General features: G+C 59.6%; 53 protein-coding genes and 3 pseudogenes (2 of these 56 cut by a window edge). 18 read left to right on the top strand and 38 right to left on the bottom strand.

The annotated features are described in order from the left end of the window. From pyrR to DCC25_RS02535, 13 genes are all read right to left on the bottom strand, one after another. Window positions 1–409 carry the 5' portion of a bifunctional pyr operon transcriptional regulator/uracil phosphoribosyltransferase PyrR gene (pyrR, locus tag DCC25_RS02595; protein ID WP_110100508.1) on the bottom strand. 203 nt of this gene lie to the left of the window's left edge, so the window shows 409 of its 612 coding nt (coding positions 1–409); the start codon lies at window positions 407–409; its stop codon lies off the left edge, out of view. Between the two features lie 118 nt (window positions 410–527). Next, a complete protein-coding gene (nusB, locus tag DCC25_RS02590) occupies window positions 528–944 on the bottom strand; it encodes a transcription antitermination factor NusB (RefSeq protein ID WP_110098422.1) in 417 nt (138 codons plus the stop codon). Between the two features lie 120 nt (window positions 945–1064). Then, window positions 1065–1628, bottom strand: coding sequence for an elongation factor P (gene efp, locus DCC25_RS02585; RefSeq protein ID WP_110098522.1), 564 nt, complete (start codon window positions 1626–1628; stop codon window positions 1065–1067). A 112-nt stretch (window positions 1629–1740) separates the two neighbouring features. Next, window positions 1741–2961 carry a 3-dehydroquinate synthase gene (gene aroB, locus DCC25_RS02580; protein ID WP_110100507.1) on the bottom strand — a complete coding sequence of 407 codons (1221 nt, stop codon included), beginning with the start codon at window positions 2959–2961 and terminating at the stop codon, window positions 1741–1743. Window positions 2962–3029: 68 nt separating this feature from the next. Next, window positions 3030–3572: a shikimate kinase gene (locus tag DCC25_RS02575; protein WP_110100506.1), complete on the bottom strand. Its 543-nt coding sequence runs from the start codon at window positions 3570–3572 to the stop codon at window positions 3030–3032. Next, complete coding sequence (aroC, locus tag DCC25_RS02570) at window positions 3569–4813, bottom strand: chorismate synthase (RefSeq protein WP_110100505.1); 1245 nt, start codon at window positions 4811–4813, stop codon at window positions 3569–3571. The genes DCC25_RS02575 and aroC overlap by 4 nt, the downstream gene beginning before the upstream one ends. Window positions 4814–4905: 92 nt before the next feature. Next, complete coding sequence (locus tag DCC25_RS02565; RefSeq protein WP_110100504.1) at window positions 4906–5844, bottom strand: shikimate dehydrogenase; 939 nt, start codon at window positions 5842–5844, stop codon at window positions 4906–4908. Next, window positions 5841–7559, bottom strand: a complete 1719-nt coding sequence (mltG, locus tag DCC25_RS02560; RefSeq protein ID WP_110100503.1) for an endolytic transglycosylase MltG — start codon at window positions 7557–7559, stop codon at window positions 5841–5843. The genes DCC25_RS02565 and mltG overlap by 4 nt, the downstream gene beginning before the upstream one ends. Continuing rightward, window positions 7556–8125 carry a Holliday junction resolvase RuvX gene (ruvX, locus tag DCC25_RS02555; RefSeq protein WP_233487859.1) on the bottom strand — a complete coding sequence of 190 codons (570 nt, stop codon included), beginning with the start codon at window positions 8123–8125 and terminating at the stop codon, window positions 7556–7558. The genes mltG and ruvX overlap by 4 nt, the downstream gene beginning before the upstream one ends. Window positions 8126–8144: 19 nt before the next feature. Further along, the gene (gene alaS, locus DCC25_RS02550) at window positions 8145–10832 is read right to left on the bottom strand and encodes an alanine--tRNA ligase (RefSeq protein ID WP_110100501.1); all 2688 of its coding nucleotides are present in this window, start codon (window positions 10830–10832) and stop codon (window positions 8145–8147) included. 149 nt (window positions 10833–10981) lie between these two features. Then, entirely contained in the window at window positions 10982–11329 is a 348-nt protein-coding gene (locus DCC25_RS02545) for a hypothetical protein (protein ID WP_146206400.1), read from the bottom strand. A 219-nt stretch (window positions 11330–11548) separates the two neighbouring features. Continuing rightward, window positions 11549–12175 carry a 30S ribosomal protein S4 gene (gene rpsD, locus DCC25_RS02540; RefSeq protein ID WP_110100499.1) on the bottom strand — a complete coding sequence of 209 codons (627 nt, stop codon included), beginning with the start codon at window positions 12173–12175 and terminating at the stop codon, window positions 11549–11551. Between the two features lie 293 nt (window positions 12176–12468). Then, on the bottom strand, window positions 12469–14022 hold the full coding sequence (locus DCC25_RS02535; RefSeq protein ID WP_110100498.1) for a replication-associated recombination protein A: 1554 nt from the start codon (window positions 14020–14022) through the stop codon (window positions 12469–12471). Window positions 14023–14071: 49 nt separating this feature from the next. Here DCC25_RS02535 and dtd point away from each other — a divergent pair, with 49 nt between their 5' ends. Then, window positions 14072–14524: a D-aminoacyl-tRNA deacylase gene (gene dtd / locus DCC25_RS02530; protein ID WP_110100497.1), complete on the top strand. Its 453-nt coding sequence runs from the start codon at window positions 14072–14074 to the stop codon at window positions 14522–14524. Between the two features lie 380 nt (window positions 14525–14904). On the opposite strand, the gene DCC25_RS02525 is transcribed toward dtd, so the two are convergent. Then, entirely contained in the window at window positions 14905–15132 is a 228-nt protein-coding gene (locus tag DCC25_RS02525; RefSeq protein WP_110100496.1) for a hypothetical protein, read from the bottom strand. 276 nt (window positions 15133–15408) lie between these two features. On the opposite strand from DCC25_RS02525, the gene DCC25_RS02520 reads away from it, so the two are divergent. The 5 genes and pseudogenes from DCC25_RS02520 to DCC25_RS02500 all read left to right on the top strand — a co-directional run bounded on the left by DCC25_RS02520 (window position 15409) and on the right by DCC25_RS02500 (window position 20175). Then, the gene (locus tag DCC25_RS02520; RefSeq protein WP_110100495.1) at window positions 15409–17073 is read left to right on the top strand and encodes an ABC-F family ATP-binding cassette domain-containing protein; all 1665 of its coding nucleotides are present in this window, start codon (window positions 15409–15411) and stop codon (window positions 17071–17073) included. 12 nt (window positions 17074–17085) lie between these two features. Then, window positions 17086–17685: a TetR/AcrR family transcriptional regulator gene (locus DCC25_RS02515; protein WP_110100494.1), complete on the top strand. Its 600-nt coding sequence runs from the start codon at window positions 17086–17088 to the stop codon at window positions 17683–17685. Between the two features lie 4 nt (window positions 17686–17689). Further along, a complete protein-coding gene (locus tag DCC25_RS02510) occupies window positions 17690–18865 on the top strand; it encodes an MFS transporter (protein WP_110100493.1) in 1176 nt (391 codons plus the stop codon). A 203-nt stretch (window positions 18866–19068) separates the two neighbouring features. After that, window positions 19069–19233: pseudogene (locus DCC25_RS02505) on the top strand (S-adenosylmethionine synthetase N-terminal domain-containing protein); the annotation flags it as partial. Between the two features lie 393 nt (window positions 19234–19626). Continuing rightward, window positions 19627–20175, top strand: a complete 549-nt coding sequence (locus DCC25_RS02500; protein ID WP_110100492.1) for a hypothetical protein — start codon at window positions 19627–19629, stop codon at window positions 20173–20175. Here the strand turns inward: DCC25_RS02500 and DCC25_RS02495 are convergent. Together DCC25_RS02495 and DCC25_RS02490 are read right to left on the bottom strand one after the other, a co-directional pair. Then, on the bottom strand, window positions 20152–21096 hold the full coding sequence (locus tag DCC25_RS02495; protein ID WP_110100491.1) for an NAD-dependent epimerase/dehydratase family protein: 945 nt from the start codon (window positions 21094–21096) through the stop codon (window positions 20152–20154). The two genes, DCC25_RS02500 and DCC25_RS02495, sit on opposite strands and share 24 nt — an antisense overlap. A 97-nt stretch (window positions 21097–21193) precedes the next feature. Next, window positions 21194–22184: pseudogene (locus tag DCC25_RS02490) on the bottom strand (IS481 family transposase). A 443-nt stretch (window positions 22185–22627) separates the two neighbouring features. Here DCC25_RS02490 and DCC25_RS02485 point away from each other — a divergent pair. Then, on the top strand, window positions 22628–23230 hold the full coding sequence (locus DCC25_RS02485; RefSeq protein WP_233242780.1) for a hypothetical protein: 603 nt from the start codon (window positions 22628–22630) through the stop codon (window positions 23228–23230). A gap of 284 nt (window positions 23231–23514) precedes the next feature. Here the strand turns inward: DCC25_RS02485 and DCC25_RS02480 are convergent, their stop codons facing one another. Genes DCC25_RS02480 through DCC25_RS02465 form a run of 4 tightly spaced genes read right to left on the bottom strand, consistent with a single transcriptional unit; the run spans window position 23515 to window position 26663 of the window. Next, entirely contained in the window at window positions 23515–24222 is a 708-nt protein-coding gene (locus DCC25_RS02480; protein ID WP_110100490.1) for a hypothetical protein, read from the bottom strand. Continuing rightward, a complete protein-coding gene (locus DCC25_RS02475) occupies window positions 24219–24953 on the bottom strand; it encodes an ABC transporter ATP-binding protein (protein WP_110100489.1) in 735 nt (244 codons plus the stop codon). The genes DCC25_RS02480 and DCC25_RS02475 overlap by 4 nt, the downstream gene beginning before the upstream one ends. A 2-nt stretch (window positions 24954–24955) precedes the next feature. Then, window positions 24956–25735, bottom strand: a complete 780-nt coding sequence (locus tag DCC25_RS02470; protein WP_110100488.1) for an ABC transporter permease — start codon at window positions 25733–25735, stop codon at window positions 24956–24958. After that, window positions 25725–26663: an ABC transporter ATP-binding protein gene (locus DCC25_RS02465; RefSeq protein WP_110100487.1), complete on the bottom strand. Its 939-nt coding sequence runs from the start codon at window positions 26661–26663 to the stop codon at window positions 25725–25727. The genes DCC25_RS02470 and DCC25_RS02465 overlap by 11 nt, the downstream gene beginning before the upstream one ends. Before the next feature lie 99 nt (window positions 26664–26762). On the opposite strand from DCC25_RS02465, the gene DCC25_RS02460 reads away from it, so the two are divergent. Beyond that, window positions 26763–27425: a TetR/AcrR family transcriptional regulator gene (locus DCC25_RS02460; RefSeq protein ID WP_158278409.1), complete on the top strand. Its 663-nt coding sequence runs from the start codon at window positions 26763–26765 to the stop codon at window positions 27423–27425. Here the strand turns inward: DCC25_RS02460 and DCC25_RS02455 are convergent. Continuing rightward, complete coding sequence (locus DCC25_RS02455; RefSeq protein ID WP_110100485.1) at window positions 27372–28289, bottom strand: hypothetical protein; 918 nt, start codon at window positions 28287–28289, stop codon at window positions 27372–27374. The genes DCC25_RS02460 and DCC25_RS02455 overlap by 54 nt on opposite strands. Window positions 28290–28454: 165 nt before the next feature. Here DCC25_RS02455 and DCC25_RS11725 point away from each other — a divergent pair, with 165 nt between their 5' ends. The 3 genes and pseudogenes from DCC25_RS11725 (at window position 28455) to DCC25_RS02445 (ending at window position 30492) form a co-directional block, all read left to right on the top strand. Further along, window positions 28455–28577 carry a hypothetical protein gene (locus tag DCC25_RS11725; RefSeq protein WP_255410742.1) on the top strand — a complete coding sequence of 41 codons (123 nt, stop codon included), beginning with the start codon at window positions 28455–28457 and terminating at the stop codon, window positions 28575–28577. A 147-nt stretch (window positions 28578–28724) separates the two neighbouring features. After that, on the top strand, window positions 28725–29093 hold the full coding sequence (locus DCC25_RS02450; protein WP_110110310.1) for a hypothetical protein: 369 nt from the start codon (window positions 28725–28727) through the stop codon (window positions 29091–29093). 231 nt (window positions 29094–29324) lie between these two features. Next, window positions 29325–30492, top strand: a pseudogene (locus DCC25_RS02445) (IS110 family transposase). A 58-nt stretch (window positions 30493–30550) separates the two neighbouring features. On the opposite strand, the gene aspS reads toward DCC25_RS02445, so the two are convergent. Both aspS and hisS read right to left on the bottom strand, forming a co-directional pair. Beyond that, window positions 30551–32356: an aspartate--tRNA ligase gene (gene aspS, locus DCC25_RS02440; protein ID WP_110099681.1), complete on the bottom strand. Its 1806-nt coding sequence runs from the start codon at window positions 32354–32356 to the stop codon at window positions 30551–30553. 122 nt (window positions 32357–32478) lie between these two features. Beyond that, window positions 32479–33828: a histidine--tRNA ligase gene (gene hisS / locus DCC25_RS02435; RefSeq protein ID WP_110099682.1), complete on the bottom strand. Its 1350-nt coding sequence runs from the start codon at window positions 33826–33828 to the stop codon at window positions 32479–32481. A gap of 180 nt (window positions 33829–34008) precedes the next feature. On the opposite strand from hisS, the gene DCC25_RS02430 reads away from it, so the two are divergent. Then, complete coding sequence (locus tag DCC25_RS02430) at window positions 34009–35556, top strand: DUF349 domain-containing protein (RefSeq protein ID WP_233487858.1); 1548 nt, start codon at window positions 34009–34011, stop codon at window positions 35554–35556. Window positions 35557–35708: 152 nt separating this feature from the next. Beyond that, complete coding sequence (locus DCC25_RS02425) at window positions 35709–36353, top strand: hypothetical protein (protein ID WP_110100483.1); 645 nt, start codon at window positions 35709–35711, stop codon at window positions 36351–36353. A 3-nt stretch (window positions 36354–36356) separates the two neighbouring features. On the opposite strand, the gene DCC25_RS02420 is transcribed toward DCC25_RS02425, so the two are convergent. The 9 genes from DCC25_RS02420 to DCC25_RS02380 all read right to left on the bottom strand — a co-directional run bounded on the left by DCC25_RS02420 (window position 36357) and on the right by DCC25_RS02380 (window position 47076). After that, window positions 36357–38576 carry a bifunctional (p)ppGpp synthetase/guanosine-3',5'-bis(diphosphate) 3'-pyrophosphohydrolase gene (locus DCC25_RS02420; protein ID WP_233487884.1) on the bottom strand — a complete coding sequence of 740 codons (2220 nt, stop codon included), beginning with the start codon at window positions 38574–38576 and terminating at the stop codon, window positions 36357–36359. Between the two features lie 268 nt (window positions 38577–38844). After that, a complete protein-coding gene (gene secF, locus DCC25_RS02415) occupies window positions 38845–39870 on the bottom strand; it encodes a protein translocase subunit SecF (protein WP_110099685.1) in 1026 nt (341 codons plus the stop codon). Further along, entirely contained in the window at window positions 39867–41600 is a 1734-nt protein-coding gene (secD, locus tag DCC25_RS02410) for a protein translocase subunit SecD (RefSeq protein ID WP_110100481.1), read from the bottom strand. The genes secF and secD overlap by 4 nt, the downstream gene beginning before the upstream one ends. Before the next feature lie 87 nt (window positions 41601–41687). Further along, window positions 41688–42206 carry a preprotein translocase subunit YajC gene (yajC, locus tag DCC25_RS02405; RefSeq protein ID WP_110099687.1) on the bottom strand — a complete coding sequence of 173 codons (519 nt, stop codon included), beginning with the start codon at window positions 42204–42206 and terminating at the stop codon, window positions 41688–41690. A gap of 176 nt (window positions 42207–42382) precedes the next feature. Beyond that, window positions 42383–43519, bottom strand: a complete 1137-nt coding sequence (gene ruvB / locus DCC25_RS02400; protein ID WP_110100480.1) for a Holliday junction branch migration DNA helicase RuvB — start codon at window positions 43517–43519, stop codon at window positions 42383–42385. A gap of 33 nt (window positions 43520–43552) precedes the next feature. Continuing rightward, on the bottom strand, window positions 43553–44191 hold the full coding sequence (gene ruvA, locus DCC25_RS02395) for a Holliday junction branch migration protein RuvA (RefSeq protein WP_110100479.1): 639 nt from the start codon (window positions 44189–44191) through the stop codon (window positions 43553–43555). A 110-nt stretch (window positions 44192–44301) separates the two neighbouring features. Further along, on the bottom strand, window positions 44302–44871 hold the full coding sequence (locus tag DCC25_RS02390; RefSeq protein WP_110099714.1) for a crossover junction endodeoxyribonuclease RuvC: 570 nt from the start codon (window positions 44869–44871) through the stop codon (window positions 44302–44304). Between the two features lie 66 nt (window positions 44872–44937). Then, on the bottom strand, window positions 44938–45699 hold the full coding sequence (locus DCC25_RS02385; protein WP_110099690.1) for a YebC/PmpR family DNA-binding transcriptional regulator: 762 nt from the start codon (window positions 45697–45699) through the stop codon (window positions 44938–44940). A gap of 72 nt (window positions 45700–45771) precedes the next feature. Next, the gene (locus tag DCC25_RS02380; protein ID WP_199445859.1) at window positions 45772–47076 is read right to left on the bottom strand and encodes a S9 family peptidase; all 1305 of its coding nucleotides are present in this window, start codon (window positions 47074–47076) and stop codon (window positions 45772–45774) included. Window positions 47077–47167: 91 nt separating this feature from the next. Between DCC25_RS02380 and msrB the strand changes: the two genes are divergently transcribed. The 4 genes from msrB (at window position 47168) to DCC25_RS02360 (ending at window position 50101) form a co-directional block, all read left to right on the top strand. Continuing rightward, window positions 47168–47629, top strand: a complete 462-nt coding sequence (gene msrB / locus DCC25_RS02375) for a peptide-methionine (R)-S-oxide reductase MsrB (RefSeq protein WP_110099692.1) — start codon at window positions 47168–47170, stop codon at window positions 47627–47629. 139 nt (window positions 47630–47768) lie between these two features. Next, window positions 47769–48353 (top strand): DUF3000 domain-containing protein, encoded by a 585-nt coding sequence (locus DCC25_RS02370; protein ID WP_110099715.1) that lies wholly within the window; start codon window positions 47769–47771, stop codon window positions 48351–48353. Further along, the gene (locus DCC25_RS02365) at window positions 48292–49617 is read left to right on the top strand and encodes an HRDC domain-containing protein (RefSeq protein ID WP_233487856.1); all 1326 of its coding nucleotides are present in this window, start codon (window positions 48292–48294) and stop codon (window positions 49615–49617) included. The genes DCC25_RS02370 and DCC25_RS02365 overlap by 62 nt, the downstream gene beginning before the upstream one ends. A 1-nt stretch (window position 49618) precedes the next feature. Next, window positions 49619–50101, top strand: a complete 483-nt coding sequence (locus DCC25_RS02360; protein ID WP_158524652.1) for a Rieske (2Fe-2S) protein — start codon at window positions 49619–49621, stop codon at window positions 50099–50101. A 19-nt stretch (window positions 50102–50120) separates the two neighbouring features. On the opposite strand, the gene DCC25_RS02355 is transcribed toward DCC25_RS02360, so the two are convergent. From DCC25_RS02355 to dut, 6 genes are all read right to left on the bottom strand, one after another. Then, window positions 50121–50417, bottom strand: a complete 297-nt coding sequence (locus DCC25_RS02355) for a PLD nuclease N-terminal domain-containing protein (protein ID WP_110099694.1) — start codon at window positions 50415–50417, stop codon at window positions 50121–50123. After that, the gene (locus DCC25_RS02350) at window positions 50418–50921 is read right to left on the bottom strand and encodes a hypothetical protein (RefSeq protein ID WP_110099695.1); all 504 of its coding nucleotides are present in this window, start codon (window positions 50919–50921) and stop codon (window positions 50418–50420) included. A gap of 156 nt (window positions 50922–51077) precedes the next feature. Beyond that, window positions 51078–53789, bottom strand: coding sequence for an aconitate hydratase AcnA (gene acnA, locus DCC25_RS02345; protein WP_110100476.1), 2712 nt, complete (start codon window positions 53787–53789; stop codon window positions 51078–51080). A gap of 231 nt (window positions 53790–54020) precedes the next feature. Further along, window positions 54021–55472, bottom strand: coding sequence for a class I SAM-dependent RNA methyltransferase (locus tag DCC25_RS02340; RefSeq protein WP_208392066.1), 1452 nt, complete (start codon window positions 55470–55472; stop codon window positions 54021–54023). A gap of 119 nt (window positions 55473–55591) precedes the next feature. After that, window positions 55592–56290 (bottom strand): DUF3710 domain-containing protein, encoded by a 699-nt coding sequence (locus DCC25_RS02335; RefSeq protein ID WP_233242886.1) that lies wholly within the window; start codon window positions 56288–56290, stop codon window positions 55592–55594. 221 nt (window positions 56291–56511) lie between these two features. Further along, complete coding sequence (dut, locus tag DCC25_RS02330; RefSeq protein ID WP_110100474.1) at window positions 56512–56970, bottom strand: dUTP diphosphatase; 459 nt, start codon at window positions 56968–56970, stop codon at window positions 56512–56514. Window positions 56971–57187: 217 nt separating this feature from the next. On the opposite strand from dut, the gene DCC25_RS02325 reads away from it, so the two are divergent. Continuing rightward, a protein-coding gene (locus DCC25_RS02325) for a DUF3093 domain-containing protein (RefSeq protein WP_110099699.1) crosses the window boundary here: on the top strand, window positions 57188–57671 show its 5' portion. The gene runs 128 nt beyond the window's last position; the window shows 484 of its 612 coding nt (coding positions 1–484); it begins with the start codon at window positions 57188–57190; the stop codon falls past the right edge of the window.

Below are 57671 nucleotides of genomic sequence, written 5' to 3'. Positions count from 1 at the left end.
CAATATCAGATAGGGCATCAAGTCCGGCTCGTACGGTGCGTCCGGAAAATAGTACGTCATCGACCAAGACCACGACCGCATCATCGATGCCGTTACGCGGTAGCGAGGTCGGGACTGGGATCCGGGAGGCCTGGGTGCGCAGATCGTCCCGGTACAGGGTGATATCCAGGGTTCCGGTGCGTTCGGTGGCATCGAAGTCCGGGTCGATTCCGGCGATTTTTTCGGAAATTCGGTGGGCTAGTGGAACGCCTCGCCGGGGAATACCGAGCACCACGAGCTGATCGCTACCGTGATTCGATTCCAAAATTTCATGGGCCATTCGGGTTAACGCCCGGTCAATATCGGCCGCGTTGGCTACCACCCGGGCGAGCCGGGAGGCGGGGTTTTTGGGTTCGACAAAATCTCCCACCGTGTCTCCTTTCCCGCCTCACAGGACGGTCTTTAAAGGATGTCCCCAACCGGTTGGTTCGGGGCGGTTTCCACTGGTCAACTCTAGCACGATCGTTCACCGGCCCGAGCGCATCGTGTTAGAGCACCAGGGTAGGTTTGACCTGCTGAATTCGTCCCAGCAGACCGTTGACGAAATCCGGAGACTCATCGGTGGAGTACTCTTTGGCGATGGTGGTGGCCTCCGAAACGGCCACCGCGTCGGGAACATCGTCGTTGAACAGCAGCTCCCAGGTCCCCACGCGCAGGGTAGCCCGGTCGAAGGCCGGCATCCGGTCCATGCTCCACCCTTGGGTGTAGGTGGCCAAAATCTCATCAATGCGGTCGTATTCGGTAATGACCCCGTCGACGATTTCGGCGGTATAGGGGTTGATGATTTGGTCGGTGTATTGCCGGCGCGCCTGCAACGCGGCCAAGGGTGTGGAGTGGCGTTGTTCGGCTTCAAAAATGATCTCGACGGCGCGTCGTCTGGCCCGTCCTCGCGAGGAGGTTCTCACGTGTTGTCCTGGTCCTTCTGATGATTTAACGGTCGGCACAGTATCTGAGATGACTGCACCCACCCTGCCGTGCGACGGTGGGCCGCTCAGCACCGGGTGGGTGTCTCGACAAGAGAAGTCTTAGTCGGTGACGCGACCCTGGTATTCACCGTTGCGGGTGTCAACCTTGACCTTGGTACCCTGCTCCACGAACAGCGGAACCTGCACCACGTAACCGGTTTCCAGGGTGGCCGGCTTGGTACCGGCCGAGGAGCGGTCGCCCTGCAACCCGGGTTCGGTGTAGGTGATTTCCAGGACCACCGAGGCCGGCATGTCCAGGTACAGCGGGGTGCCGTCGGAGATCGCGATGGTCACGGTCTCATTTTCCAACAGGTAGTTGGCTGCATCGCCGACCACGGACTCGGGGACGATGATCTGGTCGAACGTGGTGTTGTCCATGAAGACAAACTCGTCACCGTCGCGGTACAAAAACTGGTAGTCCGAGCGGTCCACGGTAGCGAACTCAACTTTAGCCCCGGCGTTGAAGGTCTTATCGATGGTCTTACCGCTGGTGAGGTTTTTGATCTTGGTCCGCACGAAGGCGCCACCCTTGCCGGGTTTGACGTGCTGGAACTCCTGGACGTTCCACAGTTGTCCGTCCAGGGAGATCACCGAGCCGTTTTTAATATCGTTACTGGTGAGCATGACCATGCGCCGTTATAACCTCACTTCGGTTGATGAACGTTGGGAAAGATGACCTCTAACAGTGTAACGCCTTTGCGCAGGCCTGTTCGTGCTGTTCGTCGGTTCCGGTACCTTAGTCGGCGATTTCCTGATAGGCGGCGAACAATAGTGACTCATCGGGAACATCGTAGGTGATGGGCCGACCTTGGCCTTCCAGAAGCACGAAGCGTAGCTGATCGCCACGGTTCTTCTTATCGCGTTTGATGCCATCCAGCAGGGCCGCCCAGCGGTCGCCGCGGTAGGAGGTCGGCAGCCCCAGAGCACCAAGAACGCTGAAGTGTCGTTCGGCGGTGGCGTCATCGAGTTTGCCCACCGAGCGGGCCAGCTCGGCAGCGAATGCCATCCCGATCGACACCGCAGCACCGTGGCGGTACTGGTAACGTTCGGCCAGCTCAATGGCGTGGCCTAGGGTATGGCCGTAGTTGAGAATCTCGCGGATTCCGGATTCCTTCAAGTCCTGGGAAACCACCACGGATTTCACGCGGATGGCGCGTTCAATCAGTTCCCGCAGCGCCGCCGAGTGCGGATTGGTGGCTTGTTCAGGTTCGGCTTCGATCAGATCCAGAATGTGTTCATCGGCAATGAACCCGCATTTGACCACTTCAGCCAGACCAGAGATTAGCTCATTCTTGGGCAGGGTGAGCAACGTGTCGAGGTCGGCCAGAACGCCCACCGGGGGGTGGAAGGCACCCACCAGGTTTTTACCCTCGGCAGTGTTAATGCCGGTCTTACCGCCCACGGCGGCATCGACCATTCCCAACAGCGTGGTGGGCATGTGCACCACGTTCACGCCACGTAACCAGGTGGCGGCGATAAATCCGGCCACATCGGAGACCGCTCCCCCGCCGACGGAGACGATCGCATCCGAGCGCGTAAATTCGTTTTGGCCGAGCACCTGCCAGCAAAAGGCCGCAACCTGGATGTGCTTGCCTTCTTCGGCGTCGGGGATTTCGGCGGTGATGGCGTTAAACCCGGCCTGATCAAGATCTTCTTTGACCACATCTCCGGTGGCGCGCAGGGCCCGTGGGTGGACCACTAGTACCTTGCGGACCTGGGTACCCAACATCTCGGGTAATTGCGAGAGCAAACCACGACCCACCACGACGTCATAACCACCTTCGCTGAGGTATTCCGAGCCCCCGGCGACCGGTATCACGCTGGGTTCGTCGTGCTCTTCGCGGGCCTGAACGTCCTCGGCCACCACACCCGCGTCGGCGCCAGCCGGTGCCGACGCGGGTGGTGTCTGCGGAGTTCGCTCGGTGGTGGGATCAGTCTGTGGTTGTTGATCGGTCATGATCGATATTCATCCTCACGTGCGGCCCGGGGTTCTTGTCCGGGCCATTGAGTACTGTTTTATCGAGTCTAATGGTCGTGGGTTTTTTCTGCTCGACGATACCGCCGGGCGATCTTTCCGGCGAGTTGACGAGGACTATCTGCAGTGGTATCAACGACCTGATCTGCGACGCTGCGGTAGAGCCGGTCGCGTTCGGTGGCGATCTGTTCCCACGTCTCGGCCGGGTTATTCTCTAGCATCGGTCGCCCCTGCCCGTCATCGAGCCGACGCAGGGCCTCCCGGGTGGAGACCTGCAGATAGATCACGTAGCAGTGCTCGACTAGGAAGTCGCGGGTGGTGTCTCGCAACACCGCTCCCCCACCCAAAGAGATCACCGTTTGCTGTTTTCCGGTGAGGGCTTCGGCGACTACCTGCGCTTCGGCGTCGCGAAAACCGGGTTCACCGTGGACACGGAAAAACTCGGGGATGGGGCCGTGCTGGTGAGCGAACAGCTCATCGGTATCGACGTGGTCATAGCCCAGTTCTGCGGCTAATACTGGGGCAAGGGAGGATTTTCCCGATCCCATCGGACCCACCAGGGCAATGGGTTGACCGCGGGTGTGTGAACTCACTGGATCGGATCTCCCATGTGGTCAGCTGACGTAGCCCCGCCGGTATTGGTCTGCAGGGTGGGTAGCGGGGCCAGAGAGTCCAGATAGGCGTTGAGGTTCCGCTGGACTTCAGCGATCGAGTCACCGCCGAATTTCTCCAGCACCGCTTCGGCCAAGACCAGGGCCACCATCGCTTCTGCGACCACACCGGCGGCCGGTACCGCAGCGACATCGGAGCGCTGGTGATGGGCCTTGGTGGTTTCTCCGGTGGCCACGTCCACGGTGTCCAGGGCCCGGGGAACCGTGGAGATTGGTTTCATCGCGGCCCGGACGCGAATGATCTCTCCGTTGGACATTCCGGCTTCAATACCACCGGCACGGTTGGTGCGACGTGCCACGGTGTTGTCCTCGGTGCGGATGATTTCGTCGTGGGCTTGACCACCTAGGCGGGTGGCGGTGGTGAAACCATCGCCAACTTCGACACCTTTGATGGCCTGAATGCCCATCAGCGCCGCTGAAAGTTTGGCATCCAGTCGGCGATCCCAGTGCACATGGCTACCCAGCCCGACCGGGGCATGGTAGACCAACACCTCCACGGTGCCACCCAGGGTTTGACCGTCCTTTTTGGCCGAGTCGATGATCTCCACCATGCGCTGGGAGGTCTCCGGGTCGGTGCAACGCAACGGGTCCTCGTCCAACCGGTGCACGTCGTCGGGGGTCGGGAGTTCGGCGTCCTCGGGCACAAAGACCGTGGAGATCGAGACGGTGTGGGAGACGGTGCGAATGCCCAGCTGGGCCAAGAAGTGTTGGGCAACGCGCCCCAGGGCGACCCGGGTGGCGGTTTCGCGCGCCGAGGCACGTTCCAGTAGCGGGCGGGATTCGTCAAAACCGTACTTCTGCATTCCAGCCATATCGGCGTGTCCCGGACGCGGCCGGGTCAGCGCGGCGTTGCGGGCCAGACCGTCGAGCTCGGCAGGGTCCACCGGATCGGGGTTCATGACTTTTTCCCATTTCGGCCATTCGGTGTTGGCAATGTGAATGGCCACCGGGGAACCGAGGGTGAGGCCGTGACGGACACCGCCGATGAGGGTGACCTGGTCCTTTTCAAATTTCATGCGGGCGCCACGGCCGTATCCCAGTCGACGCCGTGCCAGGGCATCCTGGATATCGGCGGTGGTGATCTCAATACCTGCCGGCAGGCCGTCGATAATGCCAACCAGTCCCGAGCCATGGGATTCACCTGCGGTGAGCCATCGCAACATATCTTTAACGTCCTTCAAATTCAGGGGGTGCAACGCGAGGAACCTTGGTGGTGCCCCAGGTCACCTCGCGCCGGTGCGGACTACCTACCAGCCTAAATCACCCTCGAGTCTTTCGGCGGTCGTGGTGTTAAACCGATCGCTTCGGCCATGGCCACAGTGACCGCATCCCAGTCGGGTTCTGCCTGGTGGGAGCTGGTAGCTTGTCTTGCCTCATGTTCGGCACGGAGCTCGGCAGTCAACAGCTTGACTTGTTCGACGGCTTGGTAGAGTAACATCTCCACACCGGAGATCACCTGTCCACCATTGCGATGCCAAACGAGGGCCAGCTGGGAGGGCCAGGGGTCATAAGCTACATCCAGCAGGGGTGGTAGCCAGGTGTAACCCGACAGGCTGTGAGCAAATTCGCTAGCTGCTCCGGGTGGGAGGGTGGAGATCACGTAGCGGTAGCGGTCCAGTTTCGTCAGCCCGGAGGCGATCGAGTCTATCTCAGCGGCCAATCCCAGATCGGTAGCGAGCTTGCGTTGGGGTTCAGTTTTGGCCTGGTTGCGGACCAAGAGCTCCACCCCGGTGACGCCCATGAGCTGTGCAGCTTCAATGGCCGCCGCGGCGGTGCCTCCGCCACCAATAATGCCCAGCGTCGACGAGGCCGGCGTCTCTGCCCGCATCAGCGCCCGGACGATGCCGTCGCAGTCGGTGTTATATCCGGTTGCCTGTCCGCTGGCGTCGAGTACCACCGTGTTCAGCACGCCCAAGCGCCGCACCCGATCAGAGAGCTGATCCATCAGTGGCACGAGGGCCGGTTTCAGCGGCATCGTCACCGAAAACCCCAGCCAGCGGGTGTGGCCGGTCGTCAATTCGTGGCGCCGGTCTCGGTAGAAGGTCTCCACCTGGTCGAGGTCGACATCGGCCCGGGTGTACTCAATTGCTAGCCCCAGGGCGCGGTAGGCGGCCTGGTGCAGGACCGGGGAGAGCGAATGGTCTATCGGGTGCCCCAATACGGCGGCCTGGCTCGGTGCGCTACGAGTGGTCACTGCGCACCGTTATCGACTGATTCGCCGTCTGTGCTCGGGGCACTGGGGTCGTCGTTGGATCCGCCACCACACATCTCGGGGTTGTCCTGACAGTACTGGCGGTATTCGTCGACGTTCTCGTTGTGTTCTTCCAGAGTGGCGGCGAATTTGGTTTCCCCAGTCTCAATGTTGACGGTCACCCAGTAGTAGTAGTCGTTGTCCTCTGGCTCTGCCGCCGCATCGAGAGCTTCCAGCGACGGGGAACCAATCGGCCCCGGTGGCAACCCGCGGTGGGCGTAGGTGTTGTACTCGTTGGACGCATCCTCACGGTCTTCTGCCGTAAACTGCAGAGACTGGGTGCCCAGCCCGTAGATCACCGTGGCATCAATCTGCAGGTAGCCGGCGGTTTCGGGGTTGGATGGATCCAGCCGGTTACGGATGATGCCCGAGACGGTCTGGAAGTCATCGGTGCGAGCTTCTGCCTGCAGGATCGAGGCGATGGTGACCAGGTCGAATTGGTCGTCCTCATCGGTGATGCCCAGCCGGTCGAACTCTTCCATGGTGGGCTCGATCATCAACTGCAAGATTTCTTCGGGGCTAGCATCCACGTCAAAACGGTACTCGCCGGTGGCGATATAACCTTCCAGGCTCTCGGCCTGTTCGGGTAGCCCGTAAGCGGTGGGGTCAGTAGCGGCTTCTTCAACCTCTTCCACCGAGTACTGGGTGGCATCGGCGATGGATTCATAGACCGCATCGATGCGGGTCCCGGAATTGACTGCGACATAGTTCACCCCGGGGTCTCCAATGCCTAACAGCCTGTCTGCTGCCTCGGAGGCTGACATTTGGCGTTTCATCTCGTAGTCGCCAGGCTGAATATCTTGAACGCTTTGGGCTTCGTCGAGCGCGTCGGTAAAGGCCCCGGTGGAGGCGACGATGTCTTCTTCCACCAGTCGGTCTCCGATCACAATGGGACCCTCACCGGGGTTCACGGTAAAGGTCACCGGTTCTCCTCCGGGTCCCTCGTAGTCGGCATTGGTGCCAGGGATCAGCTGACGCAGTCCGATACCGACCACGGCCAGCAGTCCCACAAATACCACGAAACTTGCCGCCAGCACGAGGTATCGGCGACGCCGGCGCTTGGCACGCTCGGCGGCTTTTTCTTCGTTCACCACGGTGTACTTTCCGGAGCCGTCGGCCACGGTGAGATACCCCAGTGCCTCGAGTTCCTCGTCTTCGTCATCATCGGCATGATCATGGTCGGATTCCTCAGCGTCGAAGCCGGGATATTGCCGTCCGTCCTGTGGCAACGGGTCCAAGTCGCCCAGGTCTTGGTTCTGATCTGCCTCGTAGTGGGTGGGTTGGGAGGTATTGTGCTCGGGCTCTGCTCGGTCATGGTCAGGCTCGGAGGCGTGCTCGGTGGCCGGGACCGGGGCCGGAGCGTTCCCAGAGAGGTCCTCATCGGCCGCCGAGGCGGCTCTGAGAGCGGCCCAGCGTTGCCGTCGCGTCATCGGCGCTGGCTCGTCAGTCTGTGTACCACCCTCAGCCTTGTTATAAGCCTGGGCGGTTTGGGTGGTCTGTTCCGGAGTGGTGGCGACACCGTCTTCCGAGGCATCAGCGCGTACCTGTTGCGCACGTCGTGCCAGCTCGGCTGCTTGCTCCCGTTCGCGACGTTCCCGACGCGTCATCGGTCGCTGTTCGGAAGGTGAGCCGGTACCGGCGGATTGTTCATCCGTCATGACTGTCCTTCCGTTGCTTGTTCGGGTGCCGGAACCACGCGACGTCCTGCCCGTTGTCCATCGCGTTTCTCCACGGTCAGGGCGTGTTCCAGGATTTCCACAGCTGCGGCCTGGTCAATAACCGACCGCTGAGAGCGGGCGGAGCGTCCCGCCTGATGGAGTGATTGGGAGGCAAGGACCGTGGAAAGCCGCTCGTCAACCAGGAAAACCTGCACGTGGGCACATTCGGCGCTCGCGGCAAGTGTATCAGCAAGTCCCTGAGCGTAGTCTTCAGCGTCAGCGGTGGAGGCAGTGGATTGACCGTGTAAGTTGATCGGGTCTCCCACATACACCACGGTCGCTTCCCGGTCTCTGGCGACCGAGTATATGTAGCGCTGATCACCCCCGGAACCGTTGAAATCTCGACGCAGGGTCTTCACCGGGTGAGCCATAATCCCGTCGGGATCGCTGGCGGCCAGTCCGACGCGGGCGCGCCCGACGTCGACCGCGAGGCGAACTCCGCGGGTAACGGTGCTGTGCGTGTCGGACATCGGTGGGGTGGACTCTCCGTAAGCGGCAGGGGTCATAACGGGATGGGTCAGCTGCCTAGTGCTGGACGACCTCGTCCCGAATGGCTTGTAACGCGGCGTCAACCTGGCTGGCATCTTGGCCACCACCCTGAGCGATATCGGGCTTACCACCGCCGCCGCCACCGAGGACACCGGTAGCGGTTTTGACGAGCGTGCCGGCTTTCAGGCCCTGTTCCTGGGCCTGGTGGTTAGCTGCCACGGCTACCAGCGGACGGGATCCCGCCTCACCAATCAGAGCTACCACCACACTGGCATGTCCGGCCTGTTCCAGTCGGGCCTTGAGATCCAGCACGGACTGACGCAGATCATCTGCACCGGGAACGTGCCCCAGCGAGGCGGCCACCACGGTGGTGTTGCCGATGGTTTCAGCCTGATTGATCAGCCCGGAAGCTACTGCCTGCAGCTGGGCGGATTTCAGGGCGGCGAGTTCTTTTTCAACCTCGCGCAATTTGGCCAGGGTGGCTTCCACACGGCCGGGCACATCCTCGGCCGGGGCCTTGAGCATTTCGGTGAGCTGATTCATCAGGGTGCGCTCGGCAGCGAAATGCTCGAACGCATCGTAACCGACCAGCGCCTCCACGCGACGGTTACCGGAGCCCACCGACTGTTCGCCCAGCAACGCCAGGGTGCCAATTTCCGAGGTGGTCGTCACGTGAGTCCCACCGCAGAGTTCGCGGGACCAGGCGCCGTTCATTTCTACCACGCGCACCCGTTCGCCGTATTTTTCCCCGAACAGGCTCATGGCGCCCATGGCCTTGGCCTCATCCAGTGAAGTCTCCATGGTCAACACCGGGAAGTTATCGCGAATCGTGGTGTTGGCCAGGCCTTCGATCTCGGCCAGAGCGTTGGGTGAAATGGCATCCCGCCACGTGAAGTCGAACCGCAGGTAACCCTCTTTATTGAACGACCCGGCCTGAACTGCGTCATGTCCGAGAATATCGTGCAGGGCGGCATGGATAATATGGGTGGCCGAGTGCGCTTTCTGGGCGTCCAACCTGCGTTGCACATCGATCGCACCCACGGCTTCGGCGCCGGCGGGTACTTCACCTTCGGTCACCACCGCGGAGTGGACACTGAGCCCCTTGACCGGAGACTGCACGTCAGTAATCTTCAGGACGAAACCGTCACCGGTGATCACACCGGTGTCGGCCGCCTGGCCACCGGCTTCGGCGTAGAACGGGGTGGCATCCAGCACCACTTCGACTTCTTGGCCTTGCTCAGCGTAGCTCGCCTCGTGGCCTTCGACCAGCAGTCCGCGAATCCGGGATTCGGTGGTGTGCTCGGTATATCCGGTAAAGACCGTGTCGTGGCCCTGATGTAGCTGGTGGTATACCGCAGCATCCGCATGACCGGACTTTTTGGACTTCGCATCTCGTCGGGCCCGGTCACGTTGCTCGGCCATCAAGGCCCGGAATCTCTCTTCATCGACGCTCACCCCAGCTTCTTCGGCCATTTCCAGGGTCAGGTCGATGGGGAATCCGTAGGTGTCGTGCAGCTCGAAAGCATCCTGGCCCGATAGCGGGGTGCCAGCGCTCTTGGCAGCGGCCACTGAGTGTTCCAACCGAGTGGTTCCTGCCGCAATGGTGCGCAAGAAGGCTTTTTCTTCGGCATATGCAATGCGGGAAATCCGGTCGAAGTCGGTCTCAACCTCAGGATAGGTTCCTTTCATGGCGTCCCGGGAGACCGGTAGCAACTCGGGCAACACCGGCTTGGTGACCCCCATCAGTCGCATCGCGCGTACAGCCCGGCGAATCAGCCGGCGCAACACATATCCCCCGCCTTCGTTACCGGGGACCACGCCGTCGGAAATCAACATCAGTGAGGACCGGATATGGTCGGCAATGTAGCGCAACCGCACGTCATTTTCGAACGTGGGGTCCGCAGGGTTCTCGCTGGAGGTGTAGGTGACCTGGGCGAGTTCTGCGGCCCGGTCGAGGACCGGACGCACCTGGTCGGTCTCGTACATGTTCTCCACGCCCTGCAAGAGCATCGCCAACCGTTCTAGTCCCAGACCGGTGTCGATGTTCTTATTCGCCAGTTCTCCGGCAATGTCAAAGTCTTCTTTGGTCCGGACCTCGGAGAGCTGATACTGCATGAACACCAGGTTCCAGATCTCCATGAACCGGGTTTCATCCGCGGCCGGTCCCCCGTCCACGCCATAGGCCGGACCACGGTCGTAGTAAATCTCGGAGCAGGGTCCGCCCGGGCCGGGCTGACCGGTATTCCAGTAGTTATCAGCTTTTCCAAACCGCTGAATACGCTCTTCGGGCAGGCCAACGACATCACGCCAAATGCTAGCTGCTTCCTCATCCTCTTCATAGACGGTGACCCACAGGCGTTCTGGGTCCAGTCCGTATCCCCCCTGGTCTTGGGGAGTGGTCAGTAGTTCCCACGCAAATTGGATGGCATCTTTTTTAAAGTAATCGCCAAAGGAGAAATTCCCGCACATCTGAAAGAAGGTTCCGTGGCGGACGGTTTTTCCAACTTCTTCAATGTCGGCGGTGCGAATACATTTCTGCACACTGGCGGCGCGGGTGAATGAGGGGGTTTCCTGGCCGAGGAAATACGGGATGAAGGGCACCATGCCGGCGATGGTAAACAGCAAGGAGGGGTCAGGAGACACCAACGAGGCTGAAGGCACCACCGTATGGTTCTTGGATTCAAAGAAAGCATTCCAACGGCGGGCAATTTCATGCGATTTCATGCAACGTGTTCCTTTTCATGCAACGTGTTCCTTGTACTGTATTTTCTGTTTCGCCACACACGCGTGGCGACTACCATGGGCTTGCCGAACGCTCCCCGACGCCGTCACCGTCGCCCGTGCGCCGATTGTCACGGAGACTGGAACCGGGCTTACTGCTTCGGGGGGTTGACCGTAGCGGTCCCTTGAATCGTGGTCATCTGCTGGGCCCGCAGGGTCCGTCGCGGAGCGGTCTGCGTGGTGGTTGGTTGGTCGTGTTCATCTTGGGACCGGAAGGCGGGAACTTCTTCACGCAACTGGGAGAAGAAGGCTTTAGCACCTTCGGTCACCGCCGTTGCGGTGGCACTGCCGGCCTGGCGTCCGATGTTTTCAGGGCTCAACGTGGTTCTCAGGGACTCCTCTGCACGCACCACAGCCTCATCACGGCCTTTGCAAATGAGCGTATGTCCAACCCATCCAAGTGCAACTCCCACACCCAACGTCAGGACCTTGTTGATCACGGAGGTTTCCAACCTTTCTCACGAGTTCGCCTAGCAAACACTCGTTTCCGACATGGTTACGAAATGATATCAATCTCCACTTTACCTTGTCAGCACGCTACCGTGGCGTCACAGGACCCACACTTGTCACACCAGATACCTCGGTTTGAACCTGCCCTTAACCAGCGGTACCCCGCTGGATCCCATCATCCAACGGGGTACGCTCCGGTAAGTCCGGGCTTAGCGCGAGTAATGCTCAACCACGAGATTTTCCTGGATACCCACGGGAACTTCAGAGCGTTCCGGGGTCCGAACCAGGCGAGCACGCAACTTGTCGATTTCCACATCGAGGTAGCCGGGAACATCGGGAAGCACTTCCTGGTGAGCTCCGGTGGCAGCAATCTGGAAGGGCACCATGGTCTCCGAGCGCTCGTGAACGTGGATCAGCTGGCCTTCTTTGACCTGGAAGGAGGGGCGGTCCACACGCTGACCGTCAACCAGGATGTGGCGGTGCACGACCAACTGACGAGCCTGAGCGATGGTGCGTGCGAAACCGGCACGTAACACCAGGGCATCTAGACGGGATTCCAGCAGGGTAATGAGGTTTTCACCGGCCTGACCGCTACGCCGCTTCGCTTCGGCGAAGTAACGGCGCATCTGGGCCTCACGCACGTTGTACAGTGCGCGCAACCGTTGCTTTTCCTTCAGACGAACCGAGTAGTCTGAGTCGGCGCGACGACGAGCGCGACCGTGCTGACCGGGGCCGTAGGGACGGCGCTCCATGTACTTTTCGGCTTTAGGAGTCAGGGCAATGCCGAGTGCGCGTGAGTGGCGCACCGTGCGGCGAGAACGCAAGTTCTTAGTCATGAATCAACTTTCTTGTCATACGGCAATGTCATGTTTGTTCCACTCGCTCGACAAGAACCGGAGGTTTCCGGGATACACAGCGAGCGTTCCTGGCCTCCCATATCATCTTCGGGAGAGCTGAGGGGTTTGCCGTCACCCGTCATCACTACCATTGCATCGTGGGCCCGGTGCAAACGCGGGTCCTGCGGTGAACGTGCCAGACTTGTCTACCTTATCAGAGATCGTCGCCGGCACCGAACCTCACCGAGCATCCTGACGGTGGTGTTGGTCTCGTGGACGCTTCTGGCCCTTGCTTAGTCTTGACTTGTGACGTCGTCGTGCTTGTCGTGGTTCTCGTGGTCGTTCTGTTCCGACTGCGCGGTCGGTACAGTCTTGTCCCTCGTGGTCGTTGTGGAAGTCTCAGCTTGTCGTGGCGCACTGGGATGACCGCGAAGAATATCGCGGATCACCGGTAGCCGTTCGGAGAGGGAACGTTCCACGCCGTTGGTTGTTGGATGGTAGTACTCCCGGTTTCTCAACGTGTCGGGCAGGTACTGCTGGGTGGCGATGCTGTGCGGGGCGTCGTGGGCGTACCGGTAGCCAACACCGTGTCCGAGTGCCTTGGCTCCGGGGTAGTGACTATCGCGCAGGTGGGTTGGCACGACCCCGGAGCGACCCGCGCGGACATCGGCGATGGCCTCGTTAATGCCTTGATAGGCCCGATTGGATTTGGGCGCGGTCGCCAGATGGACGACGGCTTCAGCCAGGATGATCCGCCCTTCGGGCATCCCGATCAACTGCACCGCTTGAGCGGCTGCGACCGCAGTTTGCAAAGCGGTTGGGTCAGCCATCCCAACGTCCTCGGAAGCCAGAATAATCAGCCGACGGGCAATGAACCGGGGGTCCTCACCGGCTTCAATCATGCGCGCCAGATAATGTAGCCCCGCATCCACATCCGAGCCCCGAATGGATTTAATGAACGCCGAGATCACGTCGTAGTGCTGGTCGCCGTCTTTATCGTAACGTAGCACCGCCCGGTCCATCGCCTGGGCTGCATCTTCTTCGGTGATCACCGGCACGCTGGGTTGCTCACCCTGTTCGGAGGTGGCAGAGGACTCCGGGGCGTGGTCGAGTGCCACCCCGGCGGAAGCCTCCAGCGTGGTCAGTGCGCGACGGGCGTCCCCGGACGCCATACGCACCAGGTAGTCCAGGGCTTGGTCGGACAGTGACACGGCGGAATTCAGACCGCGTTCATCGCTGACGGCTCGGGTGATCAGCCCGGAGATATCGTCGTCAGTCAACGGCTGCAAGGTCAATAACAGGGACCGAGATAATAAGGGGGCAACCACGGAGAAGGAGGGGTTCTCGGTGGTTGCTGCCACCAGCACCACCCAGCGGTTCTCGACCCCCGGTAGCAACGCATCTTGTTGGGCCTTATTGAACCGGTGAATCTCGTCGAGAAACAACACTGTGGTCCGACCGTAGAGATCTCGATCGTTCAGAGCTTGGTCCATGACCCGCCGCACGTCTTTGACACCCGAAGAAATCGCCGATAACTCCACGAACTTCCGTCCTTCGCCCCGGGCAATGACATGCGCCAGCGTGGTTTTGCCGGTTCCAGGAGGACCGTAGAGAATCACCGAGGCTGGTCCGGCGGCACGTCCCCCGGTGCTGGGTTCTCCCCCGGCCAGATTCCGTAGTGGCGAGCCCGGGGTCAACAGGTGCTGTTGTCCAACGACTTCGTCGATGGTTCGCGGTCGCATCCGCACCGCCAGTGGCGCTTGGGCTCCCCCAGCTCGATGAGTGTCGATTCCTGCCGGAGCCTGATCACCGGCATCATCGTGCATCGAACTAAACAAATCAGCCATGGTCTTCATTCTAGTAAGCGCCCGCCAACGACTGGGTACACTGTGCGCTATGCGCGCAGTGGTTCAAGTTGCTTCACAGGCCCAGGTCACCGTCGGCGAGGAGGTTATTGGACACTTGCACCAACCAGGGCTGGTAGTCCTGCTCGGTATCAACACCACAGACACCGAGCAGGACGCGACCGCTGTCGCGACAAAGCTCTTCGGGCTACGGATCTTGGAGGGGGAAACGTCGGCGGAATCAACCGGTGCACCCTTGTTGGTCATTTCTCAATTCACCCTCTATGGGGATGTCCGCAAGGGCCGTCGCCCCTCCTGGTCGGCGGCAGCCCGCCCCGAGGTATCCAAACCGCTGTATGACTATTTTGTCTCGACGTTACGGGACCTGGGGGCCGATGTGCAGACCGGTGAGTTCGGGGCGAAGATGGAGGTCTCCTTAACCAATTCCGGGCCGTTCACGATCGTGATTGACTCTGATGACCTCAAGGGCCCCCGCCGTGGGTAAACCCCCGTTACTTTTTAAGTGTCACTGTTTTCCGGCAGGATGTGCAGTGTAGGTAGCCGGGTGGTTCACGTGCGCGAGTGGGCGAGCCCCCTAAACCGTCGCCACTGTGCTGAATCTTGGACACGGACCAAGTTGAACGGATCGTCGGATTTCGCGCCTGCACGCAATCGTGGTCGCTGTCAGATCAGTTCCGTCTTTCCCCGACCGTACTGGTCCGGTGTTGTCCCGACCTGTACGAATCCCTGCCGAGAGAAGAAGGTCCGGACGTCATGGGGAGCCACATTCAATAGTGCCTCTCCTGCGCCACGGCGCCTGGCCGACGGGTCAACAATCAGGGGGCTGATCTTGGCAGTACCGTGGCGCTTGATCACGAGGTTGATTTAACCCAGCGGGCGACCTCCGGGTTCTAGTCTGGCGACATATCCCAGTTGGACGAGAGAGTTGAGGCCGTTGAAGTCTTGTCCGTTTGAACGGTGGTCCTCGATCAGGCGAGTGAGATGCGCGTCGTGATCGCCGTCGTAGTGAGGTTCCAGAGTGCTGACGAACAAGCCACGGAGAGCGTCAAAGTCACTCTCCTGAGGCTGTTCGACGAAGAAGTCATCGGTCATGACCTTGCCACCTTCCTGCGCTGACCGGTAGGCGACTGCGGTGCTGACGAGCCACCGCTCAGCGCTTCTGTGTGTTGTACTCGAACCGAAGCTATCACGGGCGTGATATATAGCACGAGTGTGACACACCGTACCGCCCCGATCCAAGCCATCGCCACCCGACCCCCGTGGCTACGACGTTGGAGCGGGGAATCGGCTCGAACGACGCTGCGGCTCAACGCCGCCACCAGTGCCTGGGTTCCATCATTTGTCACGACCGTGATACCGTAGTGGCCCATGAGCTACCTCGAAGCACAGTCGGTGAGCTACACGCTGGCCGACGGTCGGCCCCTGCTCCGCGATGTCTCGTTCCGTGTCGGCCCTCGGGAGAGAGTGGCGGTGATTGGAGCGAATGGAGCAGGCAAGACGACACTGTTACGCATCATCACAGGCGAGATCACTCCCGAGGCGGGGGCAGTCTCCCGCAATGGCTCGATTGGAGTGATGCGCCAGTTCGTCGTTTCCGGGACGGTCCAAGAATTGCTACTGTCGGTGGCTCCTCCGCCCTTGCAGGAAGCCGCCGCAGAACTACGTCGTGCCGAACAAGCGGTTGCCACTACAGACGATATTGATCGGCAGATGGAATACGCATCCGCTCTGGCCGCTTGGGGCGAGAAGGGTGGTTACGATCTCGAAGTTCTTTGGGATGCGTGCGCCACAGATTCCCTGGGCTTGCCATTCGAGAAGTGTTGGGACCGTCCGGTGACAACGTTATCGGGCGGTGAGCAGAAGCGCCTCATTCTTAACGCGCTCCTTCGTGGCCCTGATGAGATTCTTCTCCTCGATGAACCAGACAACTTCCTCGACGTCCCAGGCAAACGCTGGCTTGAAAACCAGTTGGTCGAATGTAATAAGAGCGTGCTCTATATCAGCCATGACCGCGAACTTCTCGCAAACACTGCCACGAGTATCGTCACTCTCGAGCTGGGCAGCGCAGGTAACACCGCATGGGTTCACTCTGGCGGCTTCAGCGGATATCAGAAGGCACGCACGCAGCGGTTTGAAAGGCTGGACGAACTGCGGCGTCGATGGGATGACGAGCATGCAAAGTTACGTTCGCTTGTTCAGATGTATAAGCAGAAGGCGGCCTATAACTCAGATATGACCTCCCGGTACAGGGCGGCGCAGACTCGGTTGGCCAGGTTCGAACAGGCTGGTCCGCCTGAGGCGCAACCACGGGAGCAAAAACTTGCGATACGTCTACATGGAGGCAGGACGGGCAAGAAGGCTCTGACGTGTGAGCAACTCGAACTCACCGGACTCGTCCGGCCCTTCGACTTCCAAGCTTGGTACGGTGACCGCATTGCCGTTCTCGGCAAGAACGGATCTGGAAAGTCGCACTTCCTTCGTCTGCTAGCAGCCGGCGGCGATGACCCCACCCCTGAACACGAACCTGTATCCGAGATGCAGATTGATCCAGTGACGCACGACGGTACCGCGCGTCTAGGCGCCCGAGTCCGTCCGGGCTGGTTCGCTCAAACACATGGACGCCCCGACCTTCGCGGCCGTAGTCTGCTCTCGATACTGCATCGTGGTGACGAGCACCGGCGTGGAATGCCGCGAGAAGAGTCGTCCCGAGTGCTAGCTCGTTACGAGCTCGCCCGTTCCGCCGAGCAGAACTTCGATTCCCTGTCTGGGGGGCAACAAGCTCGCTTCCAGATCCTTTTGCTCGAACTTGGCGGTGCGACAATGTTGCTTCTCGACGAGCCGACTGACAATCTCGACTTGGAGTCAGCGGAGGCCCTTCAACGAGCGCTCAGAGCCTATGACGGGACAGTTCTTGCCGTGACCCATGACCGTTGGTTTGCCCGAGATTTCGATCGCTTCTTGGTCTTCGCCAAGGACGGACAGACGTACGAAACCGACCATCCTGTATGGGACGAATCTGTCAAAAGGAAATGAGGATGAAAACACATGCCTGCACGCATAGACGCAGAGGAACGCCGCCAGTATGTCATCGATGCTGCATTTCGGTTGATCGTAGCAGAGGGCCTTGAAGGACTTACCCTAAGGAAGGTGGCAGCTGAAGCGGACCTCAATATAGGGTCGGTACGGCACTTTTTTGATGGCCATGAAGACCTACTGACGGCTGCAGCTCACGAAGCCGGAAACCGGATGGGACAGCGACTCATGCACCATCCGGTCGAGCAGTTGAGGGGCCTCGAAGGTGAGGAGGCTCTAACTTCCTTGCAAGATCTCCTGGAACAAGTTCTCCCTGTCGATGAACCGCGGAGGATGGAGGCGATCGTTGTCCTTGAACTCATACGTGCCTCAAGAACACAGACAGTATTTGCATCATCCGCTGCACAGATGGCAAGCGATCTTCATGACATTATTGCTGCGGCACTAGCCTGCCTCGAAGTGCCCAACCCCAGCGCGGCAGCCCGGCAAGTTTCGGCCCTTGTTGGTGGCCTGACACTTGACACCGTCACGCCTCATGGAGCTCTCACAGTTTATCAACTGCGTTCGACTCTACGGAACGCGTTGCGCAATCTTCTTAATGCAGAAAGGTAGCCTGATGCCTGCATGGCTCTTCGCCCTGCTCGCCACAGGATTTGTACTATATACGGATGACTATGTCATCGCCGGAATTCTACCTGAACTCGCCGCTGATCTGGGGGTGAGTGAATCCCATGCGGGACAGCTCATTACCGCATTTTCGCTGACCGTAGCTATAGTGGCGCCTTTGGCGGCAGTCGTCTTGGCAAAAGTGCCGCGGCGACGACTATTTACTGTCGGTCTATGCTTGTTCATTCTCGCAAATGGTCTGGCTGTAATTGTACCGTCATACCCCCTCCTCCTGGTTTTGAGGGTGGTAGCCGCTGTGGCTGCGGCTGGGATGACTCCTGCCGTGTTCGCCTTTGCCGCGGAGCGGGCTCCTGCAGATAAGACCGGTCGCTACATCGCTATTGTGTCCCTGGGAGTGACCGGTTCTATTGCTGCCGGTGTCCCGATTGGGACGTGGATCGGCGGACATCTTGGATGGCGTGCATGCTTTGCCACCATGGCCGTCGCAGGGCTGATAGTCCTTCTTGCACTCTTGCCTACGCTACCGCGTGAAGATGGCGAACGGGAGGTGCCACTCCTTCGGGATCAGCTCCGGACGCTAAGTGCCGGACCTATCTCGTTCGGCTTGCTTGCGAACTGTGCGCTGATGACTGGGTCCATGATGATGTTGACCTACCTTGCCCCCTACCTCGATGCCACGAGCTCAGCTGGAGTTGATGAACGGGCATTGGCATTTAGCCTGTCGGGTATAGCTGGCATCCTCGGGATTTGGTTGGGTGGTATCGCAACGGACAGATGGGGCCCTGACCGGACCCTGAGTATCGGAATCGGCGGCATCATCGTCACGATGGTCATCTTGTGGCTTCTATGGATGGGACGACCGGCACCGATTCCTGCGGTTATCTGCGTTGTGACAGTGTGGGGCGGTTTGGCGTTCTGGAATTCGCCAGCCATCCAAGCTCGCTTGTACATGTTGGCCGGGCCAGTAGCACCCCAGGCTCTAGCACTGAACACCTCAGGTACCTATCTCGGTGTATCAATTGGGGCCGCTGTTGGAGGTATTGCGCTTACAACTGGCGGCGCCGGAGCTTTGCCTTTGACGGCAGCGAGTTTTGGACTGATTGCATTGATCTTGATAGCGATTGCACGTTACCTGGCAGGCGCACGTTCTCGAGAGCGTCATTAACTGGTTGCTTTGAATGTCCCGCTTGCCATACGGACCATCCGGTTTTGCAGAAGATGCGCCTGCGACGACGAGTCCGCACTTTACCAACAAATTACTGGCGGTGGGGAGAACCAAAAATGATGCTCCCCATCGCCACCCCGACCGCGATACCACCTAAGAATGAGGAACAGACCATGACGCTACGGCTTTTCACCTCGTAATCAGTGACCGAAGGCCACCCGGACAAGATCTGCGACCAGATCAGCGACAGCATCCTTGACGCACTGATCACCCAAGACGCCCACTCACGCACTGCCATGAAAACGCTGGTCACCACCGGTCTGGTCCACGTCGCCGGGGAGATTCGCACCAGCGGACACGCCGACATCGCCGCTCTCACGTCGGGCTCCGGCCTCCTGGATCCCGCCTCGGTCAGATAGCACTGGTACATGCGGATCACGCGGGCGTGTATCTCGTCATCGCACTCCCGTGGTGCTGAGGTGAGAAACATTCTCTTCCGTGTCGGCTCACGCCCTCCGACAGCCTCAAGGCCTCCAGGTATGATGTTCTCAGGCCACCGTGGCCTTGTCGCCGGCAACGGCGACAGGTATGGCATGCGAGAGAGGGCTGTTGACGCCCATGGCGAAGGCTTCTACGAAGCGTCCAAAGCGCTTGGCCCCGGAACCCGGCACAGGACGCGACGCGACCAAGGAGCGGCTCATACAGACCGCCTATCGTGCGTTCCTGCGTAACGGTTACTTGAACACAACGATAAAAGGTATTTGCACAAGTGCCGGCTATACAAGGGGGCATTTTACTCAAATTTCCAATCGAAGGAAGAGCTCTTTGAAACGATCTACTTCCAAGCAAACCGGTGGCAGACCGAACAAATTCAGCGAGCGGTTCATACCGCTATAGACGCTTCTCAAAAGAAAAGGTCTGCTGAATCGGCTGATCTGGCCTCCATCATCTGCACCGCCCTTCGAACCCTCAACTTCGGCACTGGTGATGAAGTGCAGTGGTTTGGAATGGTCACGGAACTACGGGGAGCCAGCGTGCACGATCAAGCCTCCCGTAAGGTCTTGATTAAGGCGCAAGACGATCTGTACGGTCAGCTGGAAAGCATACTCAATTACGTACAGAACCAGACCGGTTCGACACTCGCCCTACCTGTCCGTGATGTGGTTGTACTGGCGGTAGGTCTGTATGAGCGGCAACTCAGCAGCAATCCGCCGATGCCCGGCCAGACCCACGCGGTAAACGCCGTAGACTCGCTCGAACGTCTCCTGAGGGCGATTACGATAGACTCAGGCCGTGGCAGGAAGCATTGACACTACATCCTTGATGTTTGTCCTCGGAAAATCAGGTACTCGACTCCGAAATGTAGAGTCGTCGATCGTGTAGTCACTCTCGAACTGGTACATCATTTCGCGCTGTTCGCGTGCGGCGGTGCTGAGAACGCCGGCCATGGCGAGAACGTTTCTTCCTAGAACTGCTGGTTTAACGGATCGTCCCATAATAGACGACAGTTCGTGCGATAAGTCGTTGGCTGAGAACGCGGTGATCGCTGGCATATGAAGTGTTAGCGTAGACCGGAGATCTGAATCGAGGCACACTTCAGCCAGCCCGCGAGCAACATCGCGAGGCAGTGCGAAAGAGTGCAAGTTGTCGGGTCTTCCGAACCACCTGAAAGTTCTTTTTCTTTTCATGACGACCTCCTCAAGAGAACTCCACGGCATCACCGTGGTTTCACTTCCAGGGCCGAGGAAATCTGCCGATCGACAAATGACAACATCATGACCTTTCGCACGTGCCTGAGAAAGGATCTCCGTGCCCTTGAGCCTGGCAGATCCTTTCTCGCTGCAGGGAGCCATCGGTTGTGACTCAGATATCGGCGATTCAGCCCGGCCATAGACATAGAGGTTGTCGAGAAAGGTGAGTGGAGTCTGACGGCTTTCGGTCGACGACACGATGGAGCGAACCAGCCCTGGCCACTCTTGGTTCCATATGCGCGCCCGATAAGGCAAGCCGACTGTTGCGATAACGTCCGTACAATCGGCAAGTGCTGGCTCTAGCTGGATGGGTTCATATGAGGAGATCTCCCGGCAGGAGACCCCTCCAGCGGAAGGAGCATCACTTCGCCGGCGCGAGATGGCGGCGACTCGAACACCACGTTGGGTCAGCGTACTCACAACGAGGCGTCCGATTTGTCCACTCGCACCTATCACCGCGACCCGGCGTTCGTCGGTCACTGTCTATTCTCCTTTGATTCTGTAGCTACTCCGACACAGTAGATCCTTGAATCCCCGGTGGCGGTCGAGTGGCTAAAATGACTTGTGTTCATGAAAACTAGTTGTGCTTCCCCGTGAGGTTGTGAACACGGACTGAGGGGGCTGGGCCTCCGATGGCGGTGTGGGTTCGATGATGATTGTACTCATGTAGGAAGGCCTGGTAGGAGGCCGCACGTTCTGATTCGCTAGCGTAGGCGCATTCGGTCATCAGGGTTCGGTTGAACCGCTCGACTTTGCCGTTGGTTTGTGGCCTGTAGGGCTTGGTGCGCTTGTGTTTGACTCCCTCGCCGAGGGCTTTGCGGAATTCCTTAGAGCGGTAGCATGAACCATTATCGGTCATCACCGCGGTGACCTCGACGCCGATGCCGGCGAAGAAGGCCCTAGCGCGTTTCCAGAACCCAGCGGCGGTGTGCTTGCGCTCATCGTTGAGGATCTCGGAGTAGACCACCCGGGAGTGATCATCCACCGCGTGGTGCAAGTACCGGTAGCCCCTGCCCGCAGAGGCTCCCTCAGCAGCGGCCTTCTGCGTCTTAGCCAGGGCCTTCAGCGCCTGGGGTGATCCTCTGCCATGGACTCGCCAGCCCCCACCGTCAGGGATCCGGCCCAGCTTCTTGATGTCCATGTGCACCAGCTCACCGGGTGCGGATGCTTCATACCGGTTCGGGGCCGCACGGCGCACCGGCAGCCCAGTGGCCTGGTCAATGCATTCCAACCTGGGCATCCGGTACCGCTGAAGCACCCGGCCCACGGTGGCGCGAGGGATACCCAGGTGAGCGCTAATCCGGTGAGGCCCCCCACTGGCGGATGAATCGCAACGCGATGACCCTGCGCTCGGTGCGCTGTGGCAACCTTCGGGGACTATGGTGAGGGCGACTGGAGCGGTCCTGGAATCCGTGGCCGGCCCGGTGGCGGGTCACCCATTTCGAGACCGTGGCCGCAGAGACCTGGAATCGCTCTGCGACTCGGCGCTGGGGCCATCCCTGATCGAAAACCAGGGCTACGATGCGTCGCCTTCCCTCCGGGGCCAGCGGTGATCTACGGTGAACCATAGGAGACCTCCGTATCTGATGGTGAGTTGTGGTAACCCACATCGATATCGGAGGTCTCCGCTTAAGTCACGGACCGTTCACAACGTGTCGAGGAACTACAATTGCCATTGCCCAACACCTTGGGATTCAGATGCCGTATGAACCGTCCTGGGTTTTGTTCCGTCCTGAAATGAGAGGATGGAATAAAACCCAGGACGGTTCACAACTCGCCGCCACCTACCCCGACCGAATCAACCCCTAACCTCTAAACCCAACCCCGTACACAACAAACCTGACAAGCCCATCGAAGCCCGCGTCATCGCCTGGCTCGCCGGAGAATCCACCACAGTCGAAGCGTTCCTGAGGGCAAGGAGCTCTACTGAGAAACCGCCTCCCGCATATTCGGTGTCCCCGTCGACAAACACGGAGCCAACAGTGAGCTGCGCCAAAAAGGAAAGATCGCAGTGCTCGCCTGTGGTTATCAAGGCGGTGTTGGTGCGCTGAAAGCTATGGGAGCCTTGCGCATGGGCCTGGCCGAGTCCGAGCTGCAACCGTTGGTGGATGCGTGGCGGGACGCCAACCCCAACATCGTCCAACTCTGGACTGATGTCAACGCCGCCGCCATCGAGGCAATCAGCACTAGCCAGCCTGTCAAGATTGGTCCGCTGACGTTCGCCGTCGAACACTGGCTGTTCACCCACCTACCCTCAGGGAGGCAACTGGCCTATGCGCGGCCACGGTTGAGTGAGAACCGGTTCGGCGGCACCGCCATCATCTATGACGGCATCACCAAGGGCCGCAAGCGGGGCAAGCTCAAGACCTGTGGCGGGAAACTCATCGAGAACATCGTCCAAGCCATCGCCCGCGACCCGCTCACCCACGCCATGCACCATGTCGAGGCTACAGGGCACGAGATCGTGATGCACATCCACGACAAAATCGTCATCGAAAACCGCAGATACGACCGTTGGAGACATCTGCCACCTCTGCCCACCACCCCAGCTTGGTCCAAGGGATTACCACTGGCCGCAGATGGCTACGAGTGCGCCTTCTATAGGAAAGACTAAGTGACCAACTTCTCATAATCGCCTCAACCTCGGTCACCTCCACACCAATCACGCTGTAACACAATCTCTGATTACGAGGCACTATTCAGAGGGCATGACGCTCCTCTATGACCAAGCACCTACACGCACTCACGTCAACCCGTTCCCCTGTCCGGTATGACGGTCTCGGTGCGGGTCATGTCAGAAGGCAGAGGCTATCGCTACCCCTTGCGCGCGGTCGTCGCCGGTGATGGTGGCCGTGTAATTGAGCGTATTCCACGGCATCCGATTTGACTATCCCTGCGTCAGAGCACCTCATCTTGTTGGATTGCGAGATTCTGAACTGCAAGCAAGCTTAGCGCAAGAGCCATACTTCCTACCGTTGCCGTCCATGGAACCCACGGTGGAGCGTTCAATGACATGGCAACGGCGTTTCCAAATAGAACGATGAGAATCACAGCGGTGACGATGCTCGACACAGTTGACCTACGGCGCACGCCGATGAACCCGGCGATCGTGATAGCACTCAGTGTGAGCAGAGTGATGCAGGCAACCATAGTGAGCGTCGCGGACCAAGTTCGCGCAGTCACATGCGCATCGGACACGGGTATGAACGACTCAAAAGTCAAGAAAACTGCTGTACTGAGCACGAAGCCGACCGCCGCGCTGCCTCCGATGGCGAGAGCATAAGCGGTGTTCTTAGCGAGGAAAAGAGGGCTACGCCCGCCGGGGTATGAGTACAGCTGGATCCGTCGGTTGCCAATGTAATCCGAGACAATGAAACGCTGGTAGACAACCGTCCCGTAAATGACGACGACACAGAAAGCGACGGTGAGTGCAAGCGTAATTACAGCGGCAGGTTCTCGTAGCATCGCGCTGTCGGAGCTGTCGTCGAACCGACCGACGAAAGTAAAGAAGTACAGTCCCATTAGTGTTGAGCAGGCTACTGTTGCTCCGAAGCGCGGAATGACCCGCACGTATCGGGATAGCTCGAGTCGAAGGAAGTGGTTCATCGTCCTGCCTCCGCAATGCTTGATCTGTAGAACTCTTCGAGACTGCCATCGTTCCTGTCCAGGATGCTGGTCAAATCCTGCTTTGCTCCAAGGCGCCCATCTGTGAGTACAGCAACGGTGTGTGCCGTTTGTTCAATCTCGGTGAGTACGTGGCTAGACATGAGCACCGTCACGCCTTCTGCGGCCAGTCTGGTGATCAGGTCACGCAGGTCAGAAATGCCAGTCGGGTCAAGGCCGTTCGCGGGCTCGTCGAGGATTAGCAGGGTGGGCCGATGACTGATCGCTCGAGCTATAGCGAGACGCTGTTTCATGCCGAGTGAGAACGAGGCGACAGGCGATCTGGCGGCCGCAGTGAGGCCGACCAGTGCGAGCAGCTCGTCGATTGGCCGGTGATCGATTAGGCCGAGAAGATCGAAGTGTAGCTGGAGAACTTGCTCGGCGGTGGCACCGTTTCGGAACTCTGGTGCTTCGATGCTCGTACCGATTCGCGCCAGGAGTGCATCGCGCGAGTCGCAATCAAGCATCCGTCCGGTCACGACAATGGCGCCCGAGGAAGGGAAGGCCAGGCCTGCGATCAGTTTGAAGAGAGTGGTTTTCCCAGCCCCGTTCGGTCCGATGATGGCGCAGATCTCACCGGGGTGAAGCGTGATGCTGCACCCGGTGAGGATGTCCCGGCCATCGATCGATTTCATGACACCGGTGAGTTCGAGCGTCGGAGTGGTGTTTGTCATGGTCAGCTCCTTTTCCGGAGGGCCAAATAGGCCACGGTGTAGGCGGCAACAGCCCAACTAACCGCAGCGACGAGGTTCAGCAGTTGGGGGTCACCGGCACGGAAAGTGGCCTCTCGGATGAGATTACCGATTGGCGCGAACGGAAGGAACTGATGCATTGTGACCGCCCATTCCGGAAGGCGCTCGGCTGGGAATGTGATCGGAGTGAACAACAGACCGCCGATCATGATGATCTGCGTTACTAGGGACGTGGCGTTGAGGGGCAGCCAGAACGCGATGGCATACCCGATGCTCACCATCGTGAACTGCGCGCCGAGCACGGCGGCGACGGTGAGCGCATCGACCTGGATGTCAACCCCGAATCGGAAGGCCGCTGCGAGCATGCCGACCGCGATTCCGGGAAGGGCTGCAAGGCTCCAAACCGCAGCATCGGCGAGGAGAATCGCCGAGCGGGGAACCGGGAGTGTCCGTTGGTAGTCGAGGAGGCCTTCCTGCTTCGAAGAGCCTGTGATTTGCGGAGCGAGGACGCATCCGACCGCAATGATGCCGAGGGTCCAGGCACCGGAGGACAGATAGCGGGCAGCTTCGCTATCGATGTCGGGGATGAGTAAGGCCAGGCCGTATATGACCGCGACGGCAAACAGTGCCTGGACCGCAGTGAAAACAGGGAGTAGATATTTATGGCGGAGCAAGCTCCAACGCACGAGACCGGTCCAGCTACGGAACCACCCGAGTTTGCGAGGCAACCTAACGGTCTGAGTAGACGCGTTATTAACGGACATTAGTGATCCCTTCATACAGCGATTCCAGGGATGCCGGTGCGAGCACGTAACTGTCTACGTTTCCGGCCTCAACCTGTTCGAGGACCCAAGCCACGGCGCCGGGAATATGCTTGGGTTCGAGGTCGAGTCGAAGTTGCCCGTCGTCGATTGGATGAACCCGCGAGGCTGATGGGGTCTTTGTGAGGTCGGCGCGGGATCGGACGGAAACGCTGAGGCTGGTTGTTTGCGCCTGCTGCGATAGCTGCCTCGGGGTGCTGTCAATCAGCACCTGGCCGTTCTGAAGCAGTACGTAGCGGTCGGCGGTCCGTTGCACTTCGAGCAGATTATGAGTGACGACGATGATAATGTGTCCCGCGTTAGCGAGTTGGCGCAGGTTCCGCCAGATCAGGGGACGTCGCGTCGGGTCGACATCGTTGGTTGGCTCGTCGATGAGCAGGACAGGTGGAGGCGCGATCACGGCCATCGCGTATGAGGTCAGGCGGCGCAGTCCGCCAGACAATTTTTCACCTCCGACATTCTGCCACGGTGTGATGTCGAGCTCGTTTATGAGAGCGCTGGCCTCGCAGCGTGCATCTCTCGCCGAAAGGCCCCGCAGTCTGCCGATGGATGTGATCGCCTGGCGGGGTGTGACTCCAGTTAGAGGAGCGTGCATCTGCGGCATCATCGAGGCGATGCGCCGAGCCAGATCCGGGTTTTTCGCGAGCGATTCTGTGCCGTAGCGGATATCGCCGGAGGTAGGCTTGGCCGTGCCGACGATTTGGTTGAGAAGGGTAGTCTTGCCTGCCCCGTTGTGTCCGATGAGCGCGATCAGCTCTCCGGGGTGGAACGTGAGACTGATGGCGTCATTCGCCGCGACAGCTCCTCGCTGGAACGTCTTGGTGATCGCCTCCAGCAGGAGTGGTTGGCTGGGAGGGGTCGAGCTTAACATATTTCACATACTATTGGTATCTGCAATGTGAATCAATGGTGACGCGACCTCCGGGGTGTGCCGGGGGTGCTGTCTAATAGAATGGAGTTTATGGTTCGGATGACACGCGTTCAGCAACGGCAACGCAACAGAGTGCTATTGCTTGAGGCGGGTGAGCGTATCTTCGCTGCGCGTGGCGTGGAGGGTGCTTCTCTTGATGATGTGGCCTTAGAAGCCGGTCTAACTAAGGGGGCGGTCTATTCAAACTTCCGTAACAAGGGTGATTTGATCCTGGAGGTAATCCGGTATCGTCAGACACTCTCGCAGGAAGCTCAGGACTTCCACGCGATCCTTGATCGCGCTACTGACGACCGCGAGCGCCTAGAGGCTTGGTGCGATGCTTGGATACTGACAGCCAGGAGCGGTGATCGCTCCAGCTATGTCCGCCTACTGTTTGACTTCATTCCCTACGCCCTGCGGGACGAGCAGTTGACCGCACGGTTTCTGGAGTTCATCTCGCCTGCCGACGATATCTCAATTGCGGAGTCGCCGATCCCATCCGATAGCACCTTCGCTCGCATCCCGGTTGGAGATCAGTTCCGCATCCTGACGGCGCTCGATCTAGGATTATCCGCTCTGGGGCTGTTCGATCCGGACAACGTCAAGCCCGAGCTGTACAAGACGGCTGTGCTCTCGCTCGCCCACACGCTCTACGACGCAAGTACGGAGTCAGAGTACTCCCAACAGCCGCAGAATGGCGGGCACGAGCCAGATCGCCAGTAGGGCGAGCTCAGCCAATGCGCCAACTGCCACCAACGCAAGCCATAGCCAAGGCGTTATGGGTGCAGATGTCCAGAGCCGGGCCGTGAGTAACTTCCTAGTGACGGTGTCGATCGTGGGGGCATCGAGCAACATCTTTGCCATGTGACGACCATCGCAATTTCGATGGAATCTGAACTGCCACACGAGGCGCACGACCATCACTGCAACGGCGACGGTCGCGATCCACGAGCCTGTCAGGGCACGCCAGGCAAGCGCCGTCGTTAGGAATGCGAAGTCGACTACCACGCCTGCAGCAACCGCTGATAGACGTGGTGACAATGGCCACGCCCAGACGTGCGTGAGATTGGTGGTGGCGGCCGCCTGAAGTACGCGCATTCGCACGGTACCTCCTGGGCGCACGAACCTGCGCCCGAAGCCGATGTGCGCAAGCTCATGCGGCACGGCCGTGGTGATCGCTACGGCGAGCGCCACGGCAATCACGAGCAGCGGATGCGAGCCTGCGGAGATGACGTCCGCGCCGGTGGGAATGCCGCCTTGGAGCAGGAGCACGATTGCGGAGGGGCAGAGCGCTACTCCGGCCACCCACAGCGTCGCACGCGCGACCTTCCACCTCCCACTAACGGGCGCGGCAGGAGGTTGCCGGACCTCCTCAGAGAAGTCGCACATGAATCCCGCATCTGACAACGTGGCGGCTAGCGGGGCGATGATGGAGGCATGATCGTCCTGTGCTCGGAGTGCGTGTGCGACGGGCTCGCTGACTACAAGCGGTTCCGAGCCGTCGGCGACGACCACCCACATGCCGTCGCGGAGCTTCCGCCCCCGGACTGGCTTCAGACGTATGGCCTGCTCTGTCGGTTCGGCCATTGTCAGATCTGCTGGAGATAGTGGCCGAAGACTTCCCAGGTGGCGGGATCGCCAGTGCCACACGTTGGGCAGTCGTCTGGAAGGCGTGGCCACGATGGATGTGCGAAAGCCGAGCCATCCTCAAAGTTCACTTCCACCTGCAGAAGGGAATGATTATTACACGATGTGATGTTTCCTGCTTTCCTCGGTTTCATTGGGCCTGAGGACAAAGCGCTGTGGCGCACCCTGCTGGCGAACCTGACCGGGGATGCGGCCTGGCGCACCCCACCGGTGAAAGCCTGCGCATAAAACCAGCACCCAGAAAACCTGGCGGCACAAGTGCTGTATATCTCGGAAAAACAGTGCCTGACGAGAGATTTTATGGCTAGATATGTGCACGCACCTATGGCTGTATAGACATGACCGAATACACGCCAAGAACAAAGGATGGATACGATGCGCACAATCGGAGCACTTGATGAGCAAATCGAGACTCGCCAGGAGAAGAATCTGATGGCGATTGTCTCGGGCTATAAGGACACCCTGGAAGCAGGCAACGAACTAGTCGATCTCACCCGCGAGGTCTTCGACCATGAAGTCCCCACCCTACTAGACGAGTTACGCGAGTTGGAGATCACCGAGTTCACGATCTCCGCCCCGCAGACCAACACCACGACCATCATCTGGCAGCTCGTGGAACGCCGGGCCAGGCTCAACGGCCTGATACAGGTGAAATCCCGCTCGAAGAACTGGACCACCGGGCAGCAGGACCTTCTGCCAGCCTGGCACCTCAGCGTCAACCAACGACGCCTCGTTACTTTTTAGGTGTCGCTGTTTTCCGGCAGGATGTGCGGTGTAGGTTACCGGGTGGTTCCGGCATGATGTTTGCCCCCAGTCATTGATGATCCAGGGGTGTTGTCACCGGAACCGGTCTGGTTCGTTCGGATCGCTACTACAAGCACGCTGTGATCATGGTGGCACTGTGTAACGTGGATGTGAACGCAGGAACCATCGGTGACCTGGTCGTGTACTGGACTGAACCACAGAAACTGGCCGATAAAACTCCACCTGTTTCGTGGCATCGACATCGGCCAGACCGACCATCATGCCACCACTGTCACACCCGATGGCACGGTGGTACATGACAAATCACTGCCACCATCTGAACCGAGGATTCAGGAACTGCTGAAAGATCTTGTGGCCCAACACGCTAAGCCGTGGGTGGTCGTGGATCAGCCCAAGACTATCGGCACATTGGTGATTGCCGTTGCGCAACAGCGTGGGATTCAGATGCCGTATGTGCCTGGATTAACCATGCGCCGGGTAGCCGATTTGCATCCGGGCCAGGCCAGAACGGATGCTCGAGACGCCGACATTATCGCTGAAACAGCAGGCACCATGCCCCATACGCTACGCGGTATGGCTGTAGCTGAACAGCACCTTGCCGAACTGCCGCACAACTGACCCAGGTGCGCAATCGCTTGCCAGACCTGCTGACCCAGATCCATCCCTCGCTGGAGACAGTACTAGGACCTCGACTCGCTCATCCAGCGGTGGTGGATCTGCTGGGCCGGTATCCCACCCCAGCAGCCCTCCAACGGGCTGGGCGTGGTCATGTCAGAACCAGGCTGAACAAACTCGCGCCCCGTATCCCGATTCGACTCAGCGACGAGATCTTGGCAGCACTCACCGAACAAACCACCGTCGTGAAAGGAACCAGAGTCGCTGAACATATTATCGGGCGCTTGGCTACCCAACTTCAGCAGCTCACCCAACAACGACTCGACATCGAAACTGAGATCCTGTCAGTAGTTGATGCGTAGCGACTTACCGACTTCCTGACATCCATGCCCGGCGTAGGGATCAGGACACCAGCACGCATCCTCACCGAAGTGGTGGGCAAAGACTTTAAATCCGCAGCAGACCTGGCCGCGTATGCTGGCATCGCACCCGTCACTGGCCAATCGGGGACTTCGACCCGCGGCCAAGCGCCCTGCAGACGTGGCCACAAAGTCCTCAAACGGGCGCTGTTTTTGTTTGCTTTTGCCTCGATCAAAGACGACCCCGCTTCGCGCGCCTACTATGATAAAAACGCGCCGAAACCAAACGTCACAACCAAACCCTCATCGCCCTAGCCCGTCGAAGAACTGACATCCTATTCGCCATACTCAGAAACGGCACCTTCTACGAATCGCGACCAGCCCAACTAACACCAGCGGCTTGACGAAAACGATAGAAGCACCCCCCAGATCCCGTTCCAGCACTCTGCACAGGTGGTCAGATTATTCTGACTTCTCGGATGTCGTGGGCTCCGGTTTGGCATCCACGCCAGCTTCCTTGCGCTGCTGAGCGGTGATCGGCGCCGGAGCCTGGGTGAGCGGGTCGAAACCGTTACCGGTCTTCGGGAAGGCGATCACCTCACGGATTGAGTCGGTTCCGGCCAGCAGGGCCACGATCCGGTCCCACCCGAAGGCAATTCCGCCGTGCGGGGGTGCCCCGTATTGGAAAGCATCCAGCAAGAACCCGAACTTCTCCCGGGCTTCTTCATCGGTAATGCCCATGACGTTAAAGGCACGTTGCTGAACCTCGGGATTGTGGATACGAATCGAGCCACCACCAATTTCATTGCCATTGCAGACAATGTCGTAGGCATAGGCCAATGCCGAGCCCGGGTCGGTGTCGAAAGTGTCCAAAAACTCCGGTTTGGGCGAGGTGAAGGCATGGTGGACCGCTGTCCAGGCGCCGGACCCAACGGCCACATCTCCGGCGGCCACCGCTTCGTCAGCGGGTTCGAACATCGGAGCATCCACAACCCAGACGAATGCCCAGTCTTGGTCGGTTGCGGCGATTTCGGAGGGGTGCTTAATCAAACCGGTGCGGTGACCGATTTCCACCCGAGCTGCCCCCAGTAGCGCACGGGACTCGGTGGGCTTGCCGGCTGCGAAGAAGATGCAGTCCCCGGGCTGGGCGCCGGTGGCATCAGCCAGCCCGGCCTTTTCGTCTTCGGAAATATTCTTCGCGACCGGGCCGGTTAGCTCACCGTCATCCTGAATCAGCACGTAGGCCAACCCCTTGGCACCGCGTTGCTTGGCCCATTCTTGCCAGGCGTCCAGGGTGCGACGCGGCTGGGAAGCGCCACCGGGCATCACCACAGCGCCGACGTAGTCGTTCTGGAACACCCGGAAAGGGGTGTTAGCGAAGTACTCGGTCAGCTCGGTCAGTTCCAAGCCAAAGCGCAAATCCGGCTTGTCCGTCCCGTATGAGGCCATGGCCTCCGCGTAGGTCATCCGCGGAAATGGGGCCGACAGTTCCACCCCGATCAGCGACCATAGCTGGGCAATGATTTTTTCGGCTAACTCGATCACGTCGTCTTCTTCTACGAACGATGCCTCAATATCCAGCTGGGTGAACTCTGGCTGACGGTCGGCGCGGAAGTCCTCGTCGCGGTAGCAACGGGCGATCTGGTAGTAGCGTTCAATACCGCCCACTTGCAAAAGCTGCTTGAACAGTTGCGGGGACTGCGGTAGCGCATACCACGAGCCCGGTGCTAGCCGGGCCGGAACCAAGAAGTCGCGAGCGCCTTCTGGAGTGGAGCGGGTCAGGGTTGGGGTTTCGACCTCATGGAATCCTTCCTCGGCCAGCAACGTGCGTGCCACCCGGTTGACCTCCGAGCGTAGGCGGATAATCCGGGCCGGCTCCGGGCGACGCAGATCCAGGTACCGGTAGCGCAGGCGGGCTTCTTCCCCGACTTCGACGTGCTCATCGATCTGGAAGGGCAACGGGGCGGCGGCATTGAGTACAGTGACCTCCGAGGCAAACAGCTCGACGTCCCCGGAAGTGATGTTCGGATTCTCGTTGCCTTCGGGGCGACGTCGGACCTCGGCGGTAACCTGCAGGACGTATTCGTTGCGCAGGTGATCGAAATCTGCCTCATCGTGGATGACGATCTGGCCCAGCCCCGAGACATCACGCAGATCGACGAAGGCTACCCCTCCGTGATCGCGCCGGCGGGCCACCCAGCCTGCCACGGTGACGGTTTCTCCGATGTTCTCGGCGGTGAGCTCGCCAAGCTGATGAGTGCGCAACACAGTGCAACGACCCCTTAAACGTGTTGTGGTTTGTCTATCTGATGCTCGTGGACACGATCAGCTTTGTATTCTACCGGCTCTGTCTCGTGCCTGGAGCCTGTGGCCTGGAGGCGCGCTGGCCCCTAACGTGTGGCTCGTACCTGAGGGTCCAGGTCGTCGGCCGGTGGCATCCAGGTGGTGGGATCAGCTGGGACTTGTTCCCCGGAGCGAAGATCTTTCACCTCGTGGGAGACGCTGCCATCCTCAGCGACCGAGGAGAACCACACGAAGGGGATGCCCCGCTTATCGGCGTATTTGATCTGCTTACCGAATTTCTCGGCCGAGACCGCGACCTCGGTGCTAATGCCACGCTCACGCAACTGTTGAGCGGTATCCAGTGCGGTGTCCCAGTCCTGATCGTGGGTCAGCGCCACCAGCACACAGCTGGGTACCGAGCGCGAGGCTTCGGCCATGGTCTGCGACAGGATACGCATCACCAGGCGAGTCACGCCGATGGATAGCCCCACACCGGGGAAACTGCGCTTGCCTTTGGTGGCCAGCGAGTCGTAGCGACCACCAGAGCAAATTGACCCGAGTTGTTCGTGACCGACCAGCACGGTTTCATACACCGTACCGGTGTAGTAGTCCAAACCACGGGCAATGGATAAGTCCGCCACGGCGGTGCCCGGAACCCGGCGGTGGAGCTGATCGATGACCTCGGCCAGCTCGGTCAGACCTTCCTCCAGCAGTTCGTGTTCCACGCCGAGAGCACGAACTTGATCAACGAATCCGGTGTCTTCGGTGCGAATCTGGGCCAAGGCCAGGGCTTGTTCGGCCTGTTGAGCGGTGGCCCCAACTTCATCCTGCAGCGCTTCGGCAACCTTCTCAGCACCGATTTTTTCTAGCTTGTCAATATTGCGCAACACGCCCTCAGTGTCGTCCAACCCAATCCCACGGTAAAAGCCTTCGGCGAGTTTGCGATTATTAATCCGAATGGTGAACTCGCCAATGGGAAGTTTACTGAGAGCTTCGGCCATCACGAGGGCGACGTCGATGTCGTAGCGGAAACCCAGCTGACCGTCGCCGACCACATCGATATCGGCCTGGGTGAATTCACGGGCACGACCTTCTTGGGGGCGTTCACCCCGCCAGACTTTCTGAATTTGGTAGCGGCGGAACGGGAAGTGCAAATATCCGGCGTTTTCGGTGACGTACCGGGCGAAGGGAACGGTGAGGTCGAAATGTAAGGCCAGGCGGTTGGGGTCGTCGCTGGCTTGGTCTTCATCACCTTGCAAGCGTGATACCGCGTAGACCTCTTTGTCGATCTCTCCCTTACGTAACAGGGTACCGAGAGTTTCCACAGCACGAGTTTCAATATTGGTGAACCCATGGAGCCGGAAGACCTCGGTCAATGTCTGTAACACATGCAATTCCACCATGCGTTCAGCTGGTAACCATTCGTTGAAGCCAGAGAGGGAGCTCTTCCGTGCCATAGTGTGTTGCGTTCTCCAGGGGTCGATTGCGGTGATGCCGCTGGGATGTCATTTCGGCATCGATTCACTGAATACCATGCCATTCTATGCCTATCGGGGTAGGCTATTTGTGACCATGTGTGCCGATTCTCCATTTTATGGAGGCAGGCACACCCGGCCAATACCAGGAGAGTTTTAGCGGTGACTAACGGTCAAGAATCCGACAACCCACAACCCGTCCCGTCCGATGCCGAACAGACCAGCCCGGCGACAGAAAGCCAGACTGTGGACCAACAGTCCGCCGATGGTACTGAGGTCCAGGAAGCCGCTGAGGCCCAGGAACAGGACGTGTTGGCATCCACGGTAGCTACCGAATCGGCTCCCGAGCCGACGCCGGCCCCCAAACCCAGCGCTCTGGCTCCCAAACCGGGGACTCCGCTGACAGTACCGGCCACGGCGACGCCGAAGACTCCGGTTGCTCCGGCCGTGCCGGACTTCCACACGGATCTGGCACAGGCGCGCCCGTTCGCTGATGTCGCCGAGGACGGCACCGTGTTCTTGATCGATGGTGACGACCGGCTCGAAGTAGGTCAGGTCACCGATGCCACTGAAGACCAAGCGCTGGCCTACTTCGTGCGCAAATACGATGACGTGATGGCACAGTTGCTCCTGCTGGAGCAACGCTTGTCCACCGATACCGCCACCAACGAGCTGACGAAGACGCTGAAGCCTCTAGCCGATGCCGTGGAGGCTCGTGGCATGGTCGGTGATATGTCAGCGTTGCGGGAGAAGGTTGCACAGCTTTCCACCGCCCTCGAGAATCGGCGCGAGCGGGAAAAGCAGGCCCGGGCCGAGGCCTTGGAAGAACAGCGCCAGCAGCGTGAAGCAGTGGTCAACGAAGCCGAGGAACTGGCTGCACAAGATCCCCAACAGATTCACTGGAAGAAGACCTCCAACCGGATGAAGGAGCTCTTTGAGAGCTGGCGGGAACTCCAGAAATCCGGCCCGCGGTTATCCAAAGACGTCGAAGATGCACTGTGGAAGCGGTTCCGTTCGGCTCGGAATCGGTTCGATAAGGCGCGCCGGGCCTTTTTCTCGGAACTGGATAGCAAGAATGCTGAGGCCAAGAAGGTCAAGGAGAAGCTGATCAGTGAGGCTGAAGAGCTACAGCATTCCACGGATTGGGCTCGCACCACGCAGAAGTACCGTGATCTGATGACGGCGTGGAAGAAAGCTCCGCGGGCGGCGCGCAAGGAAGACGATGCGCTGTGGGCTCGTTTCCGCGCCGCTCAGGACGTGTTCTTCGGTGCTCGTCAGGCCGCTCACGACGAGATCGATCGCGAATTCCAGCAGAATCTTCAGGTCAAGGAACAAATCCTGGAGGAAGGTCGCAGCCTTCTGCCCTTTACCGATGTCGAGAAAGCCCGGGCTACCATGAATGATCTACGCACTCGGTGGGATGAGGCCGGAAAGGTTCCGCGCAAGGATATCTCGCGCATGGATGCTGGCTTCCGCGAACTTGAAGACGCGTTGCAACAGATCGAGGATGACCACTGGTCACGAACCAACCCGGAAACTAAGGCACGCACCAATTCTGCCCTGGCCCAGCTCGAAGAAACCATCGCTCAACTGGAGACAGAATTGGCACAAGCCCAAGAAGCCGGCGATGAACGCAAGATTGCTGAGAAGCAAGAAGCACTGGACGCCCGCCGGGCTTGGTTGCAAGCGGTCCAAGCCTCGGCCGAGTAACTGCACGATCGATCGTCTCGACGAGGTCGTTAATGAAGACCTCGGGGCTAGCTGTCCACAGCGGGAACACCCGCCTCAGCTACCAAGTACTGGCTGTCCACAATGGTGTCCTGAGTATTTTTCCCGGTGCCACCTCGTGACATTCTGGAGGCATGCCTCAGCCAGACACTTCGTCCTCGATCCCGGTTCCCACCACCCGCCAACGTCTCGACCGTGCGGTAAGTCGCTTAATTCATCCCGACGCACCGTTGAGCCCAGGCGAATTGCAGGCTTTGCAGTTACGTGGCGTGATCCGTGAACAAGTTGGCGGGAGCTTCATCAAGACCGAACATCCCGATAGCGTGTTGCAACGAGCAGTAGCCGCCTATTGCTTTGGTGCCAACTTATTTACCGGACGTTGGGCGCTATCTCATTCCACCGCAGCCTGGATTCATCTCTCAGGCCCTGCACCAGCGGATTTTCAGGCGGTCAGTGGTCACCCTCGACGGATGTCGCGGTCGAAGACGCGTGGCATCCAGGTCACGATGCGCAAAATCGAGTACATGCAGGCTGTGGAGACTAGCCTCCACCACGGGCTCATTTTGAGTCTGGGTCCGATCCTGTTTACCAGTGTGGAACAAACGATCATCGACCTGTTGCGCTTCTTTCCGGGAAATCACCAGCTCCGCACCGTCAGCGAGCTCTTACCGCACTGTGATGAGGCTCGGCTGGCCCGAACGCTGGCGTCACAGCGTCATCTGGCGGGGATGGAGACCGCGATAGCCCGTTATGGTCAGCTCGTCCAGCCAGCAGCCTAGGGATTATTTCTTACTCGAGCGCTTTTTCCGCTCGGAGGACCGGTAAACCTCGTAGACACCATCGATCCGACGAATCGCATTGAGCAGGTGCTTCAGGTAGCCGGGATCTCCCATTTCGAACACGAAGCTCGACGAGGCGATCCTGTTCTTCCGGGTGGTGGACGTGGCCGAGAGGATATTGACGTGGTGTTCAGCAAGGATCCGGGTGACATCAGAGAGCAACGAGGTCCGGTCCAGGGCGTCAACGGTGATGTCGACAATGAACACCGAGTCCTGGGTTGGTTGCCAATCGACCTGGATGAGACGCTCCGAATCGTTGGCGAGATTACTGATGTTGTTGCAGTCGGCACGGTGGACCGAAATGCCAGTACCACGGGTGACGAATCCGATGATCTCATCGGGTGGCACCGGGGTGCAGCACCGGGCCAGTTTTGCCATCACGTCTCCGGCTCCTGGAACCACCACGCCAGAATCCGAGCCGCGGGTTGGTCTTGGAATGAGTGGCAGGGAGATGGTGTCGGGGTCGTTATCGTCCACTAGCTTCGGTTCCGGCTTGGGAGGTGATACCAGTTTCTCCACCCGATCCAGCACATTCTCGACCGACACGTTGCCATCACCGATCGCCGCGTAAACCCCGGAGACTCCCCCAACGTTGAGTTGGTCGGCCACATCGCCCAGAATCCCGGCGTTCATGATCTTCTGGAGTGGCAACGGATGTTTGCGGGCTTCTTTGGTCAACTGCTCCTTGCCACGTTCGACAATTTCTTCGCGACGTTCTTTCGAGAACCATTGCCGGATTCTATGTCGAGCACGACCGGAGCGGACGAAGCCCAACCAGTCTTGACTGGGTGCGGCATCTTCGGACTTGGAGGTGAAGATTTCGACCCAGTCACCGTGATTCAGCACGTAGTTCAAGGCCACCAAGCGACCATTGACCCTGGCACCTACGGTGCGGTGCCCCACCTGCGTGTGAACCGCGTACGCGAAATCCACCGGTGTCGAGCCCGATGGGAGGGCTTTGATTTCACCTTGCGGTGTAAAAACGTAGACCTCCGAGGACCCTATTTCGGTCCGAAGCGAGTCCAAGAAGTCGTCGGGGTCCTGAGCATCTTTTTGCCAATCCAACACGGCCTTCAGCCAACCGGGTGTGCTCGCGGTGTCCGCGGCGTTCCCACCACCGCGATGCTTGTACTTCCAGTGGGCTGCCACACCGTATTCGGCCCGATGGTGCATCTCATGGGTGCGGATCTGGATTTCCACCGGTTTACCGCGGGGCCCGATCACCGTGGTGTGAAGCGACTGATACATGTTGTACTTCGGCATCGCAATATAGTCTTTGAAACGCCCCGGCATCGGCGACCACTTGGCGTGTAGCACGCCTAAGGCCGCATAGCAGTCGCGCACAGAGTCCACCATGACCCTGACCCCGAGCAGATCGTAGATATCGTTGAACTCTTTTCCGCGCGCCTGCATCTTTTGATAGATCGAGTAGTAGTGCTTGGGGCGGCCGGTGATCGTGGCATTGATTTTCGCCTCGCGCAGGGTCTGTTCGATGATGTCGGTCAGCTGGGCAATATTTTTTTGTCGCTCCGGAGTGCGCTCCCCCACTAGGCGCACAATCTCGGCGTACATTTTCGGCCACAAGGCGGCAAATGAGAGATCCTCCAACTCCCACTTGATCGTGTTCATGCCCAGCCGGTGGGCCAAAGGGGCATAGATTTCCAGGGTCTCTTGGGCTTTCCGAGCCGAGGACTCCGGTGGCACGTAGCGCCAGGTGCGCGCATTGTGCAGACGGTCAGCGAGTTTGATCAGGAGCACGCGGACATCTTTGGCCATGGCCAACACCATTTTGCGCACAGTCTCCGCTTGTGCGGCGGCACCAAAGTGCACTTTATCGAGCTTGGTGACACCGTCGACGAGCAGGGCGACTTCTTCGCCAAATTCGGCGGTGAGCTGCTCGAGGGAGTAGGAGGTGTCCTCGACGGTGTCATGCAACAGCGCTGCCGCCAACGTCGTGCCCGTCATACCCAATTCAGCCAAGATCGTGGCCACTGCCACCGGGTGGGTAATGTAGGGGTCCCCCGACTTACGGAATTGGCCGTCATGGTGTTGTTCAGCAATGGTGAAGGCCCGGATAATCACGTCCAGGTCTTCTTTGGGGTGGCGGACCTTGAGCGTACGAATCAACGGCTCCAGGATGGGCGAATAGTCTGTGCCGCCCATTCTGCCGGTGAGCCTGGCCAGTCGGGAGCGGTGACGTTTGGGCGCAGACCGTTGCTCTCCGGCACCGTGGTGACCGGATTTTTGCGCATCAGAAGTACTACTCATCCGGCACCGCCCCGCTTTCTCTCCGCTGACCTCTGGAGCCCAAACGCTGATTCCAGTACGGATTGTGGTTGATTGTTTTCATACACTAGTCCCCCGATGTCGCCGGTGACAAAACACCGGTAGCATCGGGGCAGACGGACTGTGGTGCGACGGTCCGGCGCCGTTAGGCTGTCGTAATTTGTTCTTCAGTCACGTCCTCAGGGCGCAGACCGGTTTCCTCACGGAGGTTGAGCACTCGGCGATCATGGTTTTTGACTTTGTCTTCCCCACCCCGCAGCAGTGCATACAGTGGCGCCTGAATAAACAGTGTGGCCAAGGTACCGACGATAATCCCCACGAAGATCGATAGCGAAATATCGCGCAGGGTCCCTGCCCCGAGAAGCCCGGCACCAATAAACAGAATGGACCCGACCGGCAAAATACCTACTATAGAGGTGGTAATGGACCGGACCAAGGTCTGGTTAACCGCCAGGTTGACCATCTCGCGGAAGGTTCTGACGGTATTTTCGTCCATATTCGCGGTATTTTCACGAATCTTATCGAAGACGACCACCGTGTCGTAGAGCGAGTAGGACAAGATGGTCAGGAACCCAATAATGGCTGCGGGCGTGACCTCAAACCCGGTGGCCCCATAGATTCCCACGGTGAGGGCCACCACGTAGAACAACCCCAGCACTGCTGCCAACGACATCTTCCAGGTCCGGAAGTAGATGGCCATCAGCACGGTAACCAGCACAATGAAGATCACCAAGCCAATCAACATCTGCTGAGAAATCGCCTCACCCCAGGTCGGGCCCACGAAGCTGGAGGTCACGTCATTGGCCGAGACCTGATAGGCCTCTTGCAGATTGGAGGCCACTTCAAGGGTCTGGTCATCGGTGAGCTCTTCGGTTTGAACCCGCATGGTTCCGGGCGCGATATTGGTCGCGGTGGCTTCCACCTCAGCAACGACGTCGGTCACGGCCTGCTCGCCCACCGTCGGGTCGGTGTTCTGCACCGAGGAGACGGTGAACTCGGACCCACCACGGAACTCAATGCCGAAGTTGAAGCCACCCCGTGCCACGGTGATACCGACTGCCACCAGTAGCACTATAGCCGCGATGGAAAACCACAGTCGCCACTTCTGGATAAACGGGTAGGACTTTTTGCCCGTATAGAGTTTATTTCCCCACTCAGCGATGCTACTCATTCTGCGTCCTCCGTGGTCTTCTCGTCCTGTGTCAGACCAAGCTTTTCCTCACGCTCTTGTTGCCTGCGCTCGGCAATGGTTTGGCGTCGCTGAGCTTCTTTGGCTCTGCCCTTGATCTTTTTCTTCTTCACGGGTGCCCGGCTGGGTTCGTCGTTAAACTCCCGGACCCGGCCAGCGCCCTGGTAGAGCGCTTTTTGTCCCAGCAACGAGGGGTCCATCCCCGACAGCGGATGTCCGCCACCGAAGAACTTCGTTCGTGCTAACAGTTGCATAACTGGGTGGGTGAACATAAACACCAGCAACACATCGATCAGTGCCGCCAGGCCCAGAGTGAAGGCGAAACCGCGGACATTACCGACAGCCACGAAGTACAGCACTACCGCGGCCAGCAGGTTCACGGCCTTAGAAACGATAATGGTACGTTTAGCCCGCGACCACCCGAATTCCACGGCTGATTCGAACCGTCGCCCCGACCTCATTTCGTCCTTGATTCTTTCAAAGTAGACGATAAAGGAGTCCGCGGTCAGACCAACGGCGACGATAATACCGGCCATACCGGCCAGCGATAATCGATAATTATCCGACCAACCCAGCAACACGATCGCCACGTAGGTCAGCAGGAACATCACCAGCAACGAGGTCAGGGTGACAAAACCCAGGGCACGGTACTGGTAGAACTGGTAGACCGCCACCAGGCCCAAACCGATCAGTCCAGCCACCACGCCCCAGAACAACTGGTCCTGGCCCAGGGTCGCCGAAATCTGTTGTTCAGATTCGATAGTGAAGCTAATCGGCAGAGCACCATATTGGAGCTGTTCGGCCAGGGCTTGGGCCGATACTTCGGTGAAGTTTCCTTCAATCGTGGCACGGCCGTCGGTGATCACCGCATTCGAACGCGGTGCGGAAACGATGGTGCCATCCAGGACGATCGCAAACTGGTTCTGTGGTTCCGGCATGCCCGTGATGCGCTGAGTGACCTCGCGGAAGGCCTCCGTGCCTTCGTCGTCGAAGCTGAGGTTGACCACCCAGTTATTAGCCGACACTCCAGTTGGGGTCTGTGCCATACCGTAGTCGGCGTTGTCGATCTGGGTCCCTTCAACTTCGACGGGGCCCAGAATGTATTTCATCCCATACTCGGGGTCACAGGCAACGACCGCTTCATCTGTGGGCAGTTGTTCGTTTATTTCCTGCTGTTGTTGCTCACGACAGTCGGTGTTTTGAAACTCGTAGGCCAGCTCTGGGCTGATCCAGTTCTGATCCGAGCCATCTTCGGGTTCCGCCTCTGGCTCGGGGAAATCCTCCACGTCTTGGCGCTCCTCTTCCGGGGTAGCAATACCCGGGGCGCCTTGGAGGACCGCGCGGAATTCCATATTGGCCGAGGCCTGGATTAAATCGCGGGTTTGTTGATCCGGGTTGCCGGGCAGGGCGACCACAACGTTGTTATCGCCTTGGGTATTAATTTCAGCTTCCGAGACACCGGAACCATCCACACGGGCACGAATAATCTCGACGGCCTGGTTCAGCGTTTCGTCGGTGACTTCTTCACCAGAGGCGGTCTGCGGTGAGAGCACCATCTGGGTACCGCCTTCGAGGTCCAAGGCGAGCAGGGGCAAGCCATTGGTTTGGTTGGTGGCGATACCTACGCCGAGGATGCCAGCCAGCACGACGACTATCGCTGCCAGCCAGCCCAGAGTGCGTCGCGCGCGCCCTTGGGGGGTCTTTGAGGCCATGATGGTGTGGATCTTTCAGTTCTGGAGTGCGGACTCACGAAAGGTTCAGCACCCCGGGGTGCTGAACCTTTCGTGATGGTCTGGTGGTTATTTCTTCTCGTCGTCGTTTGGGGAATCTTTGTCGGTCTCCTCGGTCGAACCGTATTCTTCGCGGGGATCCTCCGGGTTACCCGATGCCTGAGTGTCGGTGGCGTCGCGGTTCTCGCTGTTGATCACGATCTTGTTGGACTCATCCGGTGTTGGTTCCGAGCTAGCAGTCGAGTCAGCGGTGTCTGCCACCGGTTCGATGACTTGAGCAATGGTCTGCAGGTGTACGGTCACGCTGTTGCCGGGCGAGACCTCAAGGACCACCTTATTGTCGTCGTGGTTGACCGAAATCACGGTACCGAAGATTCCGGCAGCGGTCATGACCTCAACGCCCGGGGCCAAGGCCTGGCGAGTTTCCATCTGCTTCTTCTGCTGTTTCCGGGTGCCACGCATGGACAAGAAGATCAGCAGACCGAAGATGACCAGCATGACGATCAAAAAGCCAGCGCCAAAACCGCCGCCACCTTCAGCATTCTGAGCCAGTGGGTTGACGAGATGAGTCAGGTCAGCAAAGTGCATGTATCGATCCAATTCCTCGGGACAATGATGTCTAGATCTTCCACCACGACAAGTCTCGTGGTGGAACGCATTATTCTCAGGCTACCTTAGGCACCTGAGGTCGGGCCTAATTCTTAAGGGTCACCTTCACGCTGGAGACCATTCTCACGGCACGGTCGCTTGATTTTTGCCCGGGTCTAGTCGTGGGACTCGTCCCGGGAGAAGTCATCTGGGCCGAATAACGGAGAGGTCTGACCGGGTTCATCGGTCTGGGATTCTGCGAGTCGCCACATTGACTGCACCTCTGCGTTGTGAGGAACATCAAGTCCTAAATGTTCCCAGGCCGCCGGCATCGCGATCCGCCCGCGCGGGGTACGTCCCAGGAGTCCTTCACGCACTAGGTAGGGCTCGGCAACTTCTTCGACGGTTTCGACCTCTTCACCGACGGCAATGGCCAGGGTGGACAGTCCGACCGGGCCTCCGCCAAATTTCTGACACAATGCTTCGAGCACGCCACGATCGAGGCGGTCCAAACCACGCCGGTCAATTTCGTAGATATCCAGGGCGGTGGAGGCCGACCGGGCATCCACTTCGTCAAGGTGGTGGACCAGTGCCCAGTCACGCACCCGGCGTAGCAGTCGGTTGGCGATACGCGGGGTACCACGGGACCGTGTTGCGATTTCGGCAAAGGCTCCCGGTGACAGGCGCATATCCAGCATGGCTGCCGAGCGGCGTAGCACCAGTTCGAGTTCGGCCACGTCATAGAACTCCAAGTGACCGGTGAAACCAAACCGATCCCGTAGGGGACCCGGCAAGAGCCCCGCTCTGGTGGTGGCTCCGACTAGCGTAAAGGGTGGGAGCTCGAGCGGAATGGACGTCGCCCCAGCACCTTTGCCGACCACGATATCGACCCGAAAATCTTCCATGGCCATATAGAGCATTTCTTCAGCTGGACGTGACATCCGGTGAATTTCATCCAGGAAGAGCACTTCTCCCTCAGTGAGCGAAGAAAGGATCGCAGCGAGGTCACCTGAGTGTTGGATGGCCGGACCAGAGGAGATCCGCAGCGGGGCGTTCATTTCGGCTGCGATAATCATCGACAGGGTGGTTTTGCCCAGCCCCGGAGGACCTGAGAGCAACACGTGGTCGGCGGTGGCATCACGGAGTTTGGCGGCTTCGAGCACTAAGGACAGTTGTTCGCGAACCCGGGATTGGCCCACAAAGTCTCCGAGATGCTTCGGACGCAACGCGGCCTCAATTTCACGTTCTTCGGTGGAGGCACTGGGCCCGATCAGGCGGGAATCCTGCTCAGCGTTGTGGGGATCGGTACTCATCTCGATCTAGCATGCCTTCCGACGGAGAACGTGTTATGAGTGGACGCGACGTTGTCCTTGTCCCAGGTGACGCAACGTCGCGCGCAGAACCTGGGAGACGTCCTGTGACTCGCGCAATTCGGGTTCATGTTCCAGAGTGGATTTCAACGCCTTGGTGGCATCCTTGTCGGTCCAGCCGAGCCCGGTGAGAGCTTCGTGAACTTGCTCCTGCCACACCGGGTCATTGCCCGGCGTGGCACCGCTCGGCTGCCCTGCCTGTGCGGGGTTCTCGGCCGGTACGAGCTTACCGGACAGTTCCAGGATGATCCGGCGGGCGGTTTTCGCACCGATGCCGGGCACCTGGGTGAAGGCCTTATCGTCGTCTTGGGCGACCGCGCGCCGGACCTCTTCGGGTGCATAGACCGCCAGAACCGCCAGAGCGATCCGGGGCCCGATCCCGGAGATGGTCAGCATCGTCGTGAAAATTTCGCGTTCGTCCCGGGAGCGAAACCCGTAGAGGGTCATGGCATCTTCACGAACGATCAGCTCGGTCAGCACGCGTGCTTGGTCCTCGATCCGCAGTGTCGCCAGTGTTTGCGGGGTGGCGAAGAAGGTATAGCCGACACCGTTGACATTGAGCACCGCCGCATCGACGCCGAGGTACTCAACCACTCCGGTCAACGAGGAAATCATGAAGCCTCCGTAGCTGTGCGTCGGGCTCCGCCAGGTGTTTTGTCCACTGCCCGTACCGCAAATGATAGAACTAATCTACGAACACTGTACCCCGCAGGGTGCAACCGATGTTAACGGGCACGCCGTTCGGCTTCCAACCACGCTCGCTGGGCTGGGGTTGTGGGGCGGGAATTCTTTGCTGTCGCACCGGGAAATTTCGATGGTCGGGCCGGGCTGGTCAATTTCCCGGTGTCCAGTCCACGCCCGTGGAGTCCCCCGCGCCAGGCGTGGGCGATCGCCAGTGCCATCGCGTCGGCTGCATCGGCGGGTTTCGGTGGCGAATCTAAGCCCAGGACCCGGGTTACCATCGCGGTGACCTGGTTTTTATCGGCGGAACCGTTTCCGGTGACCGCAGCTTTCACCTCGGAGGGGGTCAGCAAAGCGACCGGAATATTGCGTCGGCCCGCCGCTGCGATCACCACTCCGGAAGCTTGGGCGGTACCGACTACGGTTGGCGTGTTGTTTTGAGCGAACATCCGCTCCACGGCCAGGTGGTCGGGACGGTGCGACTCAAAGAAATCGGCAATGGCCTCGTCGATGGTCGCCAGTCGCTCACCGATCGAGGCCGTGTTCGGAGTCCCCACCACGCGTACGTCCACCAGAGTGGCCTGCCGGTTGGGGGCGACGTCGACCACGGCCATGCCACACCGTGTCAGTCCCGGGTCGACCGCCAGCACCCGCAAGGGTTTGCTGGGAACCCGCACCGGTTAGTCGTCCTCGTTCTCAAGTTCTGCGGCCACCTCATCGGTGATGTCCACGTTGGAGCTGACGTTCTGTACGTCGTCGAGCTCTTCGAGAGCATCAGCTAAGCGCAGGAATTGGCGGGCAGCTTTGGCATCGAGCTCGACCTTCATCGTGGCCACGAACTCGACTTCGTCGGATTCGTAGTCGATCTCGGCTTCGTCGAGTGCTTTGGCTACATCCTGCAGATCGGAGGGGTCCGAGTAGACTTCGAAGCTACCACCGGACTTGGCCACTTCTTCGGCTCCGGCATCCAGGACCGCCATCAGGATTTCGTCTTCTTCTTTACCCTCGGCGTCCATGCGGACCACGCCTTGGCGGTTGAAGAGGAAAGCGACCGACCCGGAGTCGGCCAGGGTGCCGTTATTGCGGGTGACGGTGTGGCGCACTTCGGCTGCAGCACGGTTCTTGTTATCAGTCAAGCATTCGACCATCAACGCCGAGCCTTCGGGACCGCGAACCTCGTAGATAATCTCTTCGTAGTTAATGACCTCACCGGTCAGACCGGCACCGCGCTTGATGGCACGGTCAATATTGTCATTGGGCACCGATTGCTTCTTGGCTTTGGAGACTGCAAGATCCAGCGCCGGGTTACCTTCCAGATCTGGCCCACCGGCACGAGCGGCTACCTCAATCGCCTTAATGTGCTTGGCGAACATTTTGGCGCGCTTGGCATCCAGGGCAGCTTTTTTATGCTTGGTTGTTGCCCATTTTGAGTGACCGGCCAATGGAGCCTCCTTATGGGGGTCAGGGTGCGAACAATAAAACTCTGCCCTATAGTCTAAACCCAGCCCGCTTCTCTACCGCGATAACTGTGGCACTACACGTCGCGGGCCACTGAGCACCACATAGAGCCAGCTCAGCGTTGCTTGTTCCCAGCGGTCAGGGTCAACATTCCATTCTCGCGTGTGCCGGGCCTTGGTGAATCGCACCAACGAGACCAAATCCGGACGCAGATTCGCCAGCTGTCCAGCCGGCCCGATCGGAACGAAGTCGTCGTCTTCAGAGTGCAGAATCAGCACCGGGTGCTGGAGTTGCTCGGCCCGGTCCACCCAGTTCAAGGCTTTCAAGTCCACCGGGGCTGCCAGCCCGGCAAGACGACGGGCCCATTTATTGGCAATCATAAATTGCCCCAGATGACCCACCGCGTCGGGAAGCCGGTTCAACCGGGCCTGGTAGGCCAAGACATCAATCCAGTTAATAACCGGTCCGTCGAGGACCAGCCCCGCAATCCGGTCGCGTAACGGTGACTGGGCAGCCAATTGCAGGGACACCGCACCACCCATGGACCAGCCGAAAATCACGACTTGTCGGGCACCGTGACTCAGCGCATAGTGCATGGCAGCTTCCACGTCGGGCCATTCGGTCGCTCCGAGCCCGTATCGGCCATCTCCGGCCGGCGGGGCGTTGCCGTCGTTGCGGTAGGAAATCAATAAGCTCGGCATACCTAGAGCGCCGGCGACGCGCAGGGCACGAATTCCTTCGGTACGCCGGGAGCCACGTCCGTGAACCATAATCGCCCAGGTGTCTTCTCCGAATTCAGGGGTCTGGGTAGGAAGGGGGGACTCGGCGACACGCGGGACTTGGGGTGGTACATACCAGGCCGGGGCTTCGCCACGTTCGACGGGAATGGACACTTCCTCGGACACAAACCCGGCATCACCGGGGTGGGGCCAGGTAAAGCCGGTCCAGGAGCCTTTTTGCGCCGCGGTGAGATCCCCGGAATAGATCTGTTCAATTTCTCGCACCACAATCCCGGCTTCAGCGTCGCGGTCAACGATCTTACCGATGCGGGCGATACCTTCACCGGCGGCGAAGGTCAGCGAATAGCGACCTTCCACGGTGGTTTCACGGGTGGCCTGCAACGCGATGTGAGGCCGGGGACCGTAGGGCTCAATGATTGCGTAAATCCGGATGTCTTCGGCCACCCGTCGCGTCGGGGTCACGACCGTACGGGCAAAGACGGTAGCCAGGGTAGAAATGGTGCCGGCAAACAGCGAGCCCACCACCGCAGCAGAGGCACCGACCACGGCGAGCACTTGGGAAAACCGTGCTCGAGAACGCGAGTTGTCAGACTCAGCGCGGGATAGGGGGAAGACTCGCATACTGGTCATTCTTCCCCGTTCACCGGGGAATTTCCAGTTTCTCAAACGTCGGGTCGGGAACAATCCCCTGGCCTGTGACGTTATAGCGGATATGACAGTTTCAGATACCTCTCACCACCAAGACGACACCACACAAACCACCACTACCCGCTCCGGTCAGCTCTCCGAGGACGAGTGGAAACAACGCCTCAGTCCTGCGGAGTACCAGGTGCTTCGCCAGGCGGCCACTGAACGACCCTTTACCGGGGAATACTGGGATGATTTCAGCGAAGGGATCTACCGGTGCCGGGCCTGTGGGGCTGAGCTGTTCCGTTCGGATCAGAAGTTTGATGCCCACTGCGGTTGGCCCTCATTCTTTGCCCCGTTGGCTGAAGATCGGGTGGAATACCGCAAAGACACCTCCTTGGGGATGACCCGCATCGAGGTCTTGTGTGCCCAGTGTCAGTCCCACTTGGGCCACGTGTTCGAAGGTGAGGGCTTCAATACCCCGACGGACCTGCGCTACTGCATGAACTCCATTTCCCTGGAGAAAGTCCCCCGCTCAGACCGATAAGCTCGAGGGTTCTCGGCGTGGCCTGCCCCCCATCCTTCAGGTAGCGCTTTAACCTTGAGGGGTGAGCATTGATCGGTCGAGTGCAGAAACCTTGGCTTCGGCGCCTGTGACTTTTCGTCGGGCGCTATCGGGACTGCGGATGGCCCAGCCCCGAGCGGAAGTCCGGCTGACTGAAATCCCGGCACCGCAGAAAATCGCACCCTATGCGGTGGCTATGGCCGCCGATGTTTACCCGGCCGTGCTTCCGGCCCCGATCACCTCAACCGTCACCACACTCGGAGCGGTTGAAGACCAGGACCCCAATGAGCCACTAGCCACCGGGCGTTTTATTCTCTTGCATGACCCGGCCGGTTCGGCCGTGTGGAAATCCACGTTCCGCATTGTGACCTTCATTCGGGCGTCGGTTGAAGCCGAAATGGGCGTGGACCCGATGGCCGCTGAGGTGGCGTGGACATGGCTGGTGGAAGCCTTAGATGGTCACCAGGTGGATTATGACCAAGCCGGTGGGACCGCCACGCGGGTGCTGTCGGAAAGTTTCGGAGTGTTGGATGATCGGGCCGATGCCATTGACATTGAAATGCGGGCCTCGTGGAGTCCTACCAACCTGATGGGCGAATCGATGGAGAACCACCTGGAGGCCTGGGCAGATATGGTCTGCGCCTTTGCTGGTTTACCACCGGTTCCTGAAGGCGTCACAGTTCTCCCTCGAGCACGAAGGACGTAACATCATCCTGACCACAAACGCAGAATCTGAGGCACCGGTTCTGATCACCGAGCCGGCCGAGGGCATCCCAGAACTTACCGACACGCCCGAAGGGCTCACCGAATGCGCTGAAGCGCTCCGCGCCGGTAGCGGACCGGTGGCCATCGATACCGAACGAGCCTCCGGATTTCGCTACGGTCAGCGAGCATTCTTGGTCCAACTCAAGCGTGAAGGCTCCGGCATTTGGCTCATCGACCCCGAACCCTTGGAGAATTTGGACATTATTCAGCAAGCCATCGGTGACACCGAGTGGATCTTACACGCTGCCACGCAAGACTTAGGGTGTCTGGCTGACTGTGGATTACGTCCCTGTACTCTCTTCGATACCGAGCTAGCCGGACGCCTGTGCGGCTTCCAGAAAGTAAATCTGGCCGCACTGCTACAGCGTACGTTGGGAATAACCTTGGCCAAGGAGCATTCAGCTGCCGATTGGTCGCAGCGCCCGTTGCCCGAGCAGATGCGTAACTACGCCGCCTTGGATGTGGAGTATTTGGTCCCGTTACGCGCACAGATGATTCGCACACTACGTCGGCAGGACAAGCTGGAGATCGCTGCCGAAGAGTTCGAAGCGTTGACCGCTTGGCAACCCCCGGAGCCCCCTCACGAGCCCTGGCGGAGAACCTCCGGTATTCACCGGGTGAAATCACCACAACAGCTGGCCATTGTCCGTGCCCTGTGGCATGCCCGTGATGAACTGGGCCGTCAGGAAGATGTCTTCCCGGGGCGGCTACTACCCGATCGGGCGATTATTGCCGCAGCGACCGCACAACCTGCAACCGCAGGTGAGCTGATGAACACCAAGGGGTTCACCGGACGGGCTGCCGGCCGGGAGAAGGACCGGTGGTTGGAGGCGATTCGGCGCGGGGTGGCCGAAGGACGGGATCCCGCAACGCGACCGGAGAAGAAACCGGCTGGCTCCGGTGGCCCTCCGCCGGTGAAAAGGTGGAAGTCTCTCGACGAGCTGGCCGCTCGGCGATTCGCCACGTGTAAGGTGCGATTGACTCGCCAAGCCGAGGCGATGGGCGTGCCGTTAGAGAACCTCTTACTCCCCTCGACGCTACGAGATCTCTGCTGGCGTCCGCCCTCACCCATTACCCCGGAAACCGTCGAGGAGTATCTCAAAGACCGGGGTGCCCGTAACTGGCAGGTCTGGGCCTGCTCGGCAATCATTACCGTTGCATTACTAGACCCGGATCCATGGGAGAGCGATGACGAGCAGCCCTGAGATGACTGAGAATCCTGAACAGACAGGTTCCACCTGTGCCGATGGTTCCTCTCATCTCGACCGTCGCCAATTGCTCTCTGGCACCGCAGCCATCGTGGCAGGTGGTGCCAGCATGCTGGGGCTGTCCAGCTGTGCACCGGCCGAGCCGGATACGGTCGAGGACTTCTCGGGTCAGCCCACTGAAGTCCTCGACGCCGATCTGTTGCCCGTCGGGGAAGCCACCGGGGTCCATACCGGCGACTATGACCTGCTGATCTATCGGGACAGCGAGAGCTCGGTGCAGGCGTTTCACGCGATCTGCCCCCACCAGGGATGCATCGTGCGCGTCGGTGAAGGGGCGGAGCCCGCCCCGGATTTCACCTGCCCCTGCCATTCTTCCCGCTTTGATTCCGAAACCGGTGATGTGCTGGGCGGGCCGGCTCCCCGGGGCTTGCGACGTCACCCCGCCGAGGTCCGCGACGGCGGCATTTGGGTCGAGGTCTAGCGGGTCGTCGAGCTCGTCTCTAAGGTTTCCACGCCCCGTGTTGCCGGTGATCGGCACGTAACCGTCGGGGCACCACGTGCCCGGTGCCGGGACGGTTGGGATCCCAGTTGGGGGTTTCTGCCTTCCGGCGCGGGTAGTAGTACAGCCTCCACCACGCCCACACCAGGCTCCCGAGCACCGGCAATAAGAAGATCGCCACAACCCAGACGATACGTCGCTGTGGTTCCAGAGGCGACCGTAGCAGGCTGATCACTGACCACACCATCACGGCCACGACCAGGATGGAGACAATCCACCATAGGGCTGATTCGAGCATTCAGGCGTTGGTCTTTCGGACGGTGACTTTTGAGGCCTGCACGCCGGCAGCTTTCACTACGGTCGGGATGATCTCGCGGGACCTGCCCGGGTGGACGGTGGCGACCGCAATGGTAAAGGCTCCGGCGTTTAGGACCGGCGAGTCGGCCTCACCGAGTCCGCGCCAGGCCAGCTCGCGGGTGGTCAAGGTTGCCAGAGTCTGCGCTTGATGAGATTCCACGTCACTCGGCTCGGTGCCACGCAAGGTATAGGTGATCTGTAGCTGTTCCATCTCGGCGGGGTCGATGGGCTGGTAGCCGTCTTCGGTGCACTGTTGGCTGAAGCCTGACAGCAGCGCTTCGGCCTGCGCGCAGTCCTCGAGTTTCTCGGCAGTGTCTACACCAGTGGCACCGACTTTGCCGTAGTGGACCACGAATTCGTGCTGGTCTTCATCCCACCACGCCTCCCGGTAGTGGGTGGGACGAGTGCTATCTTCGGGGCAGAAATAGGCTCGGATAATGGACACGGTGAGCACCTCCTGCGCGCGGGCCGGTTGATAACCCTGCTAGTTTAGCGTAACCGTGACCTGATCAAGAAAGCGGTTTAATGGCCTCGGGGCCTGCACTGTGACCGCGTGGGTCGTGGGCGCAGGCCCCGAGGACTGGCTTGGCTGCTGGTTGCGTTAGTTCTTCTCGGAGGAAGCGATCTGACGCAACACGTACTGCAGAATACCGCCGTTGCGGTAGTAGTCAGCTTCACCGGGGGTGTCGATACGCACATCGGCGTCGAACTCGGTGACCTTACCCTCAGGGTGGGTGGCGGTCACGTGCACGGTGGCCGGGGTGGTGCCCTCGTTCAACTCGGTGATACCGGAGATGTCGAAGGTTTCCGTGCCGTCCAGGCCCAGTGAGTTCGCGGACTCCCCCTGCGGGAACTGCAACGGCAACACACCCATGCCGATCAGGTTCGAGCGGTGAATACGCTCAAAGGATTCGCTGATCACCGCGCGGACGCCCAGCAGTGCGGTCCCCTTAGCGGCCCAGTCACGGGAGGAACCAGTACCGTATTCCTTACCGCCCAGCACCACCAGCGGAGTGTTTTGATCAGCGTAGTTCATCGCGGCGTCGTAGACATAAGCCTGCGGTCCACCCTCCTGGGTGAAGTCGCGCGTGAAGCCACCTTCAACGCCATCCAGCAACTGGTTCTTGATACGGATGTTCGCAAAGGTACCGCGAATCATCACCTCGTGGTTACCGCGACGGGACCCATACGAGTTGAAATCCTTACGGGCCACACCGTGCTCGGTCAGGTAGCGACCGGCCGGGGTGTCGGACTTGAAGGCGCCTGCCGGAGAGATGTGGTCGGTGGTCACCGAGTCACCCAACTTCAGGAGCACGCGGGCCCCGGAGATGTCCTGGACGGGGTCCGGGGTTTCCTTCATGCCCTCGAAGTACGGGGGCTTGCGCACATAGGTGGACTCATCGTTCCAGTCAAAGACGTCCCCGGTCGGGGTATCGATCGACTGCCACCGCTGGTCACCATCGAAGATCGTGGAGTATTCGGTGTGGAACATCTCGGTGTCGATGGAGTCATCGATGATCTGCTGCACCTCGGTGGGGTCCGGCCAAATGTCTTTCAGGTAGACGTCGTTACCGTCCTGGTCCTGACCCAGCACGTCATTGTCGAAGTCGAAGTCCATGGAACCGGCCAGAGCGTAAGCGACCACCAGCGGCGGGGAGGCCAGGTAGTTCATCTTCACGTCCGGGTTAATCCGGCCCTCGAAGTTACGGTTACCCGACAGCACCGAGGTCACCGACAGGTCGTTTTCCTGGATGGCCTGGGAGATCTCGGACTCCAGCGGACCGGAGTTACCGATACAGGTGGTGCAACCATAACCGACGATGTTGAAGCCTAACTGCTCCAGGTACGGGATTAGACCCGACTTCTCGTAGTATTCGGTCACCACCCGGGAACCGGGAGCCACTGAGGTCTTCACCCACGGCTTGGAGGACAGGCCTTTGTCCACGGCATTGCGGGCCAGCACCGCGGCGGCCATCATGACCGAAGGGTTAGAGGTGTTGGTGCAAGAGGTGATCGAGGCGATCGACACAGCACCGTGGTCGAGTTCGAACTCACGCCCATCCTCCATCTTCACGTCAACGGTGTGCGAGGGACGCCCTACGCCCGCATCGTCGCTCTCAGTTGCATAGTTGTGGATATCCTTGCGGAACTGCTCCTTGGCGTCAGAGAGCACGATCCGGTCCTGTGGACGCTTCGGACCCGAGATGGAAGGCACCACAGTGGATAGATCTAGCTCCAGGTACTCGGAGTACTGAGCCTCATTGGCCGGATCGTGCCACAGACCCTGTTCCTTAGTGTAGGCCTCAACCAGCGCGATGTTCTCTTCGGTACGACCGGTCAGTCGCAGGTAGTCCAGGGTCACCTGGTCGATCGGGAAGATCGCGGCGGTGGAACCGAACTCGGGCGACATGTTGCCGATGGTGGCGCGGTTCGCCAGCGGCACCGAGGCCACACCTTCACCGTAGAACTCGACGAACTTACCCACCACACCGTGCTGACGTAGCATCTCGGTGATGGTCAGCACCACGTCGGTTGCGGTGGCACCTGAGGGGATGGACCCGGTGAGCTTGAAGCCCACCACGCGCGGGATGAGCATGGAGACCGGCTGGCCGAGCATCGCGGCCTCGGCCTCGATGCCGCCCACACCCCAGCCGAGCACGCCCAGGCCGTTGACCATCGTGGTGTGGGAGTCGGTGCCCACACAGGAGTCCGGGTAGGCGCGCAACACGCCGTCGACCTCGCGGGTCATCACGGTGCGTGCCAGGTATTCGATGTTGACCTGGTGGACAATGCCCTGTCCGGGAGGAACGACCTTGAAGTTATCGAAGGCGGTCTGACCCCAGCGCAGGAACTGATAGCGCTCACCATTGCGCTCGTATTCGATTTCCATGTTGCGCTCGATGGCGTCAGGGTTACCGAAGCTATCGATTTGCACGGAGTGGTCAATCACTAGCTCGGCCGGTGCCAGCGGGTTCACGCGCTTGGCGTCACCGCCCAAATCCGCGATGGCCTCACGCATGGTGGCCAAGTCAACCACACAGGGCACACCGGTGAAGTCCTGCATCAGCACCCGGGCCGGGGTGAACTGGATCTCGTGGCGGGGATCGTCCTGCGGGTCCCACTGGGCCAGCGTTTCAATCTGCTTCTTCGTGACGTTGGCGCCATCTTCGGTGCGCAACAGATTCTCGAGCAGAATCTTCAGTGAGTAGGGAAGGTTCTGTGCACCTTCGACCTTGTTAAGTCTAAAAATTTCATACTCGGCGCCGTTGACGTCCAATACGCCCTTCGAGCCGAAACTATCGACAGTAGTCACGGAGATTCCTCTTCCTGCCCATCAAGGGGCGCTCAACCGATCTCGCCGAAGCCGCTGGCAGCAGTCCCTCTTCGCTGATCAGCGACGTGCGACTCGGTACCGGTGCGATGCCAGTGTCGCTGGGCTCGAAATCCAGCGACCAGAAAATTATTCTACAACGCGCAGCCACTGATCCGGATCAGATGTCGTTACCTGCGTCACGATGACGTCGGTACCCGGATCAGCGCGACACTACCGGGTGAAGATATTGACCGACTCCATGTGGTGGGTGTCGGGGAACAGGTCGAAAATCTCCGAGCTCTGGTGTTGCCAGCCCAGTTCGGCCAACAGTTTGGCATCTCGAGCCAGGGAGGCCGGGTCGCAGGAGACGTAGACGACCTTGGAGGCCGGTAACGCGTTGATGCCTTTGATGGTAGCCCGGCCAGCACCAGAGCGTGGCGGGTCAAGCACCACCGTATCGATGTCACGACCTTCCAGTCCGCCTTGGCCGCTGGGGGCCTGAGGGCGGTGCGCCCACGAGGAGACCACTTTCTCAGTGCGACCATTGATCACTACGGCCTGCTTCATCTCGTGCAGGTTCTTCCGGGCGTCTTTGCTGGCCTGACGGGCCCGTTCGACCGAGTAGACCCGGCCAGTCTCCCCGACCGCCCGAGCCAGAAACGCTGAAAAGAGCCCAGCTCCTGCATATAAGTCGGCAATGACATCACCGGGTTGCGGGTTCGTCGCCTGCATGACGGCCTCGACCAAGATATGCGGGGCGTCGCGGTGGGACTGCCAGAAGCCTTCGGCCGAGACCCGGAATGTAAAAGTTCCGTGGTGCAAACTGCGCACAGTTTCACTCACCCACGTGCGACCGCGCAACCGTATGGTGCGTGGCTTCTGGTCCGGTTGGAGTTGAGGAACAGACACCACTGCCGAGACGGTACCGGGTAGCCCGGAGAGTTGGCGTCGCCAATCGTTGATCGCCTTATTCAGCGTGGGCTCGTGCGCCAGCGTCTCGGTAGCCGGGTGGATGACGACCATGACTTCCTGGCTATAGCCGGGGGTGATGACGTCCACGCTGGAGGCCCCGAGGAAATTGATATCCCACAGGTGTAGCTCATCGAGTTCGGGCACCGCCAGGGGAATATTGCGGACCGGAATCATGGTCTTGGATCGGTGGACGAACATCGCCAAGCGCCCGGAGGCGGTCACCGCGAAACGGTTGCGGGTCCGCCAGTGCAAACCGGTAGGCTCATCGGCTTGCACTGAGGTCACCTGAGGCTCTACGGCGAGGCGACCAATCCGATTGAGTGTGTCGCGAAAAACTTGGGCCTTGAGCCGGCGTTGGTGTTCCAGGGTGATGTGACCGTATTCGGCGCCACCGATCGGCTGACGCCCGGCCTGATAGGCGCGCAAGGAGTCGGCCAATTTCCACTGGTGTGCCCGCCGGAATTCGGAGCCCCGGATCACGTTGACGGTATCGGCCCGCCAAAAGCGGGCCTTCGCGCCACCGGAAGTCACCACGGCTCGCACGACTTCGCCAGGAATGGCGTGGCGGACGAAAACAACGCGTCCTTCGTGCCGGGCCACGCAGTGACCACCGTGGGCCATGACTCCCACCTCAAGGGTCAGGATTTCCGGATCACCGGTGTCACCGACGCCGAGCGTCGAAGTCTCGTCTAAGGTAGTCACATTCACCATGCACCGGTCTCTTTCATCATGCGCGTACCGTGTGAACCCTCAAATGTAAGCAGGTAGGGCACAAAAACAGAATACGCTGATCGCCGGGAATAACAAGACTCATTTCGGTCCGCGACGTATCAGCGAGTTTCGGTGATCTCAGGGCCGCGTGTGGGCATGCCCTTCGCATCGGTCGGGGTTGACTCCGCTTGACCTGCCTCCGATTGTTCGGCGGCTGGTTTGACCCGACGCAGGTTCTTCGGAGCGTGCAGGCGCAGGATCTCCCGCGAGGGGTGGGGTTCCTGGCCTCGGTCAATCGCAGAGCGACCCAGCACGTCGAGCAACCGTTCAGCGTGTTCGGACTTCAAGACCGCTGGGCCTCCCACAACGGCACGAACGAACCAGCGGGGTCCATCAATGCCGATAAACCGAGCCACGCGCCAGCCAGGACGACCATCTGGCAATTTCGCCGGAATCTTGGCCAAGAGCTCGGTGCCAAACCGTCCCTGTTCTTCGGTCACAGTGGCGTTGTTGGCAGAAGTCAACGATTCGGTAAGTTCTTCCCGAATTTCGTCCCATAGTCCCTGCGAGCGTGGGGCCGCAAAAGTCTGGATCTGCAAGCTGGACTTATCGTGGGACAAGGTGACACCAATGATGTCCTTGGTCTTTTCTTCGACGTCCAGTCGCACAGCGATCTGAGGGTCAGCAGCAAGTTTCAACGCGCCGAGATCGACCAGGCCCTTGGCATGATCAATTTCCGAAATGTCGCGGGGACCTGCCGGGCGCGCGTCGGGGTCGGTCGACTCTGGCGCTTCCCGCAGGTGTTCTGGAAGTGTCACACGCTCGACCTTCACGTCGCGGTTGCGTCCAAAGAGCTTCAATCAACCTGTCCTCTCTCCAGCGGTGGGGCAGTTTCTGGTTCATCCATCTGCTGCAGTGTTCACCTATCGTGGCGTTCTGCGGTGTCGTCCTGACTGAGCGAACTAGCCGTCGTGACTGGCTCACCGGTGATAGTCTACGCGGATTCGCGCGCGGTTTCAGAGCACGACGGGGGTTCGTTCTAGTTCTCTGTGTGCGAAAACCCACCGGTAGAACCAAAACCCTGCTGGCCACGAACCGATTCCGGCAACTCCTCGACCACTTGGAAACAGGCCTGATAGACGGGCTGAATGACCAATTGCGCAATACGATCCCCCCGGTTGAGCACAATCTCGGTGTGAGGATCGGTATTGATCAGGGCCACTTTGAGCTCGCCACGATATCCCGCATCTATGGTGCCAGGCGCGTTAACGATGCTCAGGCCTTTTTTCGCAGCCAATCCAGAACGAGGGTGTACCAACCCCACGAATCCTTCCGGTAAAGCAATCGCAATCCCCGTGGAAGCCAGGTAGCGCTCCCCCGGACCCAGACGCACATCTTCTACCGTGACCAGATCGGCACCGGCATCACCGGGCTGAGCATAGTGCGGGACCGGGACATCGGGGGCTAAGAGTTGCAGGGCTACATCGATCTGAGGCATGGTCGAAGGTTCCTTTCTGGATCGTTTCCGAGATTATTTCCTGGGCTGGACTCCCGAGACTGGATGCACCGGTGTGCTCCAGCACGTATTCTGCCAGGGTTCGGCCTGTTTTCGGCCCCGGCTGGTGGCGAGCACCTTACCTGCAGGTCACTGCAACACCGGGAAAACACAACACCGGGAAAACATGAACAGAACAAAAATATGGGACCCTAGAATTATGAGCTCTTCACCGACGACTCCACACAGTCTTGATTCCGCCGATGATCCGGTGCTGTACCATGAAAAGCTTCGGGCCACACCCTGGATGTGGCTACTCGTGGTCCTTTTCGGTGTCCTCGGATACATGGTGCTGGCACCGATCAACGTCGCGGCCGGAATCGGCTCCGCTGTGGTATTGGCCCTGATCACCGTGGCCATTTTGGTCGGGATGGGCTCTGAAATTATTGTCACCAAACAGTTTTTACAAGTCGGTCGTGCCGGGATTGAACGACGATTCGTGGGCAACGTGACCGGATATCGCGGTGACGACGCCTTCGAACAGCGCGGTCAGAAACTTCACGGTTTGGCTTACACCAATCTGCGCAGTTGGGCCTCGCCGGTGGTGCGTATTCAAATTACCGACGAACGGGACCGCACTCCCTATTGGCTGACGTCAACCCGCAATCCTGAACAACTCGTTGATGCCCTCGGTGGGGCTATGT

Source organism: Auritidibacter sp. NML120636 (genome assembly GCF_003185945.1).
Classification (GTDB): domain Bacteria; phylum Actinomycetota; class Actinomycetes; order Actinomycetales; family Micrococcaceae; genus Auritidibacter; species Auritidibacter ignavus.
Note: the sequence above shows the minus strand (reverse complement) of the source record. Positions and strands in the feature narration are given on the sequence as shown.

Excerpts from the sequence above, each read along its gene's own strand:
- DCC25_RS02475 (WP_110100489.1), bottom strand. The coding sequence starts at position 24,953 with ATGACAAACACCACTCCGACGCTCGAACTCACCGGTGTCATGAAATCG.
- DCC25_RS02340 (WP_208392066.1), bottom strand. The coding sequence starts at position 55,472 with ATGGTGAATGTGACTACCTTAGACGAGACTTCGACGCTCGGCGTCGGT.
- DCC25_RS02515 (WP_110100494.1), top strand. The coding sequence starts at position 17,086 with ATGCCTGCACGCATAGACGCAGAGGAACGCCGCCAGTATGTCATCGAT.
- rpsD (WP_110100499.1), bottom strand. The coding sequence starts at position 12,175 with ATGACTAAGAACTTGCGTTCTCGCCGCACGGTGCGCCACTCACGCGCA.
- yajC (WP_110099687.1), bottom strand. The coding sequence starts at position 42,206 with ATGCACTTTGCTGACCTGACTCATCTCGTCAACCCACTGGCTCAGAAT.
- msrB (WP_110099692.1), top strand. The coding sequence starts at position 47,168 with ATGACAGTTTCAGATACCTCTCACCACCAAGACGACACCACACAAACC.
- DCC25_RS02535 (WP_110100498.1), bottom strand. The coding sequence starts at position 14,022 with ATGGCTGATTTGTTTAGTTCGATGCACGATGATGCCGGTGATCAGGCT.
- DCC25_RS02525 (WP_110100496.1), bottom strand. The coding sequence starts at position 15,132 with ATGACCGATGACTTCTTCGTCGAACAGCCTCAGGAGAGTGACTTTGAC.
- alaS (WP_110100501.1), bottom strand. The coding sequence starts at position 10,832 with ATGAAATCGCATGAAATTGCCCGCCGTTGGAATGCTTTCTTTGAATCC.
- DCC25_RS02425 (WP_110100483.1), top strand. The coding sequence starts at position 35,709 with ATGCCTCAGCCAGACACTTCGTCCTCGATCCCGGTTCCCACCACCCGC.
- dut (WP_110100474.1), bottom strand. The coding sequence starts at position 56,970 with ATGCCTCAGATCGATGTAGCCCTGCAACTCTTAGCCCCCGATGTCCCG.
- DCC25_RS02420 (WP_233487884.1), bottom strand. The coding sequence starts at position 38,576 with ATGGGCGGCACAGACTATTCGCCCATCCTGGAGCCGTTGATTCGTACG.
- DCC25_RS02390 (WP_110099714.1), bottom strand. The coding sequence starts at position 44,871 with ATGGCCGTGGTCGACGTCGCCCCCAACCGGCAGGCCACTCTGGTGGAC.
- dtd (WP_110100497.1), top strand. The coding sequence starts at position 14,072 with ATGCGCGCAGTGGTTCAAGTTGCTTCACAGGCCCAGGTCACCGTCGGC.
- DCC25_RS02480 (WP_110100490.1), bottom strand. The coding sequence starts at position 24,222 with ATGAACCACTTCCTTCGACTCGAGCTATCCCGATACGTGCGGGTCATT.
- secD (WP_110100481.1), bottom strand. The coding sequence starts at position 41,600 with ATGGCCTCAAAGACCCCCCAAGGGCGCGCGCGACGCACTCTGGGCTGG.
- DCC25_RS02380 (WP_199445859.1), bottom strand. The coding sequence starts at position 47,076 with ATGCGAGTCTTCCCCCTATCCCGCGCTGAGTCTGACAACTCGCGTTCT.
- secF (WP_110099685.1), bottom strand. The coding sequence starts at position 39,870 with ATGAGTAGCATCGCTGAGTGGGGAAATAAACTCTATACGGGCAAAAAG.
- ruvA (WP_110100479.1), bottom strand. The coding sequence starts at position 44,191 with ATGATTTCCTCGTTGACCGGAGTGGTTGAGTACCTCGGCGTCGATGCG.
- DCC25_RS02370 (WP_110099715.1), top strand. The coding sequence starts at position 47,769 with ATGGCCCAGCCCCGAGCGGAAGTCCGGCTGACTGAAATCCCGGCACCG.
- hisS (WP_110099682.1), bottom strand. The coding sequence starts at position 33,828 with ATGGCACGGAAGAGCTCCCTCTCTGGCTTCAACGAATGGTTACCAGCT.
- efp (WP_110098522.1), bottom strand. The coding sequence starts at position 1,628 with ATGCTCACCAGTAACGATATTAAAAACGGCTCGGTGATCTCCCTGGAC.
- DCC25_RS02470 (WP_110100488.1), bottom strand. The coding sequence starts at position 25,735 with ATGTCCGTTAATAACGCGTCTACTCAGACCGTTAGGTTGCCTCGCAAA.
- DCC25_RS02465 (WP_110100487.1), bottom strand. The coding sequence starts at position 26,663 with ATGTTAAGCTCGACCCCTCCCAGCCAACCACTCCTGCTGGAGGCGATC.
- DCC25_RS02360 (WP_158524652.1), top strand. The coding sequence starts at position 49,619 with ATGACTGAGAATCCTGAACAGACAGGTTCCACCTGTGCCGATGGTTCC.
- ruvB (WP_110100480.1), bottom strand. The coding sequence starts at position 43,519 with ATGAGTACCGATCCCCACAACGCTGAGCAGGATTCCCGCCTGATCGGG.
- DCC25_RS02455 (WP_110100485.1), bottom strand. The coding sequence starts at position 28,289 with ATGGCCGAACCGACAGAGCAGGCCATACGTCTGAAGCCAGTCCGGGGG.
- DCC25_RS02450 (WP_110110310.1), top strand. The coding sequence starts at position 28,725 with ATGCGCACAATCGGAGCACTTGATGAGCAAATCGAGACTCGCCAGGAG.
- DCC25_RS02355 (WP_110099694.1), bottom strand. The coding sequence starts at position 50,417 with ATGCTCGAATCAGCCCTATGGTGGATTGTCTCCATCCTGGTCGTGGCC.
- aroC (WP_110100505.1), bottom strand. The coding sequence starts at position 4,813 with ATGTTGCGATGGCTCACCGCAGGTGAATCCCATGGCTCGGGACTGGTT.
- mltG (WP_110100503.1), bottom strand. The coding sequence starts at position 7,559 with ATGACGGATGAACAATCCGCCGGTACCGGCTCACCTTCCGAACAGCGA.
- ruvX (WP_233487859.1), bottom strand. The coding sequence starts at position 8,125 with ATGACCCCTGCCGCTTACGGAGAGTCCACCCCACCGATGTCCGACACG.
- DCC25_RS02520 (WP_110100495.1), top strand. The coding sequence starts at position 15,409 with ATGAGCTACCTCGAAGCACAGTCGGTGAGCTACACGCTGGCCGACGGT.
- DCC25_RS02460 (WP_158278409.1), top strand. The coding sequence starts at position 26,763 with ATGACACGCGTTCAGCAACGGCAACGCAACAGAGTGCTATTGCTTGAG.
- aroB (WP_110100507.1), bottom strand. The coding sequence starts at position 2,961 with ATGACCGATCAACAACCACAGACTGATCCCACCACCGAGCGAACTCCG.
- DCC25_RS02510 (WP_110100493.1), top strand. The coding sequence starts at position 17,690 with ATGCCTGCATGGCTCTTCGCCCTGCTCGCCACAGGATTTGTACTATAT.